Genomic DNA, 57,671 nt, shown 5'->3' with positions numbered 1-57,671 from the left:
CACAGCAAGCTGGCGGCACAGGTGCATGAGCTCACGCTTCTTGACCGTCTTCTTCGTGATCTCGAACTGGAGGAAGCCCTTCTTCTCCGCGATCGAGATCGGCTGGAGGTTACGGTCAAGAAGGTTGTCGCGCACCAGCGTGATGCCGGCCGCCTGCTCGATCCCGTTGATGACAGTGCCGTCGGCTGCGGCCGCACTGAAGCGATACTTGGGCACGATGCTTACTTCCTGACTTCCTATAGGGCGTAGATGGAGCGGACGACTTCGGAGATGGTGGTGACGTCCTGGTGGACCAGCTCGAGCCCTTCTTGGCGGAGCGTGCGCATCCCCTGGTTGATGGCGACGCGCCGGAGCTCGTCCTGGGTGGCCCAGCCGACGAGCAGGCGGCGGATCTCCGGGGTGATCTTCAAGAACTCATACACCCCGATTCGGTCCTGGTAGCCAGTGTGTGAGCAGATCTCGCATCCCGTACCACGGACGAAGGACTCTTTTTCGGAGCCGCCGCCGTCCTTGTAGAAGGCGAGCTCCTCCGCGGTGGGCTCGTAGGGGGCGGCGCAGGACTGGCAGATGCGGCGCACCAGGCGCTGTGAGACGACACCGAGGACCGACGATGCGACGAGGAACGCCTCGATGCCCATGTCCAGGAAACGATGGAGCGCAGCGACAGAGTCCGTCGCGTGCAGGGACGACAACACGAAGTGACCGGTCAGAGCCGCCTGGGTCGCGATGCGTGCAGTCTCGATATCTCGGATCTCGCCGACGAGGATCACATCGGGGTCCTGACGGAGGATCGCGCGCAGGCCTTCGGAGAAGGTGATGCCCGCCTGGTCATTGGTCTGGATCTGGTTGATCGATGGGAACACGTACTCGACCGGGTCCTCGATGGTGACGATGTTGCGGGACCGCTCGTCGATCTCGTTGAGCGTCGCGTAGAGGGTCGTCGTCTTACCGGAACCGGTGGGGCCGGCGCAGAGCACCATTCCGAACGGTGAGCGGACCATCTTGTCGAACTCGGTCTGGGTGTCCGTCGGCATGCCGAGCTGGCTGAGCTTGTACAGCGACCGGCTCTTGTCGAGGATCCTCATCACGCACTTCTCGCCGAACACCGTCGCCATGGTCGAAACGCGGACGTCGATGCCCCGCCCGTCGACCTCCATCGCGAACTGACCGTCCTGCGCCTTTCGGCGCTCGACGATGTTCATGCCGGCGAGGATCTTGATGCGCGAGGTCAGCGGCGACGACATGGCCATCGGGAGGCTCAGGACGTCGTGGAGGGCACCGTCGATGCGGAACCGAACCCGCAGCTGATTGTCGCTCGGCTCGAGGTGGACGTCCGAGGCACGGTCGCGCAATGCCTCGGTGACGATGGTGTTGACCACTTTGGCGACGGGGGAGTCGGCCGCGATCTTCTCTTCGGTGCCGATGGTCGGACCGGTCTTGGGCGTCTCGGTCGCGACGTACGCGCTGACGAGGCGGTCGACGTCGGCGAGGGCCCGGTACGCGCGGTCGATCGCCTGGCGGGCGATGGTCGGCGGCACGGCAAGCAGCTGCACGGGCGCGCCACCCAAGGCCTCGCGTAGACGTTCCTCGAGGCCGGGGCGTAGGTCGCCGACGATGACCTCGATCACGCCGTCGATGTCGCGGAGCGGCAGCGCGTTGAGCTCGCGAGCGAGTTTCTCGTCGAATTTCCCGGTGATCTGCGGGTTGGGGGCCTGGTGCGAAAGGTCGCCGACGCCGACGCCGAACTGGCCGGCCAGGACATTGGTGAGGCGGCGCTCGTCTATGAAACCGAGCCGGACGAGTACCTCGCCGAGGCGTTGGCCGGTCTTCTTCTGCTCCTCTAACGCCTGCTTGAGCTGGGAGGGGGTGAGCAGGCCCTGCGCAACGAGCAGGTCGCCGAGCATCGCGGTGGGCGGCTCAGGCGCGCCATCCGGCGCAGACACCATGGACTCGTCGTCTTCGGTCGACTCAGGACGGCGCGCGCGCAGAGGCCGGCGGGGCCGGCGGTCGCCGTCACCGGGACCGGCAGGGTCGTCACCGACGATGATCGGCTCGAACTCGTAGGAGGTGGGTGCTTCTGGCGCGGCCGGAGCGGCAGAAGCGGAAACGAGCACTGGCTCGGGCTTGGGCACCGGGCGTGGCCCGGTGCCTTTCCACTCCTTCTCCCAAGGGTTGGGCTCGGGAGGGGGAGGTGGTTCGCTGCCGCGACCGAACAGGCGGGCCATTACGCGTGCCTCCTAACCGCGTCGTCACAGCTCGAGACCACGTCACCCTTGGTGGGGATCTTGTCTCCGAACTGCGCAAACGGCGACATGTCAGCCAAGCCCCCGATCACCAACGGAAGGCCGTCGCGCAATCCGCACACGGCACCCATCTCCGAAAGTGCAGGCTCCGAGTCCGCTCGGCTGCGGATCGTCACGACTACGTCGACGTCGTGCTTGTCCAGCGGGCATCCTCGCCCCGGGATCATCCCGTTGCACGGAAATGGCGAGCCGGCGTTGTCGCTGCACCTGTGCACCTTCCGGCCGGCAGATCGCAGCTGGGCGGAGGCGTCGGCGATCGCCCACTCCTCGCTGCCGACGACCAGCACCTGGGCGGCCTTCGTTACCGCCTCACGGTCGTCCGAGCCGCCGCCGGACATGTCTGATCGTGGCACCACTCGCTGCACGTCGATGAGTGTCGACCACCAGCGTCACCCGGCACCCTCCGGTGCATCAACGGAATCCCAACTCGCCCGGAGTATGTTTTTGGGCGGCCATGGCTGCGACAGGCAACAACCGGATACTCGTCGTCGACGACGACCAGGAACTCAGCTCGCTGCTCAAGCTGGTACTTGAAGGCGAGGGCTACTCGGTGTCGGTGGCTTCCGACGCTGAAGGGGCCATCTCCAAGGTGGACAGCGAGTCACCAGACCTGGTGGTACTGGACATCACCCTGGGGCGTGACGACGGGCGGATAGTGCTCGCCAAGATCCGGGAGAAGGGCGAGCTTCCGGTGATCTTCATCAGCGGGAAGGGGGACACCGCGGACCGGGTCTTGGGGCTGCGCCTGGGGGCGGACGACTACATCGCCAAGCCGTTCTCGCCCGTGGAGCTCGTCGCCCGCATCGAGTCGGTCCTGCGCCGGGCCGTGCCCCGGGTCGACCCGGTCCCGGCGGGGGGATCCGAGGTCGCCGATGGGCTGGTGCTCAACGAGCTCACCCGGGAGGTCGTCGTGGAGGGGCGTGGCGTCGAGCTCACGGCCAAGGAGTTCGACCTTCTCGCCTTCCTGATCCGCTCACCCCGCCAGGTGTTCAGCCGGGGGCAGCTGCTGGAGCACGTGTGGTCCTCCCGCTCCGAATGGCAGGACGAGGCGACGGTCACCGAGCACGTGCGCCGTGTCCGTCACAAGGTGGAAAAAGACCCCGAGAAGCCGCGGTGGATCACCACCGTGAGGGGCGTCGGTTACCGCTTCGAACCCTGAAGCGCCTGTTCCTCGAGGAGCTCCGCAACCCGTAGCCGGAGCGTGTCCGGCTTGTACGGCTTCCTGACCACCCGGTCGCGGTGGTCGGGGATCTGCGTCTCCGAGTAGCCGGTCATATAGAGAACGGGCAGGTCGGGCTGGGAAACCCGCGCCTGGGTCGCCAGGTCGATGCCCGACAGACCGGGCAGGCGGATGTCAGTGACGAGGGCGTCGAACGTGCCGGAGCGGGCAAGCTTGATCATCGCCTCCTCGGCACTCGACACCCCGACCACCTCTAGCCCGATGCTCCCCAGGGCCGCTTCGGCGATCGTCCGCAGCTCGTCCTCGTCCTCGACCAGGAGCACCCTCCCGGACACCCTGCGGCCTGGCGGCCACGTTTCGTCTTCCTCGGTGCCGCTCGACAGCGCCGCGTCCTGGGCCATCGGCAGCCAGATCCGGATCGATGTGCCCTGCCCAGGTGTCGACCAGACCCGCAGCTGCCCACCCCGGTCCTTGACCAGGCCGTAGACGGTCGAGAGCCCGAGGCCGGTGCCGTGCCCGCGCTCCTTGGTCGTGAAAAACGGCTCCAGGCAACGCGCCTGCACGTCCTCGCTCATCCCCGGCCCGTCGTCGGCGATGGTCAGGATGGCCAGCTGCCCGTCCGGGAGCTCGTGCTGCCACCGTTCCTCGTCACCCGGCAGGTCCGAATCCAAGGAAATGTATATGTTGCCGGCATTCTCCATCGCGTCACAGGCGTTGATGACGAGGTTCATGACTATCTGTTCCATCTCGCTCGGATCGAGACGGACCTTGACCGTGTCCGCCGGGCGGTCCACGGTCAGCGAGACGTTGGGACCGGCGACCCGGGGGAGGACCGCTTCGAGGTTGGCGATCTCGCTGGCGAGGTCGATCACTACGCCGGAGTCGAGCTGCCGGCGGGTCATCCCGAGCATCTGCTGGGTCAGGGCCGCGGCCCGTTTCGACGCGCCTGTGATGTTGTCGAGCAGGCTCGACTGCTGCTCGGACGTGACCGTCCGGCGCAGCACGTCCGAGTAGCCGATGATCAGGGTGAGCAGGTTGTTGAAGTCGTGCGCGACGCGGCCGGCTACCTGGCCCATGGCTTCGAGGCGCTGCGCCTGGACCAGGGCGCGCTCGGCCCGCCGGATCTCGCTGAGGTCGATCCCGGCCACGAGCACGGACTCGTCGTCCGCCGACGAGGTGGCCGGCATTGGGGCCGCCGAGAGCGACAGCTCGTGCTGGCCGACCGACACCGTCCGGGTGACCGGACCGGCTCGCTCGCGCACCGAATCCGTCAGCCCGATCATGACCGGCTGCAAGGCCTGCTCCAGGTTCCAGTCCCTGGGGTCCGGACCCCACCCGAAGAGCCGCTGAGCCGCCGGGTTCGCCGAGGTGACGGTCCCGTCCTCGCGCAGGCCCACCAGCGCCACCGGCGACGATTCGACGACCGCCCGGAGGCGGGCCTCGTGCAGCACCGTCGACTCGGTCCCCAGCGCCCGCTCGAACGCTACGGGTATCAACGACGCCAGCGACGACAGCACCAGCTCCTCGTCCGAGGAAAAGTCGTCACCGACGAACACCACAAGTGCCGCTCGCTGCCACGGGTCACTGCTCGGCAGCGGATACGACACCCATCCCTCGCCCCTGGCGGAACGGTGGTTCGACACCGCGTCGAAGGCGATCTCCGCCGTCGCCCGGTCGACGTCGCCGGCCTCGGCCTCCATGATCGACCCGTCGCCCATCCACCAGCGGGCGATCGCGCCATCCGCTTCTTGGATGACGCACGCCTCGACGCAGGCGACTTGCAGCACGCCCCGGGCGGTGCCGGCGCCCGCGAGGTTGGTGGCCGCGGTAGCGAGGCGGCGGAGACGCCGGACCGTCCTGCTCTGGTCCCGTGCCGACGCCTGCATGTCCTTGTGCAGCATCACCCGCTGGATGGCTGTGCCGAGGCGGGTCGCAAGCTCTGCACCTATCCGCAGAGCCGAGGGCCGGAACCCCCTGCGGAACCGGCCGGTGGCGACCACGAACCATCCGAGGGTGATCCCGCCACCGGTGATCGGGGCGACGACCAGGGACTGCGCCTCGAGACGCTCACGTACCAGCTTGGCGTTGGGGGGCTCGTCGACGTCGCCCCAGGCGAGGACGGGGCGCCGGTCCGGCGCACACAGCCGGCCCACGGGGCCCCAGGAGACGGGGGCGTTCAGTCCGCTCGTCCTGGCGACGCGGTATCCGGAGCATGTGACCTCGCCGTTGGGCCCGATGACCTCGACCGCGCAGAGGTCGGCGAAGTCCGGCACGCACGCGTCGGCGACCTGGGCGACGGCCTCCTCGAAGTCCTCCAGCGTCGCGTCGAGGATGCGGCTCGTGGTGGCGAGCAGCTCCAGGCGCGCGAGCGCCTCCTGCTCGCCGAGGATGGCGACTTCGATAGCACTCAGGCCATCGCGATCGGTCAACAGGGCCTCGCTGCGTGCATCGTCATACTGGTGCCTTTCGCCGCCGCGGCGCCCCGGCCCGGCTGGCACCCCGGAGACGCTAGCAGCGCGAAACGTCCAGTACGAGCACCGATGACTAATTGGTGCCTTCGAGAACTCCCAGACTCCGGCCCAGGGACACCCAGTCGGTGGCGATCTCTCGCTGCGCCTGGGCGAGCGGCATCTCCCCGCGGCACACCGCACGGTTCGCCGCGTACTCGACGTCGTCCTTGGGGTTCGGGGAAGCTCCGGGTTCGGGCCACAGGTTCTTGGGATCGGCAGGCGACCCGCCAAGCTCGAGGGGTATCAGGTGGTCCTCCTCGTAGCCGGACATCGACCCGGGGTCCCCGTAGCTGTCCATCTGCTCCCGTTTCAGCTTCTCGGTGTACGACTCCGGCGGGCGCACGGTCGACGTCCACCCCCGCGTGCAGATCGTCTGGTCGATGTTCGCCTGGCTGACCGACGGGTTCGTCACTCCGGGCGTGCATGCCGGGTCGGGCAACACGTACCCGTACTGCTGGCGGTAGGAGCACTGCGCCCCTCCCGCCATCACGCTGATCCCCGCCGGCGCTGTCGTCGCGGGGGACGCCGCCGTACCGGGCCCGCCCGTGGCCGTGGTCGAGGTGGTCTGCGGCGGCAGCGTCCGGAGCGTCCCTGTCACCGACGTCGAAAGGCACCCGCCGGTGGCCAGCGCCATCAGGACCCCTGAGATCAGCAGCTTCGGTCTCATGTGCAGATGTTCCCACCCCCCAGTGACGCTGTACCCCAGGCGCCCATCAAGCGAAGGGCTGGATAGGAGGAGAGGGGCGGGAGCCGGGAAACGGCCGGGTCGTTCGAAGCGCAGCGGAGCGACCCGGACGGGCCCGGTCCCGCTTCCTCTCCTCCCGGCTGGTCCTGAGCCCTATCCCCCGGTCCCGCTTCCTCTCCTCCCGGCTGGTCCTGAGCCCCTAGTTACGCGGGAGATCCTTGAAAGGGGTCACCTTGTCGTTGTTGGGCTCCTTGGGCAGGCCGAGGACCCGCTCGCCGATGATGTTGTGCTGGATCTCGTCGGTGCCGCCGTAGATCTGCGGCGCCTGGGCGAACAGCGACATCTCGGTCACGGCCCCCCCGAGCCCGCCGGCCGGTAGGCCTTCGAGGGACTTCTCGCCGGCGCTGTCGTAGGCGTGGAGCATGCCGCGGGGCCCGAGAAGCCGGAGGCCGAGGTCGCGCGACAGGCGGAGGATGATGCTCATGGACAGCTTGGCGATGTTGCCGATCCCGGGGATGTCGCCACCGGTGGTACGCAGCGCCTTCTGCCTCAAGGTCAGATAACGACCGATCTCCGTCAGCGTGTACAGCTTCGCCAGGTCCTGGCGCACCTGCGGGTCACCGTTGAGACCCGTCTCCTTGGCGACCGCCTGGAGGAGTCTGGAGGTGCCGGCGACGCCGCCTGGGCCACCCGAGCCGCCCCGGGTTCGCCCCGTTACGAGGTCGCCTGCTCGCTTGTCCAGGTCCCCGGCAATGGTCCCGGGAACCGCGGTGCTCGCACCCGCGGAACCCCCGCCGGCGCCGAGCCCGGCCCGTTCGAAGGCGAGGGTGGTGTTGGCGACGGCCCAGCCGTTGTTGAGCCCGCCGATGATCGCGTCGTTGCCGACCCGGGCCTCGGTGATGAAGACCTCGTTGAACAGGGCCCGGCCGGTCATCTCCCGGAGCGGCCGTACCTCGACGCCGGGCTGGCGCATGTCGAACGCGAAGTAGGTGATGCCCTGGTGCTTGGGCACCTCGGGGTTGGTGCGGGCGAGGAGCATGCCCATGTCGGCCACCTGGCCGCCGGAGGTCCAGACCTTCTGGCCGGTGATGATCCACTCCTCGCCATCGCGCTCGGCCTTGGTCTGAAGGCCGGCGAGGTCCGAGCCGGCGCCGGGCTCGCTGAAGAGCTGGCACCACCCCTGGGCGCCGGTCACTATCGGCTTGACATAGCGTTCGATCTGGTCCGCGTCGCCGTGGGTGGCGATGGTCGGCCCGGCGAGGAGCAGGCCGAGGCCGCCGGGGGCGGGCAGGGCTCCGAACTCGACGATCGCCTCTTGGACGCGGACGGCCTCGGCGCGCGAGAGCCCCTTGCCGTAGGCGTTGTCCGGCAGGGAGGGCGCGGCCCAGCCTGACTCGCCCAGGCGTGCCCACCAGTCGCGCACCGTCAGGTCGGGGTCCCAGTTCTCGGAGAGCCATTGCTTGACTTCCGCTACCGGGTCACCTGCGGTGTGCGAACTGGTGGTGTCAGCGGCCTGCATCGTCCTCATGCCCTCCATCTATCCCTCTCGAAGCTACAAGCAACCCGCCATATAGGCCAGTTCGCGTAAGGTTTTTCGACCGGCGGGTTCCGCTGCGTATGTTGTTCCCATGGCCGCTCATGATCGGCGTGGGGGCCGTGTGACCGTGTACCGGCACAAGGTCCGATACTTCGAGGCGGACCAGCAGGGTGTCGTGTTCAACATGTGGTACCTCGGATATTTCGACGAGGCCATGACGACGTTCCTGGAGGAAGGCGGCCTGGGGTACCAGCAGATGCTCGACGCAGGCTTCGATGTGCAGCTCGTGCACAGCGAGATCGACTGGGGGTCCTCCCTGCGTTGGGGCGACGAGGCGGAAGTGTGCGTGGGGCTGGCCGAGCGTGGGACGACCTCTTTTTCCCTCAGCTTCGACGTCTGCGCCGGCGGCGAGAAGGTGGCCGCAGGCCGCACCGTGTACGTGGTCGTCGCCACCGACGGGTCGGGCAAGCGGCCCATCCCCGAGATCCTCGGCAAGGCTCTCGGGGCCCTGTGACCTCGGAGATCGACGCCGCGGTCGGCGTCGCGTCGGATCTGCTGGCCGCGGCCGGCGCCCGCCGGGGGTGGCGCGAGGCGGCGCAGGCCCGGCGGATGAGCCGCATCCTGTCGACACCCGGAGGCTTCGACCTGCTGCTCGCGTTGACCGACGAGGTGCTTCGCATCCGCGAGCCAAGGCGTGCAGCGCGCGTCCTGGCGGAGCTCGCCGGCGAGAACACGGCTGCGCTCGGGCTGCTCGACCGTCTCGCCCTGACCGCCGGCGCCCGGGTCGCGCCGTTCGCGCCGGGGCTCGTCGTGCCCGCCGCGCGGCGCCGGGTGCGCGCGGAGATGGGCGCCGTGATCCTCCCGGCCGCCGAGGACCAGCTGGCGCGCCACGCGCGGCACCGGCGCCGCCAGGGCATCCGGCTCAACGTCAACGTCCTCGGCGAGGCCATCCTCGGCGACCGTGAGGCCGCACGCCGGCTCGAGCAGGTGAAGGCGGCCCTCACCCACCCCTCCATCGACTACGTCTCGGTGAAGATCTCGTCGATCTGCGCGCAGATCGACGTGCTGCGCTTCGACTTCGAGGTGGAGCGCATCGCCGCCCATCTGAGGGACCTGTACGACACGGCCGCGAGGTTCACGCCGGCGAAGTTCGTCAACCTCGACATGGAGGAGTACCGCGACCTCGATCTGACCCTCGCGGTGTTCCGCAGGGTGCTCGACGAGCAGCGCTACGAGCGCCTGGGCGCCGGCGTGGTGCTGCAGGCGTACCTGCCCGACTCGCTGCCGGCGCTGGAAGAGTTGTGCGGGTGGGCGCGCGCGAGGCGCGACGGCGCCGGCGGCTGGGTGAAGGTGCGGATCGTCAAGGGCGCCAACCTGGCGGCTGAGCGCGTCGAGGCCGAGCTGCACGGTTGGCCGCAGGCTACGTTCCTGGAAAAAGACGAGACCGACGCGAACTACAAGCGCATGCTCGACGTGGCCCTGGACCCGGCGAACGACGGGGCGGTCCGCGTCGGCGTCGCCTCGCACAACCTCTTCGAGATCGGATGGGCGCACGCACGCGCCGATCGATTGGGCGCGCTGGATCGGGTGGAGTTCGAGATGCTCGAGGGCATGGCACCCGCCGTGGCGGAGGCCGCGGCGCAACGATTCGGCGGGTTGCTGCTGTACGCGCCCGTGGTGGACGAGCAGGAGATGGAGTCGGCGATCGCTTACCTGGTGCGGCGCCTCGACGAGAACACCGGCCCGCAGAACTTCCTGGCCCACCAGTTCGATCTGGAAGTCGGTTCGCCGGCGTGGATGCAGGAGGAGCAGCGGTTCCGGCGGTCGGTCGCGGCGCGTAGTGAGCGGCCGCCGGCGACGAAGCGGGTGCAGGACCGGTCGTCGGAGCCGGGGCGCTTGGCGGTGTCCACTCTCGGCTTCGCCAACGAGCCGGACACCGACTTCACCGTCACAGCGAACCGCCGGTGGGTGACGTCGTGCCTGGGGGCGGTCGCGTCGTCGGGCCTGCCTGACTACCGGCCCGTCGTCGGCGGGACCATCTTCGGCGGCAACCTGGAGGCTGTCGACGGAACAGATCCGAGCCGGCCGGAACGCCCGGCGTACAGATGGCTCTCGGCTGATGACGCCGCGGTCGAGGTCGCTCTGTCGTCGGCTGCGGTAGCGCAGCAGGAGTGGGCCGCGTTGGCGCCGGCGCGCCGGCGTGAGGTGCTGCTCGGTGCGGCCGACTCCCTTGCCAGCGCCCGGGGCCGCCTGCTGGCGGTGATGGCCTACGACACCGGCAAGACCATCCGGGAGGGCGACCCGGAGGTGTCGGAGGCGGTCGATTTCGCCTCGTACTACGCGTCGAAGGTTCCCGACGGCGGCGGGTTCGAGCCGCACGGGACGGTCGTGGTGGCGTCGCCGTGGAACTTCCCGTTGTCGATACCGGCGGGCGGGGTGCTGGCGTCGTTGGCGGCCGGGAACGCGGTGATCCTGAAGCCGGCGCCCGAGGCCGTCGCGGTGGCGGGCGAACTGGTGAAGGCGTTGTGGGAAGGCGGCGTTCCGCGCGAGGTGCTGCAGTTCGCCCCTTGCGTTGACGGCGAAGCGAGCCGGAAGTTGATCACCGACCCCCGCGTCGACGCGGTTGTGCTGACAGGTTCGTGGGAGACGGCGCGGATGTTCCTCGGTTGGCGGCCAGGGTTGAAGTTGCACGCCGAGACGAGCGGCAAGAACGCGATCGTCGTGACGGCCACCGCGGACGTGGACGAGGCTGTGGCCGACGTGGTCAGGTCCGCGTTCGGGCACGCGGGGCAGAAGTGCTCCGCGGCGAGCCTGGTGATAGTCGAGGCCGCAGTGCACGACGACCCCAGGTTCCTGAGACGGCTGTCGGACATGGTCGCGACGCTCCGGGTCGGACCGGCGTGGGATCTGTCGACCGCGATGGGGCCGGTGATTCGCCCGCCGGAAGGCCCGCTGCTGGCGGCCCTGACTCGTCTGGAGGCGGGGGAGAGCTGGCTCGTCGAGCCGCGGCGGCTGGACGAGCTGGGATACCTGTGGAGCCCCGGCGTGAAGGCCGGCGTCTCGCCGGGGTCGATGTTCCACCTCACCGAATGCTTCGGGCCGGTGCTGGGGGTGATGCGCGCCCGCGACCTCGACGATGCGATCGAGTTGCAGAACGCGCCTGCGTACGGTCTCACCGCCGGCCTCCACGCGCTCGATCCGTCCGAGATCGAGTACTGGCGCGAACGGGTCCACGCCGGGAACCTCTACGTCAACCGCGGCATAACCGGCGCGATCGTGCGCCGGCAACCCTTCGGTGGCTGGAAGCGCTCGGTCGTCGGCCCCGGCGCGAAGGCAGGTGGCCCCGACTACGTCGCGAGCCTCGGTTGCTGGCCGGTCGCCGATCATGCATCGCCCGAAGCCGGCGAGTACGCGGAGGGTTGCCGTCGCGCGTGGGCCGCGATGGCGGAACCGGTTGACGAGACCGGCCTCGTGGCGGAGTCGAACGCATTCCGCTTCATGCCGTTGGAGCGTGTGGGTGTGTTCGTCGGCGAGGGCGCCGGGGAAGGCGACGTCCGGTTGGCCCTCGCGGCTGCTTCGGCTGTCGGGGCGGAGGCGACTGTCTCGTACGGTTCGGTTCCCGACGGTGCTTTCGACAAGCTCCGTGTCCTCGGGCGCATCGACGACGCTTTGCGGCTAGGCGCGCACGACGCCGGCCTGTGGGTCGACGACACGGCCGTCGCGGAGAACCCGGAGCGCGAGGTGCTGCGCTGGGTACGGGAGCAGTCGGTGACCGAGACGAGACACCGGCACGGGAACGTCACGGGCCGCAGGCCCGGCCTCGTGCCGGCACCCGCCCGGGCGCTGCCCGGCGCGCCTGGCTAGCTTTGCCGTCGTGACAGCTCAAGTGCAGGGCACGTGCGACGACCGCTTCTCGGCGGTCAAGGACATTCTCGCCGCAAGTCTCGACAGCGGAGCCGACCTCGGGGCCTCGTTCGCGGTCACTGTCGAGGGGGAACTCGTCGTGGACATCTGGGGCGGGTGGGCGGACGAGGAGAAGACGCGACCTTGGGAGCGCGACACCATAACCAACGTCTGGTCGACCACCAAGACGATGACGGCCCTGTGCGCCTTGATCCTCGCCGACCGAGGAGAGCTGGACTTCGACGCTCCTGTGTCGCGCTACTGGCCGGAGTTCGCCGCCGGCGGCAAGCAGGACAGGGTGCTGGTCCGCCACATCATGTCGCACACTGCCGGGCTGCCCGGCTGGGACGAGCCGATGAAGCTCGAGGATCTGTACGACTGGGAGAAGTGCACCTCGTTGCTCGCCGCGCAGGAGCCCTGGTGGGAGCCCGGAACGGCTTCGGGTTACCACGCCGTGACCCAGGGTTACCTCGTCGGGGAGGTGGTACGGCGGATCAGCGGCGCCACCCTCGGCCGGTTCTTCGCCGACGAGGTCACTGGGCCGTTGGGCGCGGACTTCCACATCGGGCTTCCCGCCGGCGAGGACGGCCGCGTGTCGTACGTGATCCCGCCCAACATCGACCTCACCGGTGTGGACGCGACGCCGACCGCCCAGCGGGCACTGGCCAACCCGCCGCTGGACGGCACCGAGCCCCAGTCAGCGGCCTGGCGGCGAGCCGAGATACCCGCCGCCAACGGCCACGGCAACGCAAGGTCCGTCGCGCTCATTCAGGCGGCTGTCGCGAACGGGGGCCAGGTCGCCGGCGTGAAGCTCCTCTCGGAAGCGGGATGCCGGCGCATCTTCGACGAGCAGGCTCGCGGGACGGACCTCGTGCTCAACGTGCCGATGCGGCTCGGGATCGGCTACGGCCTCACCGCCGAGGAGACACCCGTCAGCCCCAACGCCAATGCCTGCTACTGGGGCGGCTGGGGAGGGTCGGTGATCGTCGTGGACCTGGACGCCCGGATGACATTCGCGTACATGATGAACCGCATGGAGTCCGGCCTCGTAGGTGACATCCGAGGGTTCGCGCTCGGGATGGCGGCCTACGAGGCTGTCGGGTCGGTGTAGCGGGGCTACCCCTCGAGAACGGGGCCGTCGAAGCGGTCGACGGTCGCGAACGTCGCGACCTCCGCGCGGCTCAACTTCGTAGGCCTTCTCCCGCCCTCGGGGTAGCCGAGCGCGAGGGCGCCGGCGAGAGCCCATCCTTCGGGAACGTCCAGGATGTCGAGGACCTCTTGCTCCGCGCTGACGAGCATCGTGGTGAAGACCCCACCGATCCCGACGTTGTGGGCTGCCAGGAGGATGCTCCACGCGAACGGGTAGATCGACGCCCCGCCGACCATCGTGTAGCGGGGCATGTCCCGGTCGACCGCCGCCAGGCCCTTCAGGTCCGCCAGGAGGACGAGAAGGGCCGGGACCTTGTCCAGGTTCTCCGCCATCCCGCCGGGCCCCTTCGCGGCTTCCGCTGCGAGATTCTCGGCGGCGCGCTCCGCTTCGGCCTCGGCCGCGCGGTCGGTGATCGGCGCCCACGGCACGAGCCCGGCCGCGCGGATGGCGAGATACCGGTACCAGCCGCGCAGGTACAGGTCGCGCAGTTTCTCGCGGGCCGACTGATCCTTGACGAGGATCACCTTCCACGCCTGGCGGTTCCCCCCGCTGGGGGCGTAACGCGCGACGTCGAGGATGTGGAACACCACCTCGTCGGGGACGGGGTGGTCCGCGAAATCCCGAACCGCACCGGTCGTCTGAAGAGCGCGCTCGAGGTCCATGGACCCGAAGTTATTCCCTGCTCGCTAGGTCGCGCGGCGCAGCAGGACCTCCTGGGCCACCGTCGCGAGGTGCCTGCCGTCGGACGCGTAGACGTGCCCGACTGCGAGACCCCTTGGGAAACCGAGGCCCTCGCAGCGGAAGTCGTGCAGCTGCCAATCGGCTCCGTCGAAGACGTGATGGAACCAGATGGCGTGGTCGAGGCTGATGCCGTTCCACTGCCGGCCCTTCGTGCCGTCGAGGTGCTGTTGCTGGGACCGGACGGCATCGGTCGCGAGGTCATCGGAAAGGAACGCGAGCGCGCACGCGGCGATGCCCCGGTCGTCGGGCGCCGCGTCCGGGATCCTCAGCCATGCGAGGGCGCGGCCCTGACCCTCGGCGATGTGGTCCCGGTAGAACATCGGGCTCCAGCTGTCGTCCCGAGCGGCGTTCGGCTGGGCGACGGCCGGAAACGAGAGTGCCTGGCGGTAACGCTGCGCGGTCCCCTTGTTGAACGACGCCGACATGTTCAAAATCGCTCCGCCCGTCTGTGCAGCGACGACCGCTCGGGTCACGAAGCTGCGCCCGTCGCGCAGTCGCTCCACGTCGAACACGATCGGCTCGGCGGCGTCGCCCTTGCGGATGAAGTAAGCGTGCAGCGAGTGGACCGAGTACTCCGGGTCGACGGTCGCCGCGGCCGCCCTCAGGGCCTGCGCCACGATCTGTCCCCCGAACAGACCGCCCCACGGGTAGTGCGGCCCCCTCCCGATGAACCGGTCCGGTGACGTCTCCTCGAGCTTCATCATGTCGGTGAAGTCCACGGCGGGGATTCTGCCCGCTCGCGCGGCGGGCGCGACGGACCTCGGACCGTCAGCCACCCGAAGCGAACACGTCCGCTCCCGCAGGCGGTAGGGGATCGTCGCGCGTCTCCAGCCACCGGTCGGGAAGGGCGACCGGCCTGGGTCCGTCGGTGTGACCTCTCGGCATGCGCACGGCGGCGTCGGGCAACACGGTGTGGGGATCGAGGTCGTCCAGGACGGAGTCGATCTCCGCGAGGGTGCACGCTTGCGCGAGCCGCCGGCGGGTGTCAGCGCCGACCGGGAACCCGGCTAGGTACCAGCCTGTGTGCTTGCGGAAGTCGCGTACGGCCGCGTGCTCCCCGGCGCGCTCGGCGAGCAAGCGGGCGTGGTGTGCCATCACCGTCGTGGCGAATCCGAGCTTTCGCGGCGGCGGCACCGGCCGGCCGGCGTAGATCGATTCGAGGTCCTCGAATAGCCATGGCCGGCCGAGGCAGCCGCGACCGACGACCACGCCGTCGCATCCTGTCAGCGCCTGCATCGCGGTGGCGTCGGCCGCCTCCCATATGTCGCCGTTGCCGAGCACGGGGATCGACGTGACCGCTTGCTTGAGCTCGCTGATCGCATTCCAGTCGGCAGGTCCGTGGTACCGCTGTTCAGCGGTCCTCGCGTGCAGTGCTACCGCGGCGACGCCTTCATCCTCCGCGATCACCGCGGCGTCTAGGGCCGTGAGGGTTCTCTCGTCGATGCCACGTCGCATCTTCACCGTGACCGGCACCGCTCGCGCTGCGCGGACAGCGGCCCGGACCACCGACCTGTATAGGACGTGGTGCGCGGGCAGCGCTGCACCCCCGCCCTGGCGGGTCACCTTAGGAGCGGGGCAGCCGAAGTTGAGATCCACGTGGTCGACGCCGATCTCGTCGACGAGTATCCGCACCGCCTCGTGCATGACGCGAGGATCCGCGCCGTAGAGCTGCACGCTGTGAACGGGTTCGCCCGGGGCGCGGGCGGCCATGCGGAAGGTCTTGTCGTTGCGTTCCACGAGCGCGCGGGCGGTGATCATCTCGCTGACGTACAAACCACCGCCGAACCCGCGGCACAGCTCGCGGAACGCGGGGTTGGTCACGCCGGCCATGGGCGCGAGCACGACCGGGGGACCGACCTCTATCGGTCCGATCTTCAGGACCACAGGTCGACGATCTCCACCCGTAGCTCGGCGAGCAGCCGGCGCAGGAGGGGGATGGAGATCCCGGTGATGGTGCCGTAGTTGCCGTCGATCGAATCGATCCACGGGGCGGACATCCCCTCCAGGGTGAAGGCGCCGGCGACCCGCAGCGGCTCGCCCGTCGCGACGTACGCGTCTATCTCGGCGTCGGTCGGGTCGCCGAAGCGCACGATCGCGGAGTCGGTGTGCGCTGCCTGAGCGCCGGAGTCCGTGTCGATGACGCAGTGACCCGTGTGGAGCATCCCGGCCCTGTTGCGCATCTGCTGCCACCGCCGGCGGGCCTCCTGGGGTGTCGACGGCTTGCCGAACGTGGCGTCCCCGAGCTCGAGCATCGAGTCGCAGCCGACCACCAGCGCGGGTCCCTCGACCTTCTCTGCGACAGACTCGGCCTTCCGCCTCGCCAGGACGAGGGTGGCCTCGGCTGGGGTGAGGTGGTCGACTCCGTCCTCGGATACGTGGCTGACGATCACCTCCGGGCGGAGGCCGGAGCCTTCGAGGAGGCGCAGCCGAGACGGCGAGGCGGAGGCGAGGATCAGCCGGCGTCCCACCCGAACAGCCTATTCCCGAACACGTGTTCGAAGTGCGCGTATTCTCGTGGGATGCACGACGAGCCCCGGTGGTCGGCCGGCCTTGACGAGTCCCAGCGCGAGGCCGTCGAGCACGACGGGGGCCCGCTCCTGATCGTCGCGGGGGCCGGCACGGGCAAGACCAGGACGCTCGTGGCGCGCCTCGCCCGGCTCATCTCGGGGGGGACCGCTCCCGAACGCCTGCTGCTGGTGACGTTCAGCCGCCGGGCCGCGGACGAGATGATCCGCCGGCTCGCCCCGCTGGTCGGGCCGGAGGTTGCACGCCGCGTGCACGCCGGGACGTTCCATTCCGTGGCGCACCGGTTGCTGCGCCAGCACGGCGAAGCGCTCGGCCTCGGTGCGGGCTTCAGCGTGATGGACCAGGGCGACGCAGCCGACCTGATGCACCTGGTGCGCCAGGAGGTCGGGGAGGGGGAGCGGCGTCGTTTTCCCCGCAAGGACACGCTGGTCGCCGTCTATTCGCGGGTGGTCAACGCGCAGGAGCCGCTCCGGCCCGTCCTGCGCAGACACTTTCCCTGGGTACAGGAGCACGAAGCCGCGATCGGACAGGTCTTTTCCCTCTATACCGAACGCAAGCGCGCGCAGGGCGTCCTCGATTTCGACGACATGCTCCTGTACTGGCGCGCGGCCGCGACCGACCCACAGGTGGGGCCCGTGCTCGCCGCCGCGTACGACCACATCCTCGTCGACGAGTACCAGGACACCAACGTGTTGCAGGCCGACATCGTCGCAGCGCTGCGCGCCGGCGCACGGCCGTTGACGGCGGTCGGCGACGACGCCCAGTCGATCTACGCGTTCCGCGCGGCCACCGTCCGCAACATGCTCGATTTCCCGGACCGCTTTCCTGGCGCGACCGTCGTGAAACTGGAGCGCAACTACCGCTCGACGCAGCCGATCCTCGACCTCGCGAACGCCGTGCTGGCGCAGGCGACCGAGGGATACGCCAAACATCTATGGACAGAGCGGGTCGGCGGCCTGCGGCCGGTGCTCGCCACATGCCCGGACGAGGCGTCGCAGGCGGACGCTGTAGCGGACGTGATCCTCGAACACCACGAGGCCGGGGTGGCGCTGCGCGACCAGGCCGTCCTGTTCCGCACTGCGCACCACAGCGACCTGTTGGAAGTCGAGCTTCGCCGGCGGAACATCCCGTTCGTCAAGTACGGCGGGTTGCGATTCCTAGAAGCCGCCCACGTGCGGGACCTGATCGCAGCGCTACGCGTGCTCGACAACCCCCGCGACGAGCTGGCGTGGTACCGGCTGCTGCAACTGCTCGACGGTGTCGGCCCGGCGGGCGCGCGCCGCGCGATGGAAGCGATGGGAGTGGGGGAGGGGGAGGGGCTGGGTCGTTTTGTCGACGGCGCGGCGGGGCTGGTGCCGGCGCGCGCCGCGAACGACGCGGAGAGGCTGGCGGCAGCGCTGCGTGACTGCGTGACTTCCGCTTTGGCGGCCGGGGCGCAGGTGGAGAGGCTGGCGGCGGGGCTCGAGCCCATGATCCGCCGGCGCTACGAGAACGCTGATGTGCGGCTGCGGGATCTCGAGGCGCTGGCGCGGGTCGCCGGCGGGTTCGAGGACCGGTCCCGGATGGTCGCCGAGCTGACGCTCGACCCGCCGGCATCGACCGCCGATCTTGCCGGACCCCCCTTGCTGGATGACGACTACGTCATCCTGTCGACGGTGCACTCCGCGAAAGGCGGGGAGTGGCGGGTTGTGCACCTGATCCACGCAGCCGACGGGATGTTCCCCTCGGACATGTCGACCGGGTCGAGGGAGGAGATAGAGGAGGAACGCCGGCTCTTCTACGTCGCGCTGACCCGCGCCTGCGAGCACCTCCACATCTACGCCCCGTTGCGCTACCACCACGGTGGGCCGTTCGGGCGGGGTGACGCGCACAGCTACGGGCAGCGGACCCGATTCCTGCCGCCGTCGGTAGAGGATCTGCTGGATCACCGCGCCGTGCGCGGCCGGCGCGACGACGTCGCTCTGCCGGCGCTCTCGGCGGCGCTGCCGTCCGCCGTCGACGACGCGCTCCGGGGGCTGTGGTAGGCGGCTAGTCCTTCGTCGCGACGTGGTTGGGCGTGACGTGCATCGCCGGCTCGAACCTGGTGGCCTCGTAGCCGGCGGCGTCTCGCTGTGCCGCGATCGTCGACTGCGCGAGCTGCTGGCGGCAGTCGGTGCAGGGTCCCCAGAAGCGCTCGGTCACCTCGGTGGCGCAGCGCGGGCAGTTGAACGTGGCGGTCGGGAGGGGGTCGGCGGCGGTCACGGCTCGGCGAGAGTACCGGCGGCGGCAGGCGGCGTCGGGGATGGTGGAGCGGGAGGCGTTCAGCGGAGGCCGAGCGCCGCCGAGCACGCCGGCCACTGGCCCCACCCGCTCTGCGACTGCAGCTTCTGCGCGGCGGCGTCCTGCATCGCCGGCGGCTCGAGGTCGGGTCGGCCCGGATAGCCGAGGTTGGTCCAGGTCGACTGGCTGAACTGGTACGCCCCGTAGAAGCCGTTCCCGGTGTCGGCCTGGTAGTTGTTGCCCGACTCGCACTCGCGCAGCTGGAGCCAGACGCCGCCGGCGCCGCCGGGGGAGACTATGGAGTGGACGACCGCGACGAGGCCGTTGTTGACCGGCATGCCCTGGGTGCGGGCGGCGAGCAGGTGGTCGAGACGCCCCTGCAGGCTGGTCAGTCTTCCCTGCTCGGAGGCGGCCTCGGCGAGGGCGGTCGCCCGGGCGGCCTCCACCTCCAGCGCCGCTGCCTGGCTGGCCTGCTGCTGCCGCTCGAGGTTCTGGGCGGCGGCGTTCAGCAGGTACTGCTCGGTCCGGTACCGGTCGACGCTGTCGGAGACGTTCCCCGTGGCGATGGAGAGGTAGCCGGCCCTGACTGCAGGGTCGGTCCCGGGCGGGAGCGCCGTCGTGGGGTCGACGCCTCCGGTGTAGCTGAGGATGGCCTCGCGGCGCAGCGCCTGCTCGCTTGTAGCGACCTGCTGCTGCAGGTGGACCAGCTGCTCCTCGTCGGCCCGGACCTGGCGTCCGAGGGCGTCGGCCTCCAGGTTGGCCTGGTCGTACGCGACGGTCAGGGCGTGGATGGCGCTCGCCCCCTGGGATACCTGGGACTCGATGGCGGTGATCTGTGCCCGGGTGGTGGAGATCTCGTCCGCCCCGGCCCTGCCGGCCGTCACCGCAACCAGAGCACCGGGCGCGCCGAACAAGACAACGGCGACACTCATGCCGGCCATCGTCCGCTTCACGAGGCCGCCTCCCCAGAATCCGGGGTGGGAGGCAGCTCGTAGGAGCTTCCCGATGAGACTCAAGACGGAGGGTGACCTTAGCGGCTCCCGCCGGAGGGGTCCACCAAATCGCGGGGTTGACGTCTAGCCGGACGTCTAGCCGGACGTCCAGGCGGCCGGGTCGGCATTGAGCTCGGTCACGCACCCGGGGAGCGGTCCCTCGACGATGTCCTCCAGGGTGACGTGCTCGATCACCCGCCGCATGCTGGCCCGCAGCGCCAGCCACACGTCCTTGAGAGGCCCCGCCACACCCGGGTAGTCGATGTCCTCGGTGGGTTGCCCCCGCACCGCCGCGAGCGGGCCGTCGACGGCGCGGAGCACGTCCGCCACGGTGATCTCCGCCGGCGGCCGGGCAAGCCTGTAGCCGCCATCGGTGCCCCGGTGGCTGGAGAGGATGCCGCGCTGGCGCAGTCGTTGGAGGATGCCCTGGAGAAAGCCGGCCGGGATCCCCTGCGCGGAGGCCAGTTCGGCGACCGTCATGGAGTTGCCGCCGGCGGCGGCGAGCACGGCCAGCGCCCTCACGGCGTAGTCGCCCTTGGCGGAAATCTCCACGTCCGCGAGTATGGCGCCCCATGGCACAGAGCTTCGGTGACGTCACAGTGGAACTAGGCGACGATTTCGTGGCGGAAGTGGAGATCCACCGTCCACCCAACAACTTCTTCGACGTCGTGCTGATCCGCTCCATCGCCGAGGCGTACGACTGGCTCGACGAAGGCGGTACCTGCCGGGCGATCGTCCTGTGCTCGGAGGGGAAGCACTTCTGCGCCGGCGCCGACTTCAACCAGGAAAGCTCCGCCGCCCCATTGCCGGAGGACGGTGCCGCGAGCCTGTACAGCGAGGCGGTCAGGTTGCTTCGGGGAGCGCTTCCCGTCGTGGCCGCGGTGCAGGGAGCAGCGGTCGGCGGAGGCCTCGGCTTGGCGTGTTCGGCCGACTTCCGTGTGGCCGCCCCGGAGGCCCGCTTCACCGCCAATTTCGCCCGGCTGGGCTTCCACCAGGGGTTCGGTCTCAGCGCCACCCTCCCGCTGATAGTCGGTCACCAGCGGGCGCTCGAGCTGCTCTACACAGGCCGGCGCATCGGCGGCGAGGAGGCGTCCAGGATCGGCCTGGCGGACCGGTTGGTCCCGCTGTCCGAAGTGCGCAGCGCCGCCCGTGAGCTCGCCGGCGAGATCGCCGGGTCAGCCCCGCTGGCCGTCCGCTCGATCCGCCAGACCATGCGTGGCCACCTCGCCGACCTGGTGGCGGAGGCGACCGACCGCGAGGACGCCGAGCAGATCCGTTTGCGGTCGACGTCGGACTTCGCCGAAGGGACCCGGGCCAGCTTCGAACGCCGCGACCCCGTCTTCACCGGGCGTTGAGTCGCCGTGGGACGACGGGCCTGACGGAAGCGCGATCCGGGCGGCACAACGACCGCCCGTCTCGGTCTTCCGTCGCCCCGCCGCTCTCGACCGCGCCCTGCCCGCGAAAGGACGGCTGCCGCGGCGTGCAGCGATCCGGAGTGGAGGGCTGGTGGATCGAAGCGGCCGGTCGTTGTCCCCGAAGGGGGCCGCCGGGCGATTCGATCCGACAGGGCTATCGCTCCGGTTGCCTAGTGGACGCGGTGGTAGGCGTACTCGATGCCCATGAGGATCGCCGCGGCGAGGAGAGCGATCATCACGATCGCGAAGACCAGATCGGCCTTGCGCGTCTTGAGGCCGTAGATCCCCACCAGTTGCGCCGCTACCAGACAGATGCCCGCCGCTATCAACAGGCTCACTCGGGGTGGAGAAAGCGGGCGGACATCGGCCAGAGGCTAACGGGGTGCGATCACGCGGGGCCAGCACCCCCCGCCGGAGTCCAGCGGGGGGCGGCTTCGGGGGCCAGCCACTCGACGCGCCCACCGCGGACAGCGGTCGACGAGACGGATGCGTGGTCCGCTTCGAGGTCGAGCAGCACCGCACCCGGCGGGAGGTCCACCGGGACGTCCGCGCCTCGGGGCGCCAGGAGGACCTGAGGCAACCGGGCGACTGCGGCGTCGCGTCGGGATTCCGACCCGCCGTACCACGCGGGGTCGACTACCTGCGCCCACTTGTCGGCGCCCATCACGACGGCGTCGTAGCCGGCAGCGATGTCGCATATCAGCTCGGAGTCGTTGACGGCGATCCCCAGCCACGGCCGGGACCGGCAGAGCGCGGCCAGGAGCTCGAGACGGTGCTCCAAGGGCGCGACGCGAGCGTCTTTCTTCCCCAGAGGAGACTCGCAGATCACCAGCTCGAGGCGGTCGAGACCTCCCTGGCGCCGCGCCGCCTCCGCGATCGCGACGTGCGCGACAGTGGGCGGGTCGAAGGTGCCCGGGTAGGCCCCGACGCGCATCGAGGCGTCAGTAGCGGTACTGCTCTGACTTGTACGGGCCGCCGAGATCGACGCCGAGGTAGTCGGACTGCTTCTCCGTCATCTGGGTGAGCTTCACGCCGAGCTTGTCGAGGTGCAGCCGCGCGACCTTCTCGTCGAGGTGGCGGGGAAGCACGTAAACGCCGGTCGGGTAGTGCTCGGTGCGGGTGTAGAGCTCGATCTGCGCGAGCACCTGGTTGGTGAAGCTCGACGACATCACGAAGCTGGGGTGCCCAGTGGCACAACCGAGGTTCACGAGCCGGCCCTCGGCGAGCACGATGACGGAGTGGCCGTCGGGGAAGTCCCACGAGTCGACCTGTGGCTTGATCTGCGTGCGCCTGATGTCGGGGGTGCGGGCGAGGCCGGCCATGTCGATCTCGTTGTCGAAGTGCCCGATGTTGCAGACGATCGCGTTGTGCTTCATCTTCGACATCGCCTCGGCGGTGATGATGTCGCGGTTGCCGGTAGCGGTCACGAAGATGTCGGCGGTACCGACCACGTCGTCGAGGGTGAGCACCTGGTAGCCCTCCATCGCGGCCTGCAGCGCGCAGATGGGGTCGATCTCGGTGACGATCACCCGCGCGCCCTGGCCGCTGAGGGACTGGGCGCAGCCCTTGCCGACGTCACCGAAGCCGCACACGACCGTGACCTTGCCGGCGATCATCACGTCGGTCGCCCGGAAGATCCCGTCGATCAGCGAATGGCGGCAGCCGTAGAGGTTGTCGAACTTGGACTTGGTGACGGAGTCGTTGACGTTGATGGCGGGGAACAGGAGGTTCCCCTGCTCCTGGCGCTGGTACAGGCGGTGAACCCCGGTGGTGGTCTCCTCGGTGACCCCCTTGATGCCCTCTGCGATGCGCGTCCAGAGCTTTCCGTCCTCGCGCAGGGTGCGGGTGAGGGTCGCGAGGATGAGCCCGTACTCCTCGGAGTCCTCGGGGCCGAGCTCGGGCGTCTTGCCGTCGCGCTCGCACTCGACGCCGAGGTGGACCAGGAGGGTGGCGTCGCCGCCGTCGTCGAGGATCATGTTCGGCCCCTGCTCCCCGTCCGCCCGATCGGGCCATCTGAGGGCCTGTTCGGTGCACCACCAGTACTCTTCGAGCGTCTCGCCCTTCCAGGCGAAGACCGGCACGCCGGCGGCGGCGATGGCTGCTGCGGCGTGGTCCTGGGTGGAGAAGATGTTGCAGCTCGCCCAGCGGACCTCGGCGCCGAGATGCACGAGCGTCTCGATCAGCACAGCCGTCTGGACGGTCATGTGAAGCGACCCGCTGATCCGGGCGCCGGCGAGCGGCTTGCTGTCGCCGTACTCGGCGCGAAGCGACATGAGACCGGGCATCTCGACCTCGGCGAGGTTGATCTCGCGCCGGCCGAAGTCAGCGAGGCCGATGTCGGCGACCTTGTAGGGCGGGGTGGAGGGATCGGCCACTGGAGGGCGCTCCTTTTTGGTTGGGATGAGACGGGACAGGGCTGGGTTTTCCGGCCTGCCGACGCGGGGGCGTGCAGCGGCCAAGTCGTCCAGGCTGGGGCCTTCAGGCCCTTCCCGTCTGGTCAGCCCGGTTCAGGTCAGAGCTTAGGCGACGGCCGCGGGGAGGTACTTTCGTTTCGTGTCGATCGAGATGCCGGTTCCCGAGCGCATCCTGATTGTGACGGCGCACCCCGACGACGTGGACTTCGGCGTGGCGGGGTCGGTCGCGGTGTGGACGGATGCCGGCGCTCACGTGACCTACTGCGTCGTGACCGACGGCGACGCCGGCGGCTCGGACCCGACGGTGTCGCGGGACGAGATGCGCCGGATCCGCCGGGTCGAGCAGGAGTCGGCTGCGGCCGAGGTGGGTGTGAAGGACCTGGTCTGGCTCGGTTACCCCGACGGACGGGTGGCGGCTTCGATCGACCTGCGAAGGGACATCTCGAGGGTCATCCGGCAGGTGCAGCCCCAGCGGGTCGTGACCCAGAGCCCGGACCGCCTGTGGGACCGGATCTTCGCTAGCCACCCGGACCACCTGGCGGTCGGTGAAGCCGCTACCTGCGCCGTCTATCCCGACGCCCGCAACCCCTTCGCGTTCCCCGAGCTGCTGGAAGAGGGCCTGGAGGCCCACACGGTGGGCGAGCTGTGGCTGATGGCCGCGCCGGCGCCCGACGTCTTCGTCGACGTCACGGGGACCATCGACCGCAAGCTGTCGGCGCTCAGGTGCCACGTCAGCCAGTCGGTCGACTCGGGCGGGGAGCTGGACGGGTGGATCCGGTCCTGGTTGGCCGAGACTGCGGTGAGGGCGGGGTGGGGCGCGGGGCGCCTGGCGGAGGGCTTCCGGCGGATCGTTACCGAGTAGGGGCTAGGGGCGTCCCGGGTGTGTCTCGGGTGTCCCGGGCGTCTCGGGTGTGTCTCGGGTGTGTCTCGGATGTTTCGGGGGCGTCTCGGGGTGTCCCGGCGTTTCGGGTGTGTTTTAGGGGAAGTGGGTAGGCTAAGTGGTCTCTCAGCATATTTAGGTTACCCAGATGACGTGGATGGACCCTCTGGTGGCGCCGGATCACGGTCGCGCCAGCCGGCCGGCCGCCTCCGAGGCGTTGGATGGACGCCGGTCGCACCGGATCACGGTCGCGCCAGCCGGCCGGCCGCCTCCGAAGGGTCAGACCGTCTCCGAGAACGGCTTGTCCTTGTCGACCCTCGGCTCTGCGGGAAGGCCCAGGACCCGTTCGCCGAGGATGTTGTGCTGGATCTCGTCGGTGCCGCCCCGGATCGACAACGACGGGCTCATCAGGAACATCGACTGCCACTCGTCGGGGTCACCGTCGAAGACGGTCGCCTCTGGTCCCTCCGCAGCGAGCCCCAACGCCGAGAGCTTCTTGATGAGGGCGGTGCCCCCCAGCTTGGACAGCGAATCCTCCGGTCCCGGCGCCCGCCCGGCCTCACGAGCCGCCCTGGCGCGGGAGGCGGACCAGCCGGCGATGGCGAAATCGGCGTAACGGGCCGCCCACTGGTCACGCAGCACGGACGCCGCGCCGGCGGGAGCTACCGACGAGCCGATCCGGTCGCCCAGCCCCTTGATCTGTTCGACGCGGGTTCCCAGACCGCCGCCGAGCGCCCCGCGCTCGAATGAAAGGCAGGTGATGGCGACACGCCAACCGTCTCCTACGGCACCGATGCGGTCCCGGTCGGGGATCCAGGCGTCGTCGAGGAACACCTCGTTGAAGTGGGCGTCGCGGTTCATCTGGAGCAGGGGGCGCACGGCGACGCCCGGAGCGGACATGTCGAGGGCGAACGCCGTGATGCCGGCGTGCTTGGGGAGGGACGGGTCGTGGCGGGCGACCAGGAGCCCCCACTGCGAGTAGTGGGCCCGGGACGTCCACACCTTCGATCCACTGATGCGCCATCCGTCGCCGTCTCGCACCGCGCGGGATTTCAACCCGGCGAGATCCGACCCGGCGTCGGGCTCGGAGAACATCTGGCACCAGATCTCCTCGCCGCTGCGGATCTTGGCCAGCCAGCGCTTCTTCTGTTCGTCGCCGGCGTGGGCGAGGATGGTGGGGCCGATCAGGTCGACCCCCACGAGGAACGGGTACAGGTCGGGCGCCTCGAACTCGGACAGGGCGGACCGCACGATCGCGGCGGCTGCCTTGTCGAGACCCATCCCCCCGTACTCGACCGGCCAAGTGGGCACGGCGAAGCCGCCGGCGGCCAGCTCTCCGAGGTAGGCCTGGCCCGACTCGAGGTCGTCGCTCCCCGCGCCGAGCACCCCGACCCTGACTGTCGAATCCCTCCGTGGTAGCAGCCGGGACAGCTCGGCCTCTGTGTCCGCCCGGAGCTTCTCCAGGCTGTCGTCATCCCGCACTTCGACGTCCAGATCGTCGTCCACTTCGGCGTCATCGGGTACTTCGGCCACTGAGGGCGACTCTACTGACCTCTACCTGCCGCCCTTCGCCGGCGGTGGCGGGCAGCACCCGGGCCCGCACCACGGCCCGGCAGGCAGCCCTTGCATGATCTTGTGCTCCGTCTCGAGCACCAGGTCGGCCGCCATCGCGGCGAACATGGGGTTCCTGCCGGGCGTCGGCACCCTGATCATCCGGATGCCCCTCGCACGCCCGATCGCCCCGGCCACCTGATCCACGTCGTGGACCACTTCCATGTGGTCGGCCACGAAGCCGATCGGCACGACAATGACCGCTCCGGAATCTTCGGGCAGCCCGCTGATGACGTCGTTGAGGTCGGGCCCCAGCCACGGTTCGGAGGGCGGACCGGATCGGCTCTGGAACGCCAACGTCCAGCCGTCCTCGGGCTCCCCGGCATCGACGGCGACCGTGCGGGCAACTTCGCGAAGCTGCGACTCGTAGTCGCACGTCGCCGCCATCGAGATGGGCAGGCTGTGCGCGGTCATGACCACAGGCGCCGTCGGGCCTGCCTCGACCCGGGCCACCCTGAGGCCGTCGACGAACGGGTCGACGAACCCCGAACGGTCGAAGTACGGCTGGAGCTTGACGATCCGCGGAGCCCGCGGTCCCACGAGTGCCCGCGCCGCCTCGATGTCCTCTATGTACTGGCGGCACGAGGAGTAGGACGAATAGGCCGAGGTCACGAAAGCAGCTGCGCTTGCGATCCCGTCGTCGCTCATCTGCGCGACCGTGTCGGAGAGGTAGGGATGCCAGTTGCGGTTGCCCCAGTAGACGGGCAGGTCCCTGCCCTTCTCCGCCAGCGCTGCCTGGAGGGCGGTGACGAGGGCGCGGTTGTGGTCGTTGATGGGGCTCACGCCACCGAAGAGGTGGTACTGAGCCGCGACCTGCTCGAGCCGCTCTGGCGGGACGTTCCTGCCGCGGACGACGTTCTCCAGGAAGGGCATGACGTCATCGGGCCCCTCTGGTCCGCCGAACGACACCACGATGACGCCATCGAACCCTGCTCCTGCACCCACGGCCCCAGACTACGGGCGGACAGGCCGCTGCGGAACGGGTCTGCCGGACAGATCAGCCCGGCCAGACCCGCCGGCTTCAGCCCAGCCAGACCTGCCGATTCTCGACACCCCACGCCGCGCACTGCCCGTACGTCGGTTCCCAGATGTCGAGCCTGTTGCCCTTGATCGCGCCACCGGTGTCTTGGGCCACGCGCTCTCCGACACCGGAGATGTAAAGGTGGGTTCCGAGCGGGATGACGCGGGGATCGACCGCTACGGTCTCCATACTCGTGGACGCACCCGAAGCTGTGCGGCCTTGCAGGTCGTAGCACGTGACCACGAAGGTGCCGAGGGAGCGCCCCCGGGAGCTGACGAGCTGCGCGGACCCGGTCGCCGCCGGGGCCGCCGGTGCGGAAGCAGCCCCCGCAGGTTGCGCGACCGAGGGTTGCGCGGCGCCCGGGACGGGAAAGGTGGCGCCGGCGGCCCAATCACCGCCGAATGGGCGGGGGCGGTTGTCGAACGCCGTCAGGTCCCCGGAGCCGATGGCAGCCGGTAGGAAGGGCGTCGTGGCACGGTGCGACACCGAGGAATCGGGTGGGGCACCCGAGTCGGGGGTTTTTGCCGCTGCGGTTGCGGGTACCGAAAGAGTACCGACGAGCAGGAGTGGTAGCCCTGTTGCGGCGACGGCGGAGCGGCGGCCGAGACCACGACGGAAGCGGCGAGAGAGACCACCCGCGGGACGGTCTCGAGTCGGCCGGACGGGATGACCCCCGTTCGGGGCATGGGTGTAGCCTTGCTTTGAGAGCATTGAAAGAAAACCCTTTCGTCGGCGCGCCGGCCACGAAAAGGGCTCTGCGAATCGCAGATGGGGGAGCGGGACCAGCGCGGGCCTCCGCCGGAAAGGGAAGGGCGGAGGTTGGCTTACGGCTCCCTGTCAGCGGTCTCTGGGACGGTCGCCCGGGGCCTTGTCGTTCGTTCTCGGTACCCAAGGATAACGGCGTCAACCCAGATTTCGGGGGACTGAAACCGTGACATGAGTCACTTTCGTGCACAAGCCCTGTATATGGCCTTATCGTGCGAAAATGACCCCTGGGTTGAGCATCCCGGAAGGGTCGAGAGCGGCCTTCACCGCCCGGAGTGCCGCGATTTCCGGCTCGGATCTCGACAGGGCGAGCCACCTGGCCTTCGCTCGGCCGATCCCGTGCTCGGCGCTGATCGAGCCTCCCATCGAGGACACCAGCCGCAGGACGGCTTCGTCCACAGCCTCGTCGTCGGGATCGGGTCCCACTACGTTCACGTGGAGGTTGCCGTCGCCGGCGTGGCCGAAGAGGACCATCCGGGCGTGGGGATCGCAGTCCGCGACGACCTTGCCGACAGCGTCGGAGAACTCGGCCAGCCGCGAAAGCGGCAGGGTCACGTCGAGCTTGTGCGGAATTCCCAGGGCAGAGACGGCCTCGGTATGCCGCTCGCGGTAGGACCACAGTCTCGCCTGGCCGGCCGGGTCGTCGGCCAGGGCGGTTGCGTCGTCGGGAAGGTCGAGGTCGCTCAGAGCCGCGAAGAGTTGGTCGCTCGGGTCCACGAGACCCGCGCACTCGAGGACGACGTAAACCGGCCAACTCGCGGGAAGAGGGTCGGCCAGCGAGGCGTGCGACCGGACCAGCTCCAGCCCGTCGGCGAAGAAGAGCTCAGCGGCCTGGAGACCCTCGACCCGCCGGCGCACCACCTCCAGTACCGCCAGGGCGGCACGGACGTCGGGCAGGCCGATCAGCGCGACGACCTTCGCAGGGTGGCTGGGCACCAGCCGCAACCTCGCTGCGGTGACGATCCCGAGGGTGCCCTCCGAGCCGACCAGCAGCTGGGAAAGGTCGTACCCCGTGTTGTCCTTGACGAGCCCGCCCAGCCTCGACACGACGCTGCCGTCTGCCAGCACCGCCTCCACACCCACCACCTGAGCGCGCATAGAGCCAAAACGAAGGACGTGCAGGCCGCCGGCGTTCGTCGCGATCATCCCGCCCACCGTTGCGCTGTCCCGTGCAGCGAGGTCGATCGGGAACTCCAGGCCCGCCGCTGAGGCTGACGCCTGCAGCGACGCCAGGGTCACGCCGGCGCCGGCGGTGATCTGGGCAGCCACCGGATCGGGTTCGCCGAGCTGGTCGAGCCGTCGGGTGCTGAGCACGACCGGAGGGGGGCCGCCCGCCGGCGGGACGGAACCTCCCACGAGGCCGGTATTGCCGCCCTGGGGGACCACGGACACACCTGCGCCACCGCACGCCCGGATGACCGCAGCGACTTCCGAGGTGGTGGCCGGGCGAACCACCAGCGCCGCTCGACCGGTGAAGCGCCGGGTCCAGTCGGTCTCGTAGGGCGCCATGGTCGCTTCGTCCGCGAGCACCTGCGACGGGCCGACGATCCGAGCCAGATCGTCCGCAAGCGTCGACAGCGTTGCCGTTGGCTCAGGCATCGATCCATGTTGGCTGACGCGAGCCTCGGGAGGAAAAAGACACGGCCACCTACGATTGCGTAGCCCACCGAGGAGGAAGCCCCCCATGCCAGATCAGCCAGAAGCCGAGAGGGTGACGATCGCCGTCGAAGATGGCGTAGCCGATGTGAGGCTCAACCGCTCCGACAAGCTGAACGCCTTGGACCAGGCGATGTTCGACGCACTCGTCGCCGCCGGAGAACGACTCGCGGACGACACCTCTGTGCGGGCAGTGGTGCTCTCGGGCGAGGGGAGGGCGTTCTGCGCCGGGCTGGACCTCGGTTCGTTCCAGGCGATGGCGGCCACCGACCGCGGGTCGGGCGTCACATCGAGGTTGGGGGACAGGTCCGGCGGGCGCATAACCAACCACGCCCAGCAGGCCGCCTACACCTGGTCGGAACTGCCGGTACCCGTCATCGCCGCCGTCCACGGGGTCGCGCTGGGTGGCGGGCTGCAAGTGGCCCTGGGCGCCGACCTGCGGTTCGTGGCTCCCGACGCCCAGCTGTCGGTCCTCGAGATCCGCTGGGGTCTCATCCCGGACATGACCGGGACCCACACCCTGCGCCGGCTGGTCGGCCTCGACGTGGCGAAGGAGCTCACCTGGACCGGGAGGATGGTCTCCGGCGAGGAGGCGGTCGCCATCGGCCTGGCGTCCCGTGTGTGCGCCGACCCGAGAGCGGAGGCGCTGCAGTTCGCCCGGCAGATCGCGGCGTCCAACCCGCACGCGATCCGCGCCGGGAAACGACTGCTCAACCAGTCCGGCCTCGTCGACATCGCCAGGCAGTTCCAGGACGAGTCGAAAGAGATGGGTGCGCTCATCGGAACCCCAAACCAGATCGAGGCGGTCAAAGCCTGGTTCGAGAAGCGCCAACCGATATTCACCGACCCGATCGACTCTTGAGCCGATTGGGGCCCCAAACCCAAATCTGGCCGTTAGGCTGGGGGAGTGACTGAAGCGACCCAAGCCCCTGCTGCGATCGAACATGACGCCATAACAGGCGAGGCGGGAGCACCAGAAGACGCTGATGTGGCCATCGCAGCGTTCCGCAACCAGCTGGAGGGCCAGGTGTCGGTTCCGGCCTCGGTGGTCCAGGACTGCCTGCTGGACCTGTGGGCCAAGCTCCCCGAGGGTGAGCCGCGCACCGAGGTCGAGCGCTGGCTCACCGAGACGCTCGAGCGGAGCCTCTACGCGGTCTCTGACGTGGACGCCAGGCTGGAGAGCGTCTTCAGCAACAACTGACTCCGTCGTTGCCGGGTACGGTCCTTGGCGCGGCGCGCCGAGTGACGCGTGCCGGGCAAGGAGCGCACCGTGGACGAGACTTCGAATCCCCGCCAGAACGTAACCTTCACCAGCAACGGCGGACAAGCGCACGGGTACCTCGCCGTACCGAGCGCGGGGAGCGGCCCTGGCGTCGTCGTGATCCAGGAGTGGTGGGGACTCACCTCCCACATCGCATCGATCACTGACCGGCTCGCCGCTGCTGGGTTCGTGGCGCTGGCCCCTGACCTCTACGGCGGGGCCACGACCCACGACGCCAACGAAGCAGGCCGGCTCATGCAGGAGCTTCCCGTCGACCGGGCCGCCCGGGATCTGGCTGGGGCCGTCGACTTCCTCTTGGCGCGCGACGACGTCACCAGCGAGCGCGTCGGGCTCGTCGGCTTCTGCATGGGCGGATCGTTCGTCCTCAACCTCGCGGTGCAGGAGGGGGGCAAGATCGCCGCCGCTGTCCCGTTCTATCCCGCGGGGCAGCTGCCGGACGACTACTCGAAGCTGCAGGCGGCGGTCCTGGCCCACTTCGGAGAACGAGACGACTTCGTGCCCATCAGCGTCGCCGACGAGGTTTCGGCGAAGATCACAGCCGCGACCGGCAAGGAGCCGGAGGTCCGGCGTTACCCCGCTGGCCACGCTTTCCTCAACGACGAGAACCTCCTCGGCACCTATGACCGCGACCAGGCCATCAAGGCGTGGGACCGCACGATCGAGTTCCTCCGGGAGCACCTCACCTGAAACAAGAGCGCTGTCACGTCAAAGCCGGGCCCTAGCGGGCTCGGCTGCCACATTGCGCCGATCCCTAGCGGGCCCGGCTGTGCCACCGGCCGCTCGTGCCTTCCAGGACCAACGCGACGCCGAACGTCTCCGACAACGACGCAGCGCTCAAGGCCTCAAAGATCGGCCCTGCCGTCACGATCCTGCCCTCCCGCAGCAGCAGGACATGGGTGAACCCGGCAGGGATCTCCTCCACGTGATGAGTGATCATGACGATCGGCGGGCTCGCCGCGTCCGCCGCAATCGAGGACAGCCGCGCGACCAGGCGCTCGCGACCCCCCATATCGAGCCCCGCCGCCGGCTCGTCGAGGAGAAGCAGGTCGGGCTCGCCCATCATGGCCCTGGCGAGGAGGACTTGCTGGCGTTCGCCGTCTGAGAGGACGCCGAACGGACGGTCGGCGATGCCGGCGAAGCCGGCATCGGCCAGCAACGAGGCGGCCTTGTCGTGCTCCGCCTGGCTGTAGGAGTGCCACCACGGTTCGAGCGCGGCGTGCCTGCCGGCCACGACGATGCCTTCGGCCGTCACCCCCGGCAGGAGCTTCTTGGCGACAGCGGAGGAGACCAGGCCTATCCGTTCACGCAATCGACGGACATCGACACTCCCGAGGCGGTGTCCCAGTATCTCCACGATGCCGCGAGTGGGGTGGAGGTAACCCGACGCCAGCTCGAACATGGTCGTCTTCCCCGAGCCGTTCGGACCGAGGATCACCCATCGGTCCTCCCGCCGGACCGACCATTCGACGCCGGAGAGGACCGGGGTCCCGACCCTGTCGAGGTCGACCGCTTCGAACCGCAGCGCGTATGGGGTGGGTCCTGGCATGGGTCGCTGCAAGGTATCGGTTTTTCTTTTTCCGTCGATGAGGCGACCATGGAGGGATGCCGGGACCGCAAGAGACGTTGAACGAGCGCCTGGGCGAGGCCTTCGCTCGGATCGAACCGGGCTCCGAGCCCGTCCTGCGGCCCTCCACGAGGCCGGGAGTGGACTTCCAGGCGAACGGGGCCATGGCGCTCGCCAAGAAGCAGGGCCGTCCCCCGGGCGAGATCGCCGCGGCGGTGGTATCCGCAGCACGCCTCGACGGCATCTGCGCCAAGGTCGAATCCACGCCGCAGGGTTTCGTCAACCTGGTACTCGACGACGCCTTCCTCGCCTCATGCCTGCAGGAGCAGGCGCGCGATCCCCGCCGCGGCGTCTCTCTGTCTTCAGAGTCCAGGACCGTCGTCGTCGACTACTCGTCTCCGAATGTCGCGAAGGAGATGCACGCCGGGCATCTCCGGACCTCCATTATCGGCGACGCCCTGTGCCGCATGTTGACGCTGACCGGTGCCAGGGTCATCAAGGAGAACCACGTCGGCGACTGGGGGACACCGTTCGGCATGCTCATCGAGCACCTGATCGACCTCGGCGAAGAGGAAGGGGCGCGAGAGCTTTCCGTCGGTGACCTCGACACGTTCTACAGGCAGGCACGGGCGGCGTTCGATGCCAGCCTCGAATTCCAGGAGCGGAGCCGGCGCCGTGTGGTCCTGCTCCAGTCCGGGGATCCGGAGACGCTGCGTCTGTGGCGGATACTCGTCGACGAGAGCGTCTCCTACTTCGAGGAGGTGTACGCCAGGCTCGGCCTCCTATTGACGCGCCAGGACCTGGCAGGCGAGAGCGTCTACAACGACCAGCTTCGCTCGATCGTCGACGAGCTCGCTGCTAAAGGCCTGCTGCGCGAGAGCGAGGGAGCTCTTTGCGTCTTCCCGGAGGGCTTCACCAATCGTGAGGGTGAACCGCTTCCCCTCATCGTGCAGAAGTCCGACGGCGGGTACGGCTACGCGGCGACCGACCTCGCAACTCTTCGCGACCGGTTCGGCCGTTTGGGTGCGGATCTCGCTCTCTACGTCGTCGGATCGCCCCAGGCTCAACATCTCGAGATGTGCTTCGCGGTCGCACGAGCAGCGGGGTGGATCCCACCTGGAGGTGACGCCGTCCACGTGGCGTTCGGCAGCGTGCTCGGCTCCGACCGGCGCATGCTTCGGTCGCGCTCGGGAGATTCCGTCAAGCTCATCGAGTTGCTCGACGAGGCAGTCAAGCGGGCGGCGGTTGCCGTTGAAGAGAAGAACCCGTCGCTCGGCGAGGAGGAACGCGCGGAGGTCGCGCGCATGGTCGGGATCGGCGCGGTGAAGTACTCGGACCTGTCCACCGACCGCATACGCGACTACGTCTTCGACTGGGATCGCATGCTCGCGTTCGACGGCAACACAGGGCCGTATCTCCAATACGCGAGGGTGCGCTGCCTGTCGATATTCCGAAGGGGTGGTATCGACGCGGGCGTCTACCAAGCGGGCGAGGTCAGTTTCCTCCTCGCCGAGCCCGCCGAACGCGAACTGGCACTCGTGCTCACCGCTTACGCGCACGCGGTCGTCGCGACGCTCGAGACGTGGAGCCCCCACAAGCTGTGCTCGTACCTGTTCGACCTCGCCGGCGCATTCACGACCTTCTTCGAGACTTGCCCGGTTCTCAAGGCCGGCGACCCCGCGGTGCGCGACAGCAGGCTCGGACTGTGCGCCCTGACCGCGTCGGTGCTCGAGGCCGGGCTGTCCGTCCTGGGCATCGAGGTTCCCGACCGGATGTGACAGTCCGGTCGGATGTGGCGCCCGAGCGGGCAACGTAGTCTGCGAAGTGATGACGACGTCGCCACCTGTCCGCTCCGAGCGGCGTGGTCCGGTCACCACGGTGATCCTCTCCAGGTCGGAGGCACGCAACGCCGTGGACCGGCCGACAGCGGAAGCCCTGGCTGACGCATTCCGGCAGTTCGATGCGGACCCCGAAGCCGCTGTCGCGGTCCTTTGGGGTGAAGGGGGGACGTTCTGCGCCGGCGCCGATCTGAAGGCGATGGGCACGGACCGGAACAACCGCGTGGCACCCGACGGCGACGGCCCGATGGGGCCCACCCGCATGCGGCTGTCGAAGCCGGTGATCGCGGCAGTGAGCGGTTACGCGGTGGCAGGGGGATTCGAGTTGGCGCTGTGGTGTGATCTCCGCGTGGTGGAGCAGGGCGCGGTGTTCGGCGTGTTCTGCCGGCGCTGGGGAGTCCCCCTGATCGACGGCGGCACGGTGCGGCTGCCGAGGATCGTCGGTGCCGGTCGCGCCATGGACCTGATCCTCACCGGCCGGCCCGTCCACGCGGGAGAGGCGGAACGGATCGGTCTTGCCAACCGTGTCGTTCCGAACGGTACGTGCAGAGAGGAGGCAGAACGGCTCGGAGAGCAGCTGGCGTCGTTTCCTCAGACATGCCTGAGGCGCGATCGCATGTCCGTGCTGGACCAGGAAGGGCTGGACGAGGAGGAGGCCATCGCGGCGGAGTTGCGCCACGGGATGGTGTCGCTCGCCAGCGACGAGTTGGGCGAGGGGTTGGGACGGTTCCGCTCGGGCGCCGGCCGCCACGGCGAGTTCTCGCAGCCATGAGCGCACCGCGAGTGGCGATAGGCCCGAGGAGCGCGCCGTTCGCAGAGGACGCCGTGCTCGCAGGGGGTGGGGTTCCGGTCAAGGTCGACGAACCGGCGGATGCGCTCGTGTGGTTGTCCGCGCACCGCATGGAAGCTCTGAAGGAGGTCCTCGACCGCGAGCCGCGCATACGGTGGGTGCAGCTGCCGTTCGCCGGGGTCGAGAAGGCCGTCGAGTCCGGCGTGATCGACTCCTCGCGCCAATGGAGCTGCGCGAAGGGCAGCTACGCAGAGCCGGTAGCCGAGCACGCTCTTGCTCTGGCGCTCGCCGGCTTGCGGTGCCTGCCCGAGCGCCTTCGTGCGCGCTCGTGGGGGTCGCCGGCGGGAACGTCGCTGTACGGGGCACCGGTGACGATCCTCGGCGGCGGAGGGATCACGGAAGAGCTCTTGAGGTTGCTGGCTCCGTTCAGGGTGGAGTCGACGGTCGTCCGCCGCCAATCGAAACCTGTGGAGATGGCGACGCGCACGGTCGGATCCGACAAGCTCGAGGATGCGCTCGGGTCTGCGATCGTCGTGTTCGTCGCGCTCGCGTTGACCCCGGCGACCGATCGAATCATCTCGCGACGGCAACTGGAGGCGATGCAGGACCGCGCGTGGTTGGTCAACGTCGCTCGAGGTCGTCACGTGGACACCGAAGCGCTCGTCGAGGCTCTGCGGTCCGGCACCATCGCGGGAGCGGCGCTCGACGTGACGGACCCTGAGCCTCTGCCCGACGGCCATCCGCTTTGGGGGATGCCCAACTGCGTCATCACGCCGCACACGGCAGACACGTGGGAGATGGTGTGGCCTCGGCTCGCCGCGCGTATCGAGGAGAACGTCGCCCACTTCGTCGCAGGGGAACCTCTCGTGGGTCCCGTCGACCCGGTGCACGGTTACTGAACGAAGCGTCGTGGGCTGGGTCGAGGTCTGCCGGCGCTGCGGGAGGGGATGGCCGCTGCGGGCAGGTAGATGGCGATGCGAGTGCGGTGGGCTGTTCGATCTGGTCGGCCCGGCGAGCGACCCCGTTTCGAATCCCGGTGGCTCGTGGTCGATGTGGCGCTACCGGCGCAGCCTGCCCGACGCCGGCACCGAATTGCCGTGGGAAAAGACCACCCTGGGCGAGGGCATGACCCCTCTGGTCGAACTGGCCCCGGGCGTGCTGGCCAAGATGGAGCAGGTGTCGCCGACCGGGTCGTTCAAGGACAGGGGAGCGGCCGTGATGGTTGCGCTTGCCGCCGGCGCGGGGGAGCGCACGGCGGTGGCCGACAGCAGCGGCAACGCCGGCAAAGCCGTCGCTGTCTACGCGGCGCGGGCCGGGTTGGGCGCGGAGATATTCGTTCCTGCTGGAACACCCGAAGCCAAGATCTCAGTTGCGAAGGCGAGCGGTGCCACGGTGGTGGAGGTCGAAGGCGACAGGCAGGCCGTGGCGCGGGCGGCGATCAGCCGGGTGCGGGGTGAGGGTGGTTGGTACGCGAGCCACGTGTACCAGGGTTCGTTCGTGCACGGGGTGAAGACAATGGCGTTCGAGATCTTCGAGCAGCTCGGCGGCAGGTCGCCTGGGGCGGTGGTGGTGCCTGCTGGCAACGGGACGCTGGTACAAGGTATGTGGCTCGGGTTCTCGGAGCTCTCTGCGTTCCACGGCGGGCCCGTGCCGGAGCTTGTGGCAGTGCAGCCGGAGCAGTTCGCGGCGCTCGCGGGCCGCCCCCCTGGCGGACGGCCGACGGTGGCGACAGGCATCCTGATCGCCGAGCCGGCAAGGCTCGGTCAGGTCCGGGCCGCGCTGGTCGGGTCCTCGGGGAGAGTGGTGTGCATCTCGGACGAGGCCATCCTCGCCGCGCAGGAAGACCTGGGGCACATGGGGGTGGTTGTCGAGCCAACGGCCGCCGCGTCGTGGGCGGGCTCTCGGGCCACCGGCCCGCTGCGCCAACCGGTGGTCGTCGTCCTCACGGGACGTTGAAGGCGCGCTGTCAATCCAACGAGCGGGCATCGAGGCGCGCGTTGGCGATCTGCCACGCGCGAAGCTCGAACCGGCCATCCCAACGGCCGAGCTCGTTGCCTTCGACGTCCACCAGCGCGCCCCGGTGCCCCGGGACGTGCACGGTGGCGGTCTCGGGCCTCGGATTGAACACCCTCATCTCGAGGCAACCTCGCCGGCGTCGAAGGGCGGATACCTCGGCTCCCGAAACCTCCAGCCTGGATCCGCGCGGCGGAAGATGTCCCGTCCCTGCACCTTGGACCACGAGCAACGGGAGCAAGAAGTCGTCGGCGAGGGCCCACGGATCCACCTCGCCGAGCGCGATCGCGTATGCAAAGCTGACGGGGCCGAGCATCTGGGCGCCCGACACAGGGATCGGCGGCCCCGCAGCGTTCGGCCGCGTCGTCAGCAAGGGCTTGGACAGCACCCCGGTGGACCTCAGGACAGTGACCGCCAGCGCGCGGCCGTCGTCGACGAGCTCGTGCTCCACCACGCCGTCGTGCACGAAGGTCAGACCGCCCGCCATCACAAAACGACGTGACGGGAATGTTCCCAGGCCCTCCTCCCTCGGACCGCCTTCTGCCCGGGCTCGTTCGACCGTCGCGAACGCGCACTCCGATGTTGTCGTGTCCGTAGGCGACCGAAGCGGCAGGACCGTCCGCACCCGGTGATCGCGGCAACGGTTCTCGAAGGACACGGTGATCCTTACGAAGCCTTCACCTGCCCGGAGCTCGAGATCGGTCACAACCTCGATCGGCACCGCCCCCGCACGAGCGCCATTCTCGATCCGCGCCGGCCATGTGTAGACGGAGGACACACGGAGCCGGCCTCGAAGCGGGCCTCTCTCGATGACGTCCACCTCGACCTTGCTGGGGGAGTCGACCCTCCGGTCATCCGTGGGTGGGCAGTAGTTGTAGCTGTCTCCGGCGTCACCTTCGTCGACGAGGCGGCCGAAGCCCCGGTGCCCGTCGACACTGAACATGCCGGTGGACGGATCGACCTCGATCGCGATCAGAGAGTTGCGAATCCAGTCGGGTCCCGCCTCCACCGGGGCGCACCCGAGCGCTCCCGCAGTCCATGCGGACCAGCCGAACCCCGGTACGCCAGTGACCCGTGTGAGGACGGTCTGGGCGGCCTCTCGGTCGAGGGTCACCTTCAGAGGCCCGTCGGCATTGGCCCCCGCCAGAGCCCACGCTTCCGCGATGACCGGCGCGACAGCCGGGGAGCCTGCGCCGGCAACGTCGCAGCCCAGGAAGAGCTCGACTCGGCCTTGGGTGAGTGACACGCGCGCCGACGACGGCGTCGTGCCGACGGGAAGCCATCCGTCGCGCGCGAGTTCCCCGAGGACCGCTGCGAGATCCTTGCCCGTGCCGGCGCGCTCGGTCCGGCCGGCCGGTACCAGCGCCACCTGCTGGGTCCCGCTCGGCGGTTCGGCGCCCGGCAAGGTCATCTCGACGATGCCCGCCCGCGATCGAGGGGACGGGTTCACCGCTACGGGCCCTGCGGTCCTCATCGCCACGGCCGCGATCGCGAGGGCGCTTTCGAGGATGTCGCCGGCGATGGTACGAGCGGTGTCGTAGCGGTGCAGGACGGCGCGGCCTACCTCATCAGTGGAGCAGCCGCATATCGAGTCGTGGGCGGAGTTGCGCACGACTTCGAGCCACGCGCGCCGCAGGGTGTTGGTGGGCCAAAGTTCCGGCGGCAGCCAGAGGGCGGCAATCGGTTCGCCCAGGCGCTCCAGCGCTCGCTCGCACGAGGCGGCAGCAACCTTGAGGTCCCGCCGGTTCGAGAGGACGCCCATCAGGATCGGTGCGCGGGCGCTGCTCCTCAGCTCCCCCTGCCAGCACTGCAAGTTCTCGACCGATCTCAGCGACAGGTACGCGGCGATCGTCGTGAGCTCAAACCTGTACCGATCCTGCACCTCGTTGGCCGATTCCACCGTCCGCGGCAGGTGTCGCTGGATCGCCTGATGGTCTGTGCCGTTCATGACGAGCAACGGTTCGTCCTGGTCCCCTGCGAACTGGCGGGACTCCTCCGCCAGGGCATCGATCCTGCGGACGAGCGCCACCGGGTCGTCGGGGAGGAAGGCGCCGGACGCGTAGCCGACAGGGAGGTACTCCGCGCGGACCGCGCTCCCATCTGGCGCGCTCCACTCGAAGGTGCTTCGCCTCACCGCAGACGGGACTCCGCGCCAGACGACCGCGTCGGTGATGCCTGCGAGGCGCAGCATCTGCGGCATCTGCGTGACGTGCCCGAACATGTCGGGGAGGTACCCCACCCGGGACGATCCGCCGAGATGCTCGGCGGACTCGATGCCCATCTCCAGGTTGCGCAGGATCGTCTCGCCCGACACGCAGAACTCGTCCATCAAGACGTACCAGGGACCGATGCTCAACCGTCCGGCGGCCACCAACTTGCGGACACGGTCCCGCGCTTCCGGCCGGGCGTCGAGGTAGTCCTCGATGGCGGCGACTTGACCGTCGAGGTGGAAGCCCTCCCATCGATCGTCGGTCTCCAAGGTGTCGAGCACCTCATCGAGCACTGCGACAAGTCTGGACCGGAATCCCTCGAACGGGCGGTACCACTCCCTGTCCCAGTGGGTGTGAGGGACGATCGCGACGGCCCGGGGCATCACCCGAAGGGTAGAAGGTGCAGAAGCTAGGCAACGGGGCGCTCGCGGTGCTACCTTTTCCGGCCACGAGGGTGCAGCATCGGATTCGAGAGCAGATCCCTCCCGGCTCCGGCCGGAGGCCGCCGTTCCAGTCGTTGAAGAGGACCGGTCCGGCCAGGAAAGGAGGGATTGCTTGTGGCGACAGGAACCGTGAAGTGGTTCAACTCGGAGAAGGGATACGGTTTCATCTCCCAGGAGAGCGGGCCGGACGTCTTCGTGCACTTCAGTGCGATCGAGGGCAATGGGTATCGCAACCTCGAGGAGAACGAGAAGGTGGAGTTCGAGGTCAACCAGGGCCCTAAAGGGCTGCAGGCTGCCAACGTCCGACGCATCGGGTAAAACCCTCACCAAGCTCGCTGAACGAACCCCGCCTCACGGCGGGGTTCGTCGCGTGACGTGCACCGGTCAGGCGTCGAGTACGAACCGTTCTGGACAGCTGTAGACGTTGAAGGTCTCGCCTCTCACGAAACCGGCCAGACCCACTGCGAACCGGTGTGCGGCATCCACGGCGAGGCTGGACGGGGCTGACACAGCACAGATCATCCCTATCCCGGCCGCAGCGGCTTTCTGGACGATCTCGAAACTGACCCGCCCCGAGACCATGAGAACGGTTCCGGCCAGTTGCGCCGGGTCCTCCCAATCCAGCCAGGTGCGACCGACGACCTTGTCCACGGCATTGTGGCGCCCCACGTCCTCGCGGGCGCAGATGAGAGAACCGGTGCCGCTGTACAGGCCGGCCGCGTGCAGACCTCCGGTCCTGTCGAATGCCTTCTGTGCCGTTCGAAGCGAGCCGGGGAGAGACCTCACGACCGACGCGGGTACCGGCGCCGCCGCCGGCACGACGGGACATGCGACGGCGACGTCCTCGATACGCGACTTGCCGCACACGCCACAGCTGGCGGTCGCGGCGAAGCGACGATCCGGAAGCCCCTTCGGCGGATCCTTTGACAGCGTGACGGTCACGGTGTTGAAGCGAAGGTCGGGGTCGTCGCGGACCGCGTCGCAGTACCCGATGCCGACCAGCTCGTCTCGCGTGGCGATCCCTTCGGTCAGGACGAAACCGGCGGCCAATTCGAAGTCGTGGCCGGGCGTCCTCATGGTTACCGCGAGCGGGGACGCCTGCCGGCCGGGTGCGGCGACCCTGATCTCGAGGGGTTCCTCCGTCACGACGTGCTCTGGCAGCCTCAGGTGCCGATCGGGCCGGACCTTGATCGCGTTGACGGGCTTGACCGGCGCCGCCACCGTCAGGGGGCCTTCGAGCGGTAGGCGGCCAGGTCTCCGGGCGTGTCGACATCGGCGAAGCACCGCGGTTCGATTCCGGCCGCCTGCCATTCCTCGGGACCTGCGAGCACGTGATCCACCACCGACAGGAGATCCCGCATGGATCGGGCCCCGTCCTCGGCCAGCACGATCGCCGAATCGAGAGCCCGGCGGTCGTAGCGGGCGCACAGTGGCTGGGGGACATCGCCTAGCACCGGCACCACCGTCCGGGAATCGGGGTAACCGGCCAGCCATTCGACCACCGCGACCTCCAGCATCGGCATGTCGGTCGCGATCACGACGGCGGCACCGGTCCACCCGACCCGGAGCAGCTCCGCCGCCCCCGCCGCGAGGGCGACCAGCGGACCGCCACCGAGGGGCCGCTCTGCGACTCGAGGAAGACCGGAGTACCCCGGACCCACCTCCAGGACCGGGCTGGTAGCCTCGCGGAGGATGTCGGCGGCCCGCTGGGCCAGTGAGGGGCCCTTGCCATGAGAGCCCGAGCGAATCCTGGCCTTATCCTCACCCATGCGCCGGCTGGCGCCCCCGCAGAGGAGGAGCCCGGCTGCTGCCATTGGGAGATTTTGGCAGGAAGCGCTCAAGTCCGCCGCTCCTGCTGCCGAGAGATCCGATAGTGCTGTCTTTCTCTGCACCGGGGGGACGACATTCCACGCGGACCGTACTGCGGCGCGGCGTCGGAGCAGGCACTTTTGTGGCCTTGTCGATCGCTCTCGCAAGCTTTGGCGGTGTGCCTGCCTTCGCGGCTCCTCACGGAGGGCCTCGGGCGGCACACGGAGCCGACGCGCAAGGTCACGGCCGGGGTCACGGGGCGCCCCACTCGGCTACCGCCACACGCGCCGCGACCATGCCCCAAGGGTCGGGAGACGCTGGGGTGCAGAGTCCCGGCAAGGGTGTCCACGCTGCCAGCCTGAACTCGACCAACCCGCCCTCACCAGGCGATGCCTCCATGCTCGCTACCACGGCACCGTCACCTGCTCCGCAACCCCTGCCGCCCGTCGCAGCAGGGTCGAAGGTCGTCGCGACCGCGGCCGGGCTTTTCCATAAGACGTCTCTACCCGCAGTCGCGCTCCCGGCGGCATCTCCTCCGGCGAAAGCTGCGCCGCAACCGGCGGCCATCGAAGGCGAACCGATGATCCTGTCGTCCGGGGGCTGGCAGGGCGTCTCCCTCCAGGCCGCGGTCGATCTTCGCATCCCGATGCTCTTCGGGGCGGCGGTACTGCTCTTCGTACTTCTCCAGGCTCTGGTCGACCGGCGGGACCCCAAGGTGTCACGGGCCCCTGAACGGGGCGACGACGACACCGTGGGGTTCTCGTGAACGTCCGACCCGACCTGACACATACCGAGAGGTCTTCGACGGACCTTGCCAGTCTCGAGGAACGGCTCGGGCTGCTCCTGCTCGTCCGTCTCGGGATTATCGCGTTCACGTTGCTCACAGCCATCTTCTCGACCGGGCAGGTCGGGTTCGACATCGCCGACGTCGGGCCTTTCAGCGCCGGGTACCTGAGCATCGTCGCCGGTGCCGAGTGGTACCGGCGCAAAGGCCGTACCGGGAGGATGGAGTTGCAGCGGGCGGTCCTCCCGATCGACGCCGTCTACCTGGCCATCGTCACCACACCCTCGGGTGGGCCCCGCAGCCAGTTGGTGATCCTTTTCGCGGTCCAACTGATCGCCGTCACGCTCCTGGTGAGCGAACGCGCAGGCCTGCGAATGGCGCTGTGGGATTCGTTCCTGTTCCTGCTGATCCCGACGCTCTCCCTGTCGGGAAGGGTCGGTTCGCTGCTTGGCGTTCGCTTCGTCGCAGCGCCGCCCGCGGGTCAAACCGCTCTCGCCATCATGGGCTTCTGGGCCGTGGCGCTGTGTACCGCATTCTTCTCGAGTGTCAGCGAACGGGAGCTTCGCCGCAGCAAGAGCGAGCTCGCCAATCTGGCGGAGCTCGCGGGTGAGATCGAAGTTCTCTCGCGTGAGGACGAGATCTTCTCCGCTCTGCTGCGGTCCTTGATGAAGGCCTTCGGCTTCCGGCGGGCAGCCGTGTGGTGGTACAGGGGGAGCAGGCCCACCGGGCTTACCATCGCGTCACAGTCGTCTTCTCCGCTGCCCGTCAAGGTGCCCGACGCCGCCCGAACCGACGCAGTCGCGATCGCGGCGTGGTCCGCCCGGGAGCCGGTGCTGGTGCGCCACCTGAGCCACGACGACGACCCGGTTGCCGCGTACCTGCTGCCGAATGCGCGCAACGTGGTGGTCGTGCCGACCCACCTGGACGGCGGTCAGTTGGGCATCGTGATGGCCGAGCACGGCGGCAATCCGCTCACCTCGCGGCTACCAAAGCGCGTGGTGCTCATGCTCGGACAGTTCGTCTGGCACGCAGAACTGGCTGTCCGCAACGCCCGGCTCCTCGCAGAACGGGAACGCCTCGCTGCGGTCGACGGCCTCACGGGGGTTGCGAACCGTCGCGAATTCGACGCTGTGCTGACACGTGAGGTGAACCGGAGCGAGCGCTCGAGGGAGCCACTCAGTCTCGTGATCTTCGACATCGACCACTTCAAGGCGATCAACGACACCCGCGGCCACCTGGCCGGTGACGAGGTGCTTCGCGGCTTCGCCGGCGTCCTGTCCGAGGCGGTGCGCGACATGGACCTCGTCGCCCGCTATGGCGGTGAGGAGTTCGCTGTGATCCTGCCGCGCTGCGAAGCCTCTGACGCGGTCCATGTGGTCAGCAGGGTGATGGCCGCGTTGCGTTCCTCCGCGGAGTTGGAGGGTATGACGGTGAGCGCCGGCGTGGCGTCGCTGCCGGCGAACGCGTCCTCCCCGATGGAGCTCGTGGCCGCAGCTGACGACGCGCTTTTCACGTCGAAGCGCTCAGGTCGTGACAGGTACACGCTCTCGGACCGCCACGCCAACGGGGACAGGCTGGCGAGCGGCAACTAAAGCAAAGGAACAGGGTCCTCGCTGCCGGCGTGGCAGTCTGAGATCGTGCCCTCATTGCTAGACGACCTCGCCTGGCGCGGCCTCGTCCACCAGCTGACTGACCACGAAGCGATCCCCCAACGGCTGGAGGGCGGCCCTGTCGTCCTCTACATCGGCTTCGACCCGACTGCCGACAGCCTTCATGTCGGTAGCCTCCAGCAACTCGCGATGCTCCGCCGGTTCCAAGAGGCCGGGCATCGCCCGATCGCGCTGCTCGGCGGAGGGACGGGGATGATCGGGGATCCCAGCGGGAAGAGCGAGGAACGGCAGCTGCTGGGTCGTGACGAGCTGGAGGCCAACAAGGCGGGCATCGCCGAGCAGATGGGGCGATTCCTCGACGTGGGAGGAAACAGCGGCGCCATCCTCGCGGACAACGCCGACTGGCTTGGACAAGCCAACCTGCTCGACTTTCTGCGCGACGTCGGGAAGCTCTTCAGCGTCAACGAGATGGTGCGCAAGGATTCCGTGAGGGAACGGCTGGAAGGGCGCGAACAAGGCCTCTCGTTCACCGAATTCAGTTACATGCTCCTCCAGGCGTGGGACTTCCTCGAACTGCACGACCGGTACGGCTGCGAAATGCAGCTCGGCGGCAGCGACCAGTGGGGCAACATCACCGAAGGGGTCGACCTGATCCGCCGCCGGCGAGGCGTGAAGGCGTTCGGCCTGACGTCTCCTCTCGTCACCAAGGCCGACGGCACCAAGTTCGGCAAGACCGAGTCGGGAAACGTCTGGCTGGACCCTAAGCGGACATCCCCGTATGCCTTCTTTCAGTTCTGGCTTCGAAGCAGCGACGCCGACGCGGGCCACTACCTCCGGCGGTTCACCTTCCTGCCCCGCCCCCGGATCGAAGAGCTCGACGCCGCGACGACCGATCATCCCGAGCGCCGCGAGGCACAACGTGCGCTCGCTCGAGAGGTGACCTCGATGATCCACGGTCCAGACGAGGCACGGCGGGCCGAGGAGGCCGCGGCGGTTCTATTCACCGACGCGATCTCAGGTTTGGACGCAAAGACATTGGACAGCGTGCTCGCCGACGCGCCGACAACTTCGCTCGCCGGATCCACCCTCGAAACGGGAGTGCCGGTCGTCGACGCGCTGATCGAGTCCGGCCTCGCCTCGTCGCGCCGCGAAGCCCGCCAGCTGTTGTCGCAGGGTTCGGTATACGTGAACGGCCACAGGATCGACGAGGAGCGATCCCTCAGCGTCAAGGACGCGCTCCACGGCCGCTGGATCGTCATACGCAAAGGCAAGGCCAACCAGCACGTGCTCGTGGTCGAGAGCTAGGCCGCCTCTCCGCCGTGGCAGAACGTTCAGGGTAGATAGCGCTTGAACCCGACGTGTGACGGCTCGAAGCCGTGACGCTCGTAGAAGCGGCGCGCGTCCACGCGGGAGCGGTGGCTGGTGAGCTGAATCCTGTAGCAGCCCAGTGCCTCGGCCCTGCTCACCGCGGCTTCGACGAGGATCCCCCCGACGCCGTGGCTTCGCATGGCCGCGTCGACGTGCACCGATTCGAGCTCGGCGCATAGCCCGCCCCTCTCCTGCAGGTGCCTGAACCAGATCAGCTGGCACATGCCCATCACCCGTCCACCCACTTCGGCGACGAGGATCGTGGCGTTGCCAGCGGCCAAGATCTCCGCGAGGGCAGGCTCGTAAGCCGCCGGGTCCGAGGGGTCCTCAACGGCCCGCAGGGTTCCGCCGGCGAGAAGCTGCGCCAACCTCGCGGTGTCTACGGGGAGGGCGTCACGCACGAGAACCTGATCTGGCGCCACCTGCTCCTCGGGCTGCTGCGGGGTGCTCGTAACCGCATCGAGGGCCCGCCGGATGCTCGAAGCCGTGGCAGCCGCTTCGGCTTCGTCGGCGTACTTGGTGCGGGGCCACATGAACCCGCGAAGGCCGTCCCCGCGGGTTCGAGGAACGACGTGCAGGTGGACGTGGGGGACGCTCTGGCTGACGATGTCGTTGAGGGCGAACAAGGTGCCGGTGCAGCCGAGCGCGGTCCGCTGCGCGGCTGCGACGCGGCGTCCGGCTTCCATCAGTTCCCCGAGAACGCCGCGGCCGAGGTCGGCGACCGTTTCGACGTGTGTGCGCGGCACCACGAGGGTGTGACCCTTGAAGACCGGCCGCACGTCCAGGAAGCCGGCGACGGTCGCCTCGTCGAGCACCGTATGAGCCGGGGCTGATCCGTCGAGTATCCGGTCGAACAGGCACGGGGATTCGGTCACGGGCGCAAGCGTCGCGCGACGATGCAGGGCATGGCTGACAATCCCCCAGTGAACCTCTCGTCCGGTCCCCCGGAGACCGTCCTTCCGGAGCGCTCTCCGGAGCAGGTTGCGTCGTTGCTGCAGGCGTTGGGATCCCCGGAGGACGAGCGCCGCGCCGCGGTCGCGGCTGTCGTCGCCAGCGATCCGACGTACCTGGACGGGTGGGCTGCGTTGGCCGGCCTCGCCCGTGACGACGTCGAGGCGTACGCCTACGCACGCGTGGGTTACCACCGCGGTCTCGACGCGCTACGGGCTGCGGGATGGAAAGGGTCCGGTTACGTGCGCTGGACGCACGAATCTAACCGCGGGTTCCTGAGCGCTCTCGATGCGTTGAGGGCGGCTGCCGAATCCATCGGCGAGGAGCCAGAGGCGCAACGCTGCTCGCTGTTCCTGCGCCAGCTCGATCCGGAATGGTCCAGTTCGGACCGGTAGTCTCTGCGGGTGGCAAATGAGCACGCTCTCGTCGGGCCCTTTCCCCGAGGCGTCGACCCCGAGGAGTACGACCGGGTTCGCAGGCGGGTTCTGTGGTCGATGCCGAGCGGGCTGTTCGTGCTGGGAAGCGTCCATGCCGGGCGCCGCAACCTGATGACACTGAACTGGGGGATGCAAGTCGCGACCGACCCGAAGATCGTCGCTGTGAGCATCGAGCATGAGGCCGTGACTCACGCTCTCGTGCGCGACGGCGGCGTCTTTTCCCTCAACATCATCGGCCGCGCCGACCGTGCCATCGTCCGCAAGTTCGTGAAGCCCCTCGACGACGGCGGCGATGCCGCCAACCTTGCCGGGTTCGCTGTGCGCGCCGCCTCCACCGGTGCCCCCATCCTCGAGCAAGCGGCGGCCTGGCTCGACTGCGAAGTGAGGAGCACGCTCGACTTCACGAGTCACACGGTCTTCGCCGGCGAGGTAGTCGACTGCGGTGGCGACGTCGGCGACGGCACCGAGATCCTCCGCATGGAGGACACCCGGATGAGCTACGGCGGCTAGGAGTTCCGCTATCCACGAGCTCGTCACCACCCCCACGGATCTCGAGTCGGCGGTCTCTCGGCTGCGCACCGCCGATCGCTATGCGCTCGACACCGAGTTCCACCGGGAGCGCACCTACTGGCCCCAACTCGCTCTCGTACAGGTCGCTTGGAACGGGCCGTCGGGAGGGGTGACCGTGATCGACCCTCAAGCAGTGGACATCGCCCCGTTCGCCGAGGTACTGGCCGGCCCCGGCGTCATGATCGCCCACGCCGCCGACCAGGACCTCGAGGTGCTCGAGCGGGCGTGCGGCCGGCTGCCATCGCGCCTGTTCGACACCCAGGTGGCTGCCGGCTTCGCGGGACAGGGATCGGCCAGCCTGGCCACGCTCTCACGTACCTTCCTCGGAGCCGACGTGCCGAAAGGCGACCGGTTGACGGACTGGCGCCGGCGACCTCTTACCGATTCGCAACTCGCGTACGCGGCTGCTGACGTCGAGAACCTCATCCAGCTGGCGGACGCGATCTCCGGAGAGTTGCGCCGCGACGGGCGGCTCGCTTGGGCGGAGGAGGAGTGCGAGATGCTGAGAACGAGGCCTCATGGCCCCGGCGATCCGTCGAAGGCATGGTGGAAGCTGCGCGATGCCAGGTCGTTGCGCGGGTCAGCGCGCGGGGTGGCGCAGGAGGTGGCGGCGTGGAGGGAGAGGCGAGCGCAGGCGACCGACCACCCGGTCCGAACGGTTCTGCCCGACCTGGCCGTCACGGCGATCGCACACCGACCGCCCGCCAACGCCAAGGCACTATCGGAGGTGCGAGGTCTGGAAGGGCGGACCCTTCGCCAGGATGTCCTGGCCGAGATATTGGACGCGATCGAGCGCGGCAAGTCGCTGCCCGCCGACCGGTTGGCGCTGCCGCCCGCTGACGACGTGCCCAAGGAAGTGCGAGCGTCCGTTTCGCTGCTCATGGCGTGGATCGCGCAGGTGGCAAGGGATCAGCGAATCGACGCGACGCTCGTCGCCACACGAGGCGACGTCGCCGCGTTGGTCAGGGGCGACCCTGAAGGTCGGCTGTCGAGAGGTTGGAGGCGGGAGATGGTGGCGCGAGGGCTGAGGTCGTTGATGGCGGGCGAGGCGTCGTTGGCGTTCGACGGGGGCGGCCGCCTGGTCCTCGAGGAGCGATCCGGCCGGCCGTTGGGCGACGCGTCCGGTAGTGATCGGGCCTAGCTGCCGGTTCGCTCGACCAGCAAAGCGGCTTCTTCGCCACGAAGCACGAGGTGATCTGCGACATCCGGACCCGATCCGCGGCCGGTACGGACCTGTAGGTTCCAGCACCCCTCAGGGAGGCCGACCTTCACCTCTCGGTCACCGAAGTTGATCACCACGAGGCGGGTGTCGCCGCCTGATTCCCGGGTGTAGGCGAGGGTGTCTTGTGGGGACTCGATCCAGCGAAACGTCCCGTGAAGGAGCGCCGGGGACGCCTTGCGTGCCACGAGGATGCGCCTGTAGAGGTGCAGCACGGAGTCAGGGTCGTCCATCTGGTCGGCGACATTCATTCCTGCGGCGGCACCGGGTGGCCACGGCAGCCATGGGTCCGGCCCGCCGGCCCAGCCGTGGGCGGGAGTCGCATCCCACGGGATCGGTGCACGGCAGCCGTCACGCCCACCCGGGTCGACGGACCGTTGGGGCGGTACTTCGGCGTCCTCGAGCCCGAGCTCTTCGCCCGCGTACAAGAAGGGCGTTCCGCGAAGGGTCAGCAACAAGAGCGCGGCTGCTCTGGCACGCCCCTCGCTGCCGTAGCGGGTCCGGTGGCGGGGATTGTCGTGGTTCGACAGCACCCAGGTCGGCCACCAGCCACCCGGGCCGAGCATCTCCTCGACCTCTTGGACCCGCCGGCGCCAGGCGGACGCCTGCCAGGGCGCACGCAGCGGGTGGAAGTTGAACACCAGGTTGAGCTCCGGCAAAGCAGCGGTCCCGTAGTAGGCGAGCGTGTGGCCGGCGGTCGGCAGCACCACCTCGCCGACGAGCATCCGGCGCGGCGGCTCCTCCCAAGTATCGACCACCGACCTCAAGGAGCAGACGTAGGGATGGGCGGAGGGGTGGTCGTTGAGAGCGATCACCGGGATAGGGGCCAGGTTGGGTGGAAGGTCAGGAAGGGCCGGGTCCTTGCCGATGCCGTGGATGACGTCGATGCGGAACCCGTCCACGCCGCGGGCCATCCAGAAACGGAGCACGTCTTCCATGGCCGCCCGCACGCCCGGGTTGCCCCAATTGAGGTCCGGCTGCTCCTCCAAGAAGAGGTGCAGGTAGAACTGGTCCCTGCGCCGGTCCCATGTCCAGGCGGGCGGGAATTCCTTGCCACCGACTTCCGGGAACGCGGCACGCCAGTTGTTGGGCATCCTGCCCTCCGACCCCGGCGGGCCCCACCCGCCCTCGGCATCGGTCCTGCCGTCCCGCCAGTAGTACCAATCGTGCTTCGGGTTGTCCCGCGAGGACCTCGACTCCTCGAACCAGGGGTGCCGATCGCTGGTGTGGTTGGGAACGAAGTCCACGATCACCTTGAGCCCCCGTTCGTGGGCCTGCTGGACCAGCCGGTCGAAGGTGTCAATGTCGCCGAACAGCGGATCGACGTCGCAGTAGTCCGAGACGTCGTAGCCGAAGTCGGCCATCGGGGACTTGAAGAACGGCGAGAGCCAGATGGCGTCCGTGCCGAGCCGAGCCACGTGGTCGAGGTGCCGGCGGATCCCTTCGAGGTCGCCGACCCCATCGCCCGATGCGTCGCAGAACGACCGCGGGTAGATCTGGTAGATCACCGCCGTCTCCCACCAAGCGGCGGTCTCCCGCCGGCTCAAACGTCGTCGTGCGGTCTGAGGTCGACGGTCAGAGTGAGGATCCCGTCGTCGATCCGCCCTGTCGCGTCACCGATGATGGCGTAGTCCTGAAAGTCGATACGGGCCTGGTCCATGAAGCGCTTGCGCTCAGGGCCTTCCAGCGGGGGTATACCCCTCTGGCGTACGGCCTTCGCCCTGGCCTTGAAGCGCTCGATCATGGCGTCGGCGTCCAGTTCGTCAGCCATACCGAGCACTCTAGAGGCTGCGCCCGGAGGCGCAGCCGGGGCCCGAGCGGCTCCGGGGCGCGATACACTGTCTGTCCCACGCTCGATTCTCGATCCACGGGAGCTCTACGTGAAAAAGGGACGGCATCGGCGCTTCGAAGAGGCGCGGGCACTCAAACGTTCGACCGAAGAGTTCGTCGAGCCCTGCGCAGAGTGCGGAGCCGTTCCCGGCGCTGACCACGCCTCGTGGTGCCTGGCGATGGAGGACGAGGAGGAAGAGGAGTACTCCGACCCCGAACCGCACCGGGCCTGACGGACGCCGGGCCCGCCCATAGCGGGTTACTAGCGCCTGGTGCGCACCACCGGGTGGGGCAGGGGAATGCCGGCGGACTGGCGAGCTTCTAGATACGCAGTGAGGCGCGAGTAGACGTCGGGGCCTACCATCGCTTCCAGCTCGGCGGACATCGTCTTGTAGACGGGTTGCTTGGCGCGAAACGCTTCGGGGGCCTCGGTGCACCACCAGTGGAACTCCGCCCCTCCGTCGCCCCAGTGACGCCGTTCCCACTGGCTCACCGTCGACGTCACCCTGCCGCCGTCGGCCGTGGTGTCCTCCCGGCGCAACGGCAGCTGCCAGCAGACATCAGGCTTGAGCTCGAGGGGCTCCTGGCCACGAGAGATCGCCGCGCGGTGGAGCGCGCAGCCCGGACCGCCGGCGAACCCAGGGCGGTTCAAGAAGATGCAAGCGCCGTCCACGAGGCGGCTGATCCGGGTTCCGTCGCGCTGGGTCTTGGCGACCCCTCGTTTGCGACCGGCTTTGGCGAACTGCCATTCATCGTCGGAGAGCGTCGCCGCGGCGGCCTCGACGCGAGCCACGTCGTCATCGTCGGTGAAGTGAGCCCCGTAGGAGCAGCACCCCTGCACCAACTCCGGCGTTGGCCCGGTGAGCACCCCCTGGCAACCACGCCCGAATATGCACTCCCATCCCGAGAGCAGGAACGTCACGTCGAAGACCCATGTGCGCTCTTCTTCGGGATCGTCCAAGCTCACCCATTCATGGGCCTCTTCGGGCACTTTCTTGTAAGCGCGCCTGGCGGCGGCCTTGCTTTCGGTCATCTACCTGCCACCGAGCTCGAGTAGAAGCTCGCCGGCGGCGAGCAAACCTTTCCAGAACTGGTCCATCACCATACGCTCGTTGGGGGCATGGATCCGATCACCAGGAAGCCCGACGCCCAGAAAGAGGACCGGAGCGGCGAGGACCCGCCCGAGCGCCTCTTCCGGACCGCTGCCACCCTCGCGGGTGAAAAGCGGGTCCTTGCCCCAGACGGCTCTTACCGCTCGCGAGAGCGCGCCGACGGCCGGGTGGTCCACGGGCGTGAGCGCCGGAGCGACGGCGCCTTCGGGTGTGACCGCCACCTCGATGCCGGCCGGCACCCACTGCTGCAACCATGCCCGCAATGCCGGCTCGACCTCTTCGGGGCGCTGGTCCGGGACCAGCCGGAACGCGACCTTGAAGCCGGCCGTGGCCGGGACGATCGTCTTGATGCCAGGCCCCCCGTAGCCGCTGTGGATGCCCACCACCTCAGCGGTCGGTCGCACACCGACCCGCTCGAGCGAGCTGTACCCCTTTTCTCCCTCGAGGTAGGGAACACCGCCCGCCGCGGCACGGAACTCCGCCTCGTCGAACGATTGAGCGTCCATCGACGCGTGCTCGACGGGCGATAGGTCCCGCACGCGATCGTAGAACCCGGGCAGTGTGACCTTACCGTCGGCGTCGTGCAGAGCGGCCACGAGGCGGGTGGCCACGTGGGCGGCGTTGGGTACCGCCCCGCCCCACAGCCCGCTGTGAAGGTCTATGGAGGCTGTTCGCAACGAGACGTCGAAGGCGACCAATCCCCGCATCCCGACCGTGCACGACGGCACGTCGGGGGAAATCATCCCGGTGTCGGAGACGACGACGACGTCGCAGGAGAGCCTGTCCAGCTCCGACACCAGCAGCGACTCGAAGTGGACGCTGCCGACCTCTTCCTCTCCTTCGATGAGGAACTTGAGGTTCACGGGCAAGCGGCCGTCGCGTGACAGGAGTCCTTTGGCCGCTTCGATCTCGTACAGGACCTGGCCCTTGTCGTCGATCGCGCCGCGCGCCCGGCACTGCCCGTCGACGATCGTGGGGGTGAAGGGTGGGGACGTCCACTCGTCGAGCGGGTCCACCGGCTGCACGTCGTGATGGCCGTAGACCAGGACCGTCGGTGCGTCGGGACCAGCGTGCATCCAGTCGGCGTATACCGCTGGATGCCCCGGGGTCTCCAGGATCCCGACGTTCTCGAGTCCGGCGTCGGCGAGGCGGGCCGCGCAGAACACGGCGGACGAACGCACCTCCGCCGAGCACGCCGGGTCCGCCGAGATGGACGGTATCCGCAGCCATTGGAAGAGGGTGTCGACGATCCGGTCCCGGTGCGCGTCCAGGTAGCCCGCCAGCGCCAGTTCGGCCATCCCTGCACCGTAGCCCAGGGCGACTGGCGCTCTTTGGCCGACGCTCTAACCTCGGCGGCCGTGCGGTCAGGTCGTGCAGGGTTGGTCACGGCAGCGAGTGCCGTTCTGATGGGGGTGGTTGCGAGCTGTTCGAGCAGCTCTTCGCCAAACCGCGCGAGTCCGACGACGGCGGTTACGTCCACGTCGTTGCCGGTCCAAGCGGTTCAGTGGGAACCCTGCACCGGCAACGCCGGCCCAGCGAAGTACGAGTGCGCGACGGTCCAGGTGCCGCGCAACCCTCTGAAACCGTCCGATGGGACCATCGGGATGGCAATCGACAGGCGGCCGGCCAGCGGGCAGAAGATCGGGTCTCTGCTCGTGAACCCCGGCGGGCCCGGCGCTTCGGGGGTCGACGCGCTACCGACGCTGATCTCGAGCATGCCCCCGGATCTCCTTGCGCGCTTCGACGTGGTCGGGTTCGACCCGCCGGGTGTCGGGCGGACCGCCCCGATCGTCTGCCTCGACAGCGCGGGACTCGAGCGCTACTACCACGTCGATCCGGAGCCGACGACCCCATCCGCTTTCAACGCCATGCTCAGCGCCGACCGGAACTTCGCCGCGGGCTGCGAATCCCGCAGCGGGGCGGAGCTGCCGTACGTGAGCACCGCCGATGCGGCGATGGACATGGACGTGTTGCGGCGCGATCTCGGCGACCCGCAACTCACCTATATGGGGTTCTCGTACGGCACCCTCCTCGGAGCCACCTACGCCGATCTTTTCCCCAAGAACGTGCGGGCCATGGTCCTCGACGGAGCACTGGATCCGGCGCTCCCGGTGATCGACGAGCTCGACCAGCAGGCCGCCGGCCTGGACGGTCAGCTTCAGCAGTTCTTCGCTTGGTGCCGGGCGAGGCCGAGCTGCGGGTGGAGCCCGGCGGGGGATCCGCGGGCAGCGTTCGAAGCGCTTCTTGCGAAGGTGAAGACGTCCCCGTTGCCAGCGAAAGGGACGGCACGGACCGTCGGGCCGGCCGAAGTGACCTACGGAACCGCCGTAACCCTGTACTCCACCACCACATGGGGGGATCTCGGTCTCGCATTGGGCGCGGCGAGCCACGGCGACGGCACCTACATGCTCGAGCTGTTCGACGCGTACACGGGCCGCCAGAGCGACGGGAGCTACGACAACCTCTTCGAGGCCAACGCGGCCGTGAACTGCCTGGACGCCGCGGCCCCGAGCATCTCGGCGATCCAGGCTGCAGCCCCCAAGGCGGAATCGATGGCTCCTGTGTTCGGGCTGCAGAACCTCTACAGCGAGGCCACTTGTTCGGTGTGGCCTGTGCCGGCGACGGGCCGTGTCGGTCCTCTGCACGCGAACGGGTCCGCACCGATCGTCGTGGTCGGCAGCACCGGCGACCCCATCACCCCCTACCAATGGGCCCAGGCCCTCGCCGGGGAACTGGAGAACGGCGTCCTTCTAACCCGGGTGGGCGACGGTCACACCGGGTACCGCTCCAGCTCCTGCATCCGCGCCGCGGCCGACTCCTACCTGATCAACCTCACCGTCCCCCCAGCAGGGACCCGCTGCGCCAGCGACTGAACCACCGAGTAGGCCAGACTGGCTGCGTGACGGATCAGCTGGTTGCCGACCTTCGGCGCGCGCTGGGGGAGGAGGCCGTCCGTTGCGACCCCATCGAGCTGACCCTCTACGAGCGGGACGCCTCGTTGGTCACCGGAAGGGCTTCGGTGGTGTGCTTCCCGTCGGATGGGGATCAACTGGCCGCGGCTGTGAAAGTGTGCGCGGCACACGGCCGTCCTTTCCTGCCGCGCGGCTCGGGCACCGGTCTTGCCGGTGGCGCCACACCGGCGGGCGACGTGCCGCCGGTCGTGATCGTCACCACCAGGATGAACCGGATCCTCGAGGTCGACGCCGAGCAGCGCCTGGCATGGGTGGAGCCCGGAGTCCTGAACCTCGATCTGTCTCGCGCCGTCGCCCACCTCGGGCTTCACTTCGCGCCCGACCCCTCGAGCCAGCAATCCTGCACCATCGGCGGGAACCTGGCCAACAATTCGGGTGGGCCACACTGCCTGCTCTACGGGGTGACCAACGGTCACCTCCTCGCCATGGAGGTAGTGCTGCCCGACGGGTCCGTCGTGCTACTCGGAGGTATCGACCCCGAGCCCCCCGGGTTCGACCTGCGCGGCGCCTTCGTCGGCAGCGAGGGCACGATGGGAATCGCGTCGCGGATCGCCGTGCGCCTGACCCCGCTACCGCCGAGCGTCGCGACGTTGCTCGCGGACTTCTCGACGATGCACGACGCGGCGGGCGCCGTTACGGCCGTCATTGCGGCCGGGATCGTCCCCGCCGCACTGGAGATGATGGACCGGACGATCGTCGAGGTCGTCGAGGCCTACGTCCATGCAGGCTTGCCGCTGGACGCGGCGGCCGTGTTGCTCGTCGAGGTGGACGGCTTTCCGGCGGGGGCGGCCGAACAGGCGAGGCGAGTGCGCGGGGTGCTGGAGGCCAACGGTGCACGCTCAGTGGCGGTGGCCGAAGGCGAGGTGCAGCGAGCCGCTTGGTGGAAGGCAAGGAAGTCGGCCTTCGGCGCCGTCGCGCGCATCGCACCGAACTATTACCTCCACGACTGTGTTGTGCCGCGCACGCGTCTCGTCGAGGTGCTCGACGCGGTGTCGGCCATCGCGGAGGAGCTCGATCTCGTCCTCGGCAACGTGTTCCACGCGGGGGATGGGAACCTGCATCCGCTGATCGTGTTCGACAAGCGGGTGCCAGGGGTGCTCGAAAGGGTTCACGAAGCCGGCCGGCGGATCATCGAGATCTGCGTCGCGGCCGGCGGGAGCCTGTCCGGCGAGCATGGCATCGGCTTGGAAAAGCGGGACTACATGGGTCTGGTCTTCGGCGCCGCGGACCTCGAAGCGCAGCTCTGGCTGCGCGAGGCGTTCGACCCCTCCGGTCTCTGCAACCCCGAAAAGATCCTCCCCGAGGGCGGGTCTCGATGCGGCGATCTGGCGGAGTTCCCGGAGGGAGTCTGGGTTTGACCGGTTCACTCGAGTCGTTTGCCGCCGAGGTCGGTACCGAGGGCGCTGTGTGCGTGGCGGGCGGGCGCACCAGCTGGGCGGTCGGCGGCCTACCCGAACCCGGAACCCGGGAGATCAACGCTCCCTCCGGTGTCGTCGCGCACCTGCCCGCCGAGATGATCGTCCGGGTGAGAGCCGGGACACGGCTCGATGTCCTGCAGGGCACGCTTGCCGAGGGCGGCCAGCGGGCCGCTTTGGAAGGGCCGGGCGAGGCGACGGTGGGGGGTGTCGTGGCGGTCGGTCGTTCGGGGGTCAGGCGGCTGGGGCTGGGACCGGTGCGAGATGCCGTGCTGGAGGTCACGGCGGTCAGCTCGCGGGGTGAGCTGGTAAGGAGCGGGGCGCCGTTGGTCAAGAACGTCACGGGTTACGATCTCCCGCGGCTCCTCACGGGCTCGCTCGGCACTCTGGCCCTGTTGGCCGAGGTCGTGCTGAGGTGTACTCCTCTACCCGAGGTCGAGCGTTGGTACCTGGGAGAGCCGGAGGATCCGTTCAGGGTCTTCTCCGATCTGTACCGGCCCCTATCGGTGCTGTGGGACGGTCGCCGCACGTGGGTGGGCCTGTCGGGTTTCGAGGTCGACGTCGCAGAACAGGCACGGACGGCGCTCGGGGACGGTTTCGTGCAGGTCGACGGTCCCCCGGAGCCGCCGGCCGGAGGCCGGAGGTCGCTCTCGCCGGCGGCTTTGAAGAGTCTCGCGGGCACCCTCGGTCATGCGGGTGGTTGGTTGTGCGAGATAGGGGTGGGCGTCGTGCATTGCGACGCGGAGACCGACTCAGTACTGCCACCGGCGGATGCGCCGTCCTCGGGTGTGGTCGACCTTCATCGCCGGATCAAGCGGAACTTCGATCCCGCGGGTCGCCTCAACCCCGGCAGGTGCGTCCTGCCCGACGCCCGGGTGGTCGCATGACTTTGCCGTCGACCGGCGAACGGAGCACGGTCACCGGTGTCCTGCGGATAGACCCCGAGGACCTGGCTGCGTGCGTTGCGTGCGGATTGTGCCTGGCGCACTGCCCGACATATCGGGTCAGCGGAGAGGAGCGGTTGTCTCCACGCGGGCGGATCGCGGCTATGCGCGCCGTCGAGGCAGGCGCCCCGATCGACGGCGCCTTCGATCAGATGATGCAGACGTGTGTGCAGTGCCGCGCCTGCGAGACGGCTTGCCCCTCGTCGGTTCCGTTCGGCCGGATGATGGAAGCAACGCGCACCGTGCTCGCCCGCCGCTCGCTTCCGGCCTGGCAGCGAGCAGCGTACGGTCTGCTGGGAAGGCACCGTGTCCTGCTCGCTGCGACCACCGCAGGCGCCGTATTGCAGCGTCTTCGCCTGGTTCCGCCGGGTCTCACATCCCGGCTGTCACTTCCACGGCTCCCGTTGCGCCAGGCACCGATGGAGGCCACGGGATCCGACGTCTGGCTGTTCACCGGCTGCATCATGGACGCGTGGCAGCGACCGGTCCACCAGGCGGCGATCGACGTCCTGCGTTCATCGGGCATCGGCACGGCTCTTCCCGGGCCGGAGGCGTCGTGTTGCGGAGCTCTGCACGCCCACGCCGGTCTTCACGACGGCGCATCGGGGCTCGCCCGCCGCGTGATGCACGCGTTCCCCGGGGAAGCCCCGATACTGGTCGACTCCGCGGGGTGCGGAGCGGCGATGAAGGACTACGGGCGGTTGATCGGCACCGCTGAAGCCCAGAGGTTCTCGGATCGGGTGTTCGACATACACGAGTGGCTTGCCCGCCGAGCTGACGAGCTTCCTCCGGCCGGCCCCGGATGGTCCCGTCCGCGTGTCGCGGTGCAGGATCCCTGCCACCTGAGGCACGTCCAGAGGGTCGAAGGCTCAGTGCGCGCCCTGCTAGCCCGGTACGCGGAGATAGTGGAGTTGGACGACGAAGGTCGTTGTTGCGGGGCCGGCGGCGCCTATAGCGCTCTG

At 69.0% G+C, this 57,671-nt stretch carries 55 protein-coding genes (1 of these 55 running past the window's edge); 26 read left to right on the top strand and 29 right to left on the bottom strand.

Annotation, left to right across the window (positions count from 1 at the left end; all coding sequences use genetic code 11):
- The 3 genes from VNF71_11200 to VNF71_11190 all read right to left on the bottom strand — a co-directional run.
- Nucleotides 1–216 carry part of the coding region annotated (locus tag VNF71_11200) for a type II secretion system F family protein (protein ID HVA75116.1) on the bottom strand (this coding region is incomplete at its 3' end). Its footprint begins 214 nt before the window's first position, so 216 of the 430 annotated nt are shown.
- Between the two features lie 20 nt (nt 217–236).
- Entirely contained in the window at nt 237–2,225 is a 1,989-nt protein-coding gene (locus tag VNF71_11195) for an ATPase, T2SS/T4P/T4SS family (protein ID HVA75115.1), read from the bottom strand.
- A complete protein-coding gene (locus VNF71_11190) occupies nt 2,225–2,659 on the bottom strand; it encodes a hypothetical protein (GenBank protein HVA75114.1) in 435 nt (144 codons plus the stop codon). Before VNF71_11190 ends, VNF71_11195 begins: the two co-directional genes overlap by 1 nt.
- 98 nt (nt 2,660–2,757) lie before the next feature.
- Between VNF71_11190 and VNF71_11185 the strand changes: the two genes are divergently transcribed.
- Nucleotides 2,758–3,462, top strand: coding sequence for a response regulator transcription factor (locus tag VNF71_11185; GenBank protein HVA75113.1), 705 nt, complete (start codon nt 2,758–2,760; stop codon nt 3,460–3,462).
- Here VNF71_11185 and VNF71_11180 read toward each other — a convergent pair.
- The 3 genes from VNF71_11180 to VNF71_11170 form a co-directional block, all read right to left on the bottom strand.
- A complete protein-coding gene (locus VNF71_11180) occupies nt 3,444–5,981 on the bottom strand; it encodes an ATP-binding protein (GenBank protein ID HVA75112.1) in 2,538 nt (845 codons plus the stop codon). The two genes, VNF71_11185 and VNF71_11180, sit on opposite strands and share 19 nt — an antisense overlap.
- A 46-nt stretch (nt 5,982–6,027) precedes the next feature.
- Nucleotides 6,028–6,660, bottom strand: coding sequence for a hypothetical protein (locus VNF71_11175; GenBank protein ID HVA75111.1), 633 nt, complete (start codon nt 6,658–6,660; stop codon nt 6,028–6,030).
- A gap of 217 nt (nt 6,661–6,877) precedes the next feature.
- Entirely contained in the window at nt 6,878–8,206 is a 1,329-nt protein-coding gene (locus tag VNF71_11170; GenBank protein HVA75110.1) for an acyl-CoA dehydrogenase family protein, read from the bottom strand.
- Between the two features lie 100 nt (nt 8,207–8,306).
- Here VNF71_11170 and VNF71_11165 point away from each other — a divergent pair, with 100 nt between their 5' ends.
- The 3 genes from VNF71_11165 to VNF71_11155 are packed head-to-tail and all read left to right on the top strand — an operon-like array spanning nt 8,307 to nt 13,229.
- Nucleotides 8,307–8,729 (top strand): thioesterase family protein, encoded by a 423-nt coding sequence (locus VNF71_11165; GenBank protein HVA75109.1) that lies wholly within the window; start codon nt 8,307–8,309, stop codon nt 8,727–8,729.
- Nucleotides 8,726–12,079, top strand: a complete 3,354-nt coding sequence (locus VNF71_11160; GenBank protein ID HVA75108.1) for a bifunctional proline dehydrogenase/L-glutamate gamma-semialdehyde dehydrogenase — start codon at nt 8,726–8,728, stop codon at nt 12,077–12,079. The genes VNF71_11165 and VNF71_11160 overlap by 4 nt, the downstream gene beginning before the upstream one ends.
- 10 nt (nt 12,080–12,089) lie before the next feature.
- Nucleotides 12,090–13,229, top strand: coding sequence for a serine hydrolase domain-containing protein (locus VNF71_11155; protein HVA75107.1), 1,140 nt, complete (start codon nt 12,090–12,092; stop codon nt 13,227–13,229).
- A 5-nt stretch (nt 13,230–13,234) separates the two neighbouring features.
- On the opposite strand, the gene VNF71_11150 is transcribed toward VNF71_11155, so the two are convergent.
- From VNF71_11150 to VNF71_11135, 4 genes are read right to left on the bottom strand one after another with little or no spacing between them, the layout of a single operon-like run.
- The gene (locus tag VNF71_11150; protein HVA75106.1) at nt 13,235–13,930 is read right to left on the bottom strand and encodes a nitroreductase family protein; all 696 of its coding nucleotides are present in this window, start codon (nt 13,928–13,930) and stop codon (nt 13,235–13,237) included.
- A gap of 24 nt (nt 13,931–13,954) precedes the next feature.
- Entirely contained in the window at nt 13,955–14,728 is a 774-nt protein-coding gene (locus VNF71_11145; protein ID HVA75105.1) for an acyl-CoA thioesterase domain-containing protein, read from the bottom strand.
- Nucleotides 14,729–14,777: 49 nt separating this feature from the next.
- Nucleotides 14,778–15,893 (bottom strand): tRNA dihydrouridine synthase DusB, encoded by a 1,116-nt coding sequence (gene dusB, locus VNF71_11140; protein HVA75104.1) that lies wholly within the window; start codon nt 15,891–15,893, stop codon nt 14,778–14,780.
- Nucleotides 15,884–16,477: a nucleoside triphosphate pyrophosphatase gene (locus tag VNF71_11135; protein ID HVA75103.1), complete on the bottom strand. Its 594-nt coding sequence runs from the start codon at nt 16,475–16,477 to the stop codon at nt 15,884–15,886. Before VNF71_11135 ends, dusB begins: the two co-directional genes overlap by 10 nt.
- 51 nt (nt 16,478–16,528) lie before the next feature.
- Between VNF71_11135 and VNF71_11130 the strand changes: the two genes are divergently transcribed.
- The gene (locus tag VNF71_11130) at nt 16,529–18,559 is read left to right on the top strand and encodes an ATP-dependent helicase (GenBank protein ID HVA75102.1); all 2,031 of its coding nucleotides are present in this window, start codon (nt 16,529–16,531) and stop codon (nt 18,557–18,559) included.
- A 4-nt stretch (nt 18,560–18,563) separates the two neighbouring features.
- On the opposite strand, the gene VNF71_11125 is transcribed toward VNF71_11130, so the two are convergent.
- The 3 genes from VNF71_11125 to VNF71_11115 form a co-directional block, all read right to left on the bottom strand.
- Nucleotides 18,564–18,776 carry a hypothetical protein gene (locus VNF71_11125; GenBank protein HVA75101.1) on the bottom strand — a complete coding sequence of 71 codons (213 nt, stop codon included), beginning with the start codon at nt 18,774–18,776 and terminating at the stop codon, nt 18,564–18,566.
- A gap of 59 nt (nt 18,777–18,835) precedes the next feature.
- Nucleotides 18,836–19,726: a transglycosylase family protein gene (locus tag VNF71_11120; protein ID HVA75100.1), complete on the bottom strand. Its 891-nt coding sequence runs from the start codon at nt 19,724–19,726 to the stop codon at nt 18,836–18,838.
- A 156-nt stretch (nt 19,727–19,882) separates the two neighbouring features.
- Nucleotides 19,883–20,338 (bottom strand): Rrf2 family transcriptional regulator, encoded by a 456-nt coding sequence (locus VNF71_11115; GenBank protein ID HVA75099.1) that lies wholly within the window; start codon nt 20,336–20,338, stop codon nt 19,883–19,885.
- Between the two features lie 20 nt (nt 20,339–20,358).
- Here VNF71_11115 and VNF71_11110 point away from each other — a divergent pair, with 20 nt between their 5' ends.
- Nucleotides 20,359–21,141, top strand: a complete 783-nt coding sequence (locus VNF71_11110) for an enoyl-CoA hydratase/isomerase family protein (GenBank protein HVA75098.1) — start codon at nt 20,359–20,361, stop codon at nt 21,139–21,141.
- Nucleotides 21,142–21,371: 230 nt separating this feature from the next.
- Here VNF71_11110 and VNF71_11105 read toward each other — a convergent pair whose 3' ends face one another.
- The 3 genes from VNF71_11105 to ahcY are packed head-to-tail and all read right to left on the bottom strand — an operon-like array spanning nt 21,372 to nt 23,576.
- A complete protein-coding gene (locus VNF71_11105) occupies nt 21,372–21,539 on the bottom strand; it encodes a hypothetical protein (protein HVA75097.1) in 168 nt (55 codons plus the stop codon).
- A 50-nt stretch (nt 21,540–21,589) separates the two neighbouring features.
- Nucleotides 21,590–22,135: an adenylyltransferase/cytidyltransferase family protein gene (locus VNF71_11100; protein ID HVA75096.1), complete on the bottom strand. Its 546-nt coding sequence runs from the start codon at nt 22,133–22,135 to the stop codon at nt 21,590–21,592.
- Nucleotides 22,136–22,142: 7 nt separating this feature from the next.
- Entirely contained in the window at nt 22,143–23,576 is a 1,434-nt protein-coding gene (ahcY, locus tag VNF71_11095; GenBank protein ID HVA75095.1) for an adenosylhomocysteinase, read from the bottom strand.
- Nucleotides 23,577–23,754: 178 nt separating this feature from the next.
- Here ahcY and VNF71_11090 point away from each other — a divergent pair, with 178 nt between their 5' ends.
- The gene (locus VNF71_11090; protein HVA75094.1) at nt 23,755–24,477 is read left to right on the top strand and encodes a PIG-L deacetylase family protein; all 723 of its coding nucleotides are present in this window, start codon (nt 23,755–23,757) and stop codon (nt 24,475–24,477) included.
- 297 nt (nt 24,478–24,774) lie between these two features.
- On the opposite strand, the gene VNF71_11085 is transcribed toward VNF71_11090, so the two are convergent.
- The 4 genes from VNF71_11085 to VNF71_11070 all read right to left on the bottom strand — a co-directional run bounded on the left by VNF71_11085 (nt 24,775) and on the right by VNF71_11070 (nt 29,491).
- Nucleotides 24,775–26,028 carry an acyl-CoA dehydrogenase family protein gene (locus VNF71_11085; GenBank protein HVA75093.1) on the bottom strand — a complete coding sequence of 418 codons (1,254 nt, stop codon included), beginning with the start codon at nt 26,026–26,028 and terminating at the stop codon, nt 24,775–24,777.
- Nucleotides 26,029–26,049: 21 nt separating this feature from the next.
- Nucleotides 26,050–27,051 carry a ferrochelatase gene (hemH, locus tag VNF71_11080; GenBank protein HVA75092.1) on the bottom strand — a complete coding sequence of 334 codons (1,002 nt, stop codon included), beginning with the start codon at nt 27,049–27,051 and terminating at the stop codon, nt 26,050–26,052.
- Between the two features lie 76 nt (nt 27,052–27,127).
- Nucleotides 27,128–27,613 carry a 3D domain-containing protein gene (locus VNF71_11075; protein HVA75091.1) on the bottom strand — a complete coding sequence of 162 codons (486 nt, stop codon included), beginning with the start codon at nt 27,611–27,613 and terminating at the stop codon, nt 27,128–27,130.
- Nucleotides 27,614–28,099: 486 nt separating this feature from the next.
- Nucleotides 28,100–29,491, bottom strand: a complete 1,392-nt coding sequence (locus tag VNF71_11070) for an FAD-binding oxidoreductase (GenBank protein ID HVA75090.1) — start codon at nt 29,489–29,491, stop codon at nt 28,100–28,102.
- Nucleotides 29,492–29,576: 85 nt separating this feature from the next.
- Here VNF71_11070 and VNF71_11065 point away from each other — a divergent pair, with 85 nt between their 5' ends.
- The 3 genes from VNF71_11065 to VNF71_11055 all read left to right on the top strand — a co-directional run bounded on the left by VNF71_11065 (nt 29,577) and on the right by VNF71_11055 (nt 31,517).
- Nucleotides 29,577–30,410 carry a crotonase/enoyl-CoA hydratase family protein gene (locus VNF71_11065; GenBank protein HVA75089.1) on the top strand — a complete coding sequence of 278 codons (834 nt, stop codon included), beginning with the start codon at nt 29,577–29,579 and terminating at the stop codon, nt 30,408–30,410.
- Between the two features lie 45 nt (nt 30,411–30,455).
- Nucleotides 30,456–30,749, top strand: a complete 294-nt coding sequence (locus VNF71_11060) for a hypothetical protein (GenBank protein HVA75088.1) — start codon at nt 30,456–30,458, stop codon at nt 30,747–30,749.
- A 69-nt stretch (nt 30,750–30,818) separates the two neighbouring features.
- The gene (locus tag VNF71_11055; GenBank protein ID HVA75087.1) at nt 30,819–31,517 is read left to right on the top strand and encodes a dienelactone hydrolase family protein; all 699 of its coding nucleotides are present in this window, start codon (nt 30,819–30,821) and stop codon (nt 31,515–31,517) included.
- Nucleotides 31,518–31,581: 64 nt separating this feature from the next.
- Here VNF71_11055 and VNF71_11050 read toward each other — a convergent pair whose 3' ends face one another.
- Nucleotides 31,582–32,376, bottom strand: coding sequence for an ATP-binding cassette domain-containing protein (locus VNF71_11050; protein HVA75086.1), 795 nt, complete (start codon nt 32,374–32,376; stop codon nt 31,582–31,584).
- 56 nt (nt 32,377–32,432) lie between these two features.
- Between VNF71_11050 and argS the strand changes: the two genes are divergently transcribed.
- Genes argS through VNF71_11030 form a run of 4 tightly spaced genes read left to right on the top strand, consistent with a single transcriptional unit; the run spans nt 32,433 to nt 36,978 of the window.
- Nucleotides 32,433–34,172, top strand: coding sequence for an arginine--tRNA ligase (gene argS / locus VNF71_11045; protein HVA75085.1), 1,740 nt, complete (start codon nt 32,433–32,435; stop codon nt 34,170–34,172).
- A gap of 49 nt (nt 34,173–34,221) precedes the next feature.
- Nucleotides 34,222–35,004: a crotonase/enoyl-CoA hydratase family protein gene (locus tag VNF71_11040; GenBank protein HVA75084.1), complete on the top strand. Its 783-nt coding sequence runs from the start codon at nt 34,222–34,224 to the stop codon at nt 35,002–35,004.
- Complete coding sequence (locus tag VNF71_11035; protein ID HVA75083.1) at nt 35,001–35,921, top strand: D-isomer specific 2-hydroxyacid dehydrogenase family protein; 921 nt, start codon at nt 35,001–35,003, stop codon at nt 35,919–35,921. Before VNF71_11040 ends, VNF71_11035 begins: the two co-directional genes overlap by 4 nt.
- A gap of 10 nt (nt 35,922–35,931) precedes the next feature.
- Nucleotides 35,932–36,978, top strand: coding sequence for a pyridoxal-phosphate dependent enzyme (locus VNF71_11030; GenBank protein ID HVA75082.1), 1,047 nt, complete (start codon nt 35,932–35,934; stop codon nt 36,976–36,978).
- 10 nt (nt 36,979–36,988) lie between these two features.
- Here VNF71_11030 and VNF71_11025 read toward each other — a convergent pair whose 3' ends face one another.
- Entirely contained in the window at nt 36,989–39,628 is a 2,640-nt protein-coding gene (locus VNF71_11025) for a hypothetical protein (protein ID HVA75081.1), read from the bottom strand.
- Nucleotides 39,629–39,802: 174 nt separating this feature from the next.
- Here VNF71_11025 and VNF71_11020 point away from each other — a divergent pair, with 174 nt between their 5' ends.
- Nucleotides 39,803–40,006, top strand: coding sequence for a cold-shock protein (locus VNF71_11020; protein HVA75080.1), 204 nt, complete (start codon nt 39,803–39,805; stop codon nt 40,004–40,006).
- Between the two features lie 66 nt (nt 40,007–40,072).
- Here VNF71_11020 and fdhD read toward each other — a convergent pair whose 3' ends face one another.
- A complete protein-coding gene (gene fdhD / locus VNF71_11015; protein ID HVA75079.1) occupies nt 40,073–40,909 on the bottom strand; it encodes a formate dehydrogenase accessory sulfurtransferase FdhD in 837 nt (278 codons plus the stop codon).
- A gap of 2 nt (nt 40,910–40,911) precedes the next feature.
- Entirely contained in the window at nt 40,912–41,502 is a 591-nt protein-coding gene (locus VNF71_11010; GenBank protein ID HVA75078.1) for an NTP transferase domain-containing protein, read from the bottom strand.
- Nucleotides 41,503–41,894: 392 nt separating this feature from the next.
- Between VNF71_11010 and VNF71_11005 the strand changes: the two genes are divergently transcribed.
- Genes VNF71_11005 through tyrS form a run of 3 tightly spaced genes read left to right on the top strand, consistent with a single transcriptional unit; the run spans nt 41,895 to nt 45,196 of the window.
- A complete protein-coding gene (locus tag VNF71_11005; GenBank protein HVA75077.1) occupies nt 41,895–42,263 on the top strand; it encodes a hypothetical protein in 369 nt (122 codons plus the stop codon).
- The gene (locus VNF71_11000) at nt 42,260–43,873 is read left to right on the top strand and encodes a sensor domain-containing diguanylate cyclase (GenBank protein HVA75076.1); all 1,614 of its coding nucleotides are present in this window, start codon (nt 42,260–42,262) and stop codon (nt 43,871–43,873) included. The genes VNF71_11005 and VNF71_11000 overlap by 4 nt, the downstream gene beginning before the upstream one ends.
- A 45-nt stretch (nt 43,874–43,918) precedes the next feature.
- Entirely contained in the window at nt 43,919–45,196 is a 1,278-nt protein-coding gene (tyrS, locus tag VNF71_10995; protein HVA75075.1) for a tyrosine--tRNA ligase, read from the top strand.
- A 26-nt stretch (nt 45,197–45,222) separates the two neighbouring features.
- On the opposite strand, the gene VNF71_10990 is transcribed toward tyrS, so the two are convergent.
- Complete coding sequence (locus tag VNF71_10990) at nt 45,223–46,134, bottom strand: GNAT family N-acetyltransferase (GenBank protein HVA75074.1); 912 nt, start codon at nt 46,132–46,134, stop codon at nt 45,223–45,225.
- Between the two features lie 30 nt (nt 46,135–46,164).
- On the opposite strand from VNF71_10990, the gene VNF71_10985 reads away from it, so the two are divergent.
- The 3 genes from VNF71_10985 to VNF71_10975 are packed head-to-tail and all read left to right on the top strand — an operon-like array spanning nt 46,165 to nt 48,358.
- Nucleotides 46,165–46,605 (top strand): DUF3151 family protein, encoded by a 441-nt coding sequence (locus VNF71_10985; GenBank protein HVA75073.1) that lies wholly within the window; start codon nt 46,165–46,167, stop codon nt 46,603–46,605.
- A gap of 9 nt (nt 46,606–46,614) precedes the next feature.
- The gene (locus VNF71_10980) at nt 46,615–47,157 is read left to right on the top strand and encodes a flavin reductase family protein (protein ID HVA75072.1); all 543 of its coding nucleotides are present in this window, start codon (nt 46,615–46,617) and stop codon (nt 47,155–47,157) included.
- A gap of 10 nt (nt 47,158–47,167) precedes the next feature.
- The gene (locus VNF71_10975; protein ID HVA75071.1) at nt 47,168–48,358 is read left to right on the top strand and encodes a ribonuclease D; all 1,191 of its coding nucleotides are present in this window, start codon (nt 47,168–47,170) and stop codon (nt 48,356–48,358) included.
- Here VNF71_10975 and VNF71_10970 read toward each other — a convergent pair.
- Together VNF71_10970 and VNF71_10965 are read right to left on the bottom strand one after the other, a co-directional pair.
- A complete protein-coding gene (locus VNF71_10970) occupies nt 48,355–49,944 on the bottom strand; it encodes an alpha-amylase family glycosyl hydrolase (protein HVA75070.1) in 1,590 nt (529 codons plus the stop codon). The two genes, VNF71_10975 and VNF71_10970, sit on opposite strands and share 4 nt — an antisense overlap.
- A 35-nt stretch (nt 49,945–49,979) precedes the next feature.
- A complete protein-coding gene (locus VNF71_10965) occupies nt 49,980–50,207 on the bottom strand; it encodes a hypothetical protein (GenBank protein ID HVA75069.1) in 228 nt (75 codons plus the stop codon).
- Nucleotides 50,208–50,316: 109 nt separating this feature from the next.
- On the opposite strand from VNF71_10965, the gene VNF71_10960 reads away from it, so the two are divergent.
- On the top strand, nt 50,317–50,499 hold the full coding sequence (locus tag VNF71_10960; GenBank protein HVA75068.1) for a hypothetical protein: 183 nt from the start codon (nt 50,317–50,319) through the stop codon (nt 50,497–50,499).
- Nucleotides 50,500–50,528: 29 nt separating this feature from the next.
- Here the strand turns inward: VNF71_10960 and VNF71_10955 are convergent, their stop codons facing one another.
- Together VNF71_10955 and VNF71_10950 are read right to left on the bottom strand one after the other, a co-directional pair.
- Nucleotides 50,529–51,299, bottom strand: coding sequence for a hypothetical protein (locus VNF71_10955; GenBank protein HVA75067.1), 771 nt, complete (start codon nt 51,297–51,299; stop codon nt 50,529–50,531).
- Nucleotides 51,300–52,676: a dipeptidase gene (locus VNF71_10950; GenBank protein HVA75066.1), complete on the bottom strand. Its 1,377-nt coding sequence runs from the start codon at nt 52,674–52,676 to the stop codon at nt 51,300–51,302.
- A gap of 186 nt (nt 52,677–52,862) precedes the next feature.
- Here VNF71_10950 and VNF71_10945 point away from each other — a divergent pair, with 186 nt between their 5' ends.
- The 4 genes from VNF71_10945 to VNF71_10930 all read left to right on the top strand — a co-directional run.
- Nucleotides 52,863–54,251 (top strand): alpha/beta hydrolase, encoded by a 1,389-nt coding sequence (locus tag VNF71_10945; GenBank protein ID HVA75065.1) that lies wholly within the window; start codon nt 52,863–52,865, stop codon nt 54,249–54,251.
- A 26-nt stretch (nt 54,252–54,277) separates the two neighbouring features.
- Nucleotides 54,278–55,708 carry an FAD-linked oxidase C-terminal domain-containing protein gene (locus VNF71_10940; GenBank protein ID HVA75064.1) on the top strand — a complete coding sequence of 477 codons (1,431 nt, stop codon included), beginning with the start codon at nt 54,278–54,280 and terminating at the stop codon, nt 55,706–55,708.
- A complete protein-coding gene (locus VNF71_10935) occupies nt 55,705–56,652 on the top strand; it encodes an FAD-binding protein (GenBank protein HVA75063.1) in 948 nt (315 codons plus the stop codon). Before VNF71_10940 ends, VNF71_10935 begins: the two co-directional genes overlap by 4 nt.
- A partial coding sequence (locus VNF71_10930) for a (Fe-S)-binding protein (protein HVA75062.1) occupies nt 56,649–57,671 on the top strand: 1,023 nt, incomplete at its 3' end. The genes VNF71_10935 and VNF71_10930, both read left to right, overlap by 4 nt.

The sequence above is a fragment of the Acidimicrobiales bacterium genome (assembly GCA_035533095.1).
Taxonomy (GTDB): Bacteria; Actinomycetota; Acidimicrobiia; order Acidimicrobiales; family Palsa-688; genus DATLUM01.
The sequence above is the reverse complement of the archived record's forward strand: the minus strand, read 5'-3'. Positions and strand labels throughout refer to the sequence as shown.

Coding starts and splice junctions, on each gene's coding strand:
- VNF71_11195 (HVA75115.1), bottom strand. CDS start 2,225: ATGGCCCGCCTGTTCGGTCGCGGCAGCGAACCACCTCCCCCTCCCGAG.
- VNF71_11185 (HVA75113.1), top strand. CDS start 2,758: ATGGCTGCGACAGGCAACAACCGGATACTCGTCGTCGACGACGACCAG.
- VNF71_11175 (HVA75111.1), bottom strand. CDS start 6,660: ATGAGACCGAAGCTGCTGATCTCAGGGGTCCTGATGGCGCTGGCCACC.
- VNF71_11170 (HVA75110.1), bottom strand. CDS start 8,206: ATGAGGACGATGCAGGCCGCTGACACCACCAGTTCGCACACCGCAGGT.
- VNF71_11165 (HVA75109.1), top strand. CDS start 8,307: ATGGCCGCTCATGATCGGCGTGGGGGCCGTGTGACCGTGTACCGGCAC.
- VNF71_11150 (HVA75106.1), bottom strand. CDS start 13,930: ATGGACCTCGAGCGCGCTCTTCAGACGACCGGTGCGGTTCGGGATTTC.
- VNF71_11130 (HVA75102.1), top strand. CDS start 16,529: ATGCACGACGAGCCCCGGTGGTCGGCCGGCCTTGACGAGTCCCAGCGC.
- VNF71_11120 (HVA75100.1), bottom strand. CDS start 19,726: ATGAGTGTCGCCGTTGTCTTGTTCGGCGCGCCCGGTGCTCTGGTTGCG.
- VNF71_11110 (HVA75098.1), top strand. CDS start 20,359: ATGGCACAGAGCTTCGGTGACGTCACAGTGGAACTAGGCGACGATTTC.
- VNF71_11100 (HVA75096.1), bottom strand. CDS start 22,135: ATGCGCGTCGGGGCCTACCCGGGCACCTTCGACCCGCCCACTGTCGCG.
- VNF71_11070 (HVA75090.1), bottom strand. CDS start 29,491: ATGCCTGAGCCAACGGCAACGCTGTCGACGCTTGCGGACGATCTGGCT.
- VNF71_11065 (HVA75089.1), top strand. CDS start 29,577: ATGCCAGATCAGCCAGAAGCCGAGAGGGTGACGATCGCCGTCGAAGAT.
- VNF71_11050 (HVA75086.1), bottom strand. CDS start 32,376: ATGCCAGGACCCACCCCATACGCGCTGCGGTTCGAAGCGGTCGACCTC.
- argS (HVA75085.1), top strand. CDS start 32,433: ATGCCGGGACCGCAAGAGACGTTGAACGAGCGCCTGGGCGAGGCCTTC.
- VNF71_11040 (HVA75084.1), top strand. CDS start 34,222: ATGACGACGTCGCCACCTGTCCGCTCCGAGCGGCGTGGTCCGGTCACC.
- VNF71_11035 (HVA75083.1), top strand. CDS start 35,001: ATGAGCGCACCGCGAGTGGCGATAGGCCCGAGGAGCGCGCCGTTCGCA.
- VNF71_11025 (HVA75081.1), bottom strand. CDS start 39,628: ATGCCCCGGGCCGTCGCGATCGTCCCTCACACCCACTGGGACAGGGAG.
- VNF71_11010 (HVA75078.1), bottom strand. CDS start 41,502: ATGGCAGCAGCCGGGCTCCTCCTCTGCGGGGGCGCCAGCCGGCGCATG.
- VNF71_11005 (HVA75077.1), top strand. CDS start 41,895: ATGCTCGCTACCACGGCACCGTCACCTGCTCCGCAACCCCTGCCGCCC.
- VNF71_10985 (HVA75073.1), top strand. CDS start 46,165: ATGGCTGACAATCCCCCAGTGAACCTCTCGTCCGGTCCCCCGGAGACC.
- VNF71_10965 (HVA75069.1), bottom strand. CDS start 50,207: ATGGCTGACGAACTGGACGCCGACGCCATGATCGAGCGCTTCAAGGCC.
- VNF71_10955 (HVA75067.1), bottom strand. CDS start 51,299: ATGACCGAAAGCAAGGCCGCCGCCAGGCGCGCTTACAAGAAAGTGCCC.
- VNF71_10950 (HVA75066.1), bottom strand. CDS start 52,676: ATGGCCGAACTGGCGCTGGCGGGCTACCTGGACGCGCACCGGGACCGG.